Below are 52644 nucleotides of genomic sequence, written 5' to 3' on the forward strand. Positions count from 1 at the left end.
ATCCGACCAATAATTGGGATCGATGAGGGGATGGTCGGCGGGATCGGCGGATCTGAGCCGCACGGTGCCGCGCGAACGCGGCTGCAGGAAGGCAGAGTTCAAGGTGACGCCGGCATTGCGCAGCCGGGCGACACCGGCCTCGATGCCTGAGCCCGAGCCGAGATGGAACTGGATGTCGGGCGAGCGGGCAGCCTTGTCGGCATAGGCAAAGCCACCGGTCTCGAACAGGGTCGAAGCCACCGGCCCTTTCTTGAACAGGAGATATTGCAGCCCGGCCCAGGCGGTGCGGTGGGGCTTGGCGACGTTGTCATAGGTGTGGTCGCCGGTGCATTCGGCGATGACATAGAGATCGAGATGGTCCTGCAAATTCTCGCCGACGCCGGGCAGATCGTGCACCACATCGATGCCAACCTCTTTGAGGTGGGCCGCCGGCCCGATGCCGGACAGCATGAGCAGGCGCGGCGAACCGATGGCGCCGGAGGCGACGATGACCTCGCGCTCGCAGCGTATCTCGCTCCTACCGTCCTTCCCGGCGATCTCGACACCGACCGCCCGCCCCTTCTCGACGAGGATACGCGTCACCATGCCATCGGTGCGGACGGTGAGGTTCGGCCGCTTGCCTTCGATCGGCTTCAGATAGGCGGCCGCGGCGGAAGAGCGCCGGGCATTGCGCACCGTGACCTGGTAATGGCCGACACCCTCCTGGCTGGCGCCGTTGAAATCGGCATTGTAAGGCAAGCCATATTCCTGGCCGGCACGGATGAAGGCCTCGTTGATCGGCAAGGGATTGATGGGAATGGAGACGCCGAGCGGTCCACCGGCGGCATGGTAGCTGTCGATGAATCGCTGATTGTCCTCGGCCCGTTTGAAATAGGGCAGCACCTCGGCATAGCTCCAGCCTTGGCAGCGATGCACATAGGCCCAGATGTCATAGTCGCGCGGATTGCCGCGGGTATAGATCTGCGCATTGATCGAGGAGCCGCCCCCCAGCACCTTGGCCTGGGTGTACCAGAGCACCCGTCCGTCCAGATGCTTCTGGGGCACCGTGGACCAGCCCCAACTCGCGATGCCCTTGGTCATCTTGGCAAAGCCCGCCGGCATGTGGAAGAAGGGATGGCTGTCGCGCCCGCCCGCTTCGATCAGCAGAACCTTGACGGCCGTATCCTCGCTCAGCCGCGCCGCCAGGGCGCAGCCAGCCGGCCCCGCCCCGACGATGATGTAATCGGTCATAGGACACTCCCGGGTGCGCGGACGTCCCATCCGCTCTTCGTTTCCGCAAGTGCGCCGTTTCGACGAGCGGGCAAGGTGCCCGCGCCCCCGGACGTCATCACAGCCTCGAGATCGAGAGTGCGCCGTCGCAGGCGATGGCACTGCCAGTGGCGAAACCGAAGGAACTGCCGGCAAGCGCCAGCGCCATCTGGGCGACGTCGGCCCCTTCCCCCCAGCGCCGGGCCGGCACCAGTCCCCCGTCGATGATGGCCTGGTATTTGTCGGCGACCGCGGCCGTCATCTCGGTGCGGATCACGCCCGGACGGATCTCGAACACGGGGATGCTGTCCGGCGCCAACCGAACGGCAAGGTTCTTCACCCACATGGAAAGCGCGGCCTTGGAGACGCAATAATCAGCCCGCTCGGGCGAAGCCATTTCGGCGCTGACCGAGGTGATGAACAGGATGGAGCGGTTGCGTACGGGCTTTTGCGGCGAGGGCAGCTTCAGCATGGTGCGGGCCACCACCTGGCTGAGAAACATTGCCCCGCGCATGTTGACGTTCATCACCCGGTCGAAATTGCCGGGTTCGAGATCGAGGAGGTCGCCGCGTACCGGCGAGCCGATGCCGGCATTGGAGACGAAGCAGTCGAGCCGGCCATAGCTCGACAGCACCTCGTCGACCAGCCCCTGATGGCTGGCGAGATCCGCGACGTCGTTCTGGAAGAACAGCGCCGCGCCGCCCGCCTGGCCGATCGCCAGTTCGGCATCGCCGATATCGTCATTGTCGACGATGTCGGTGAAGGCGATGTCATAGCCGCCTTCGGCGAAGGCCACCGCGATGGCAAGGCCGATGCCGCGCCGGGCACCGGTGACAAGGACGACGGGACGGCTCATCGGTTCAGCTCCGTTTCACGAATATGCTTGTTCACGAATGTGCTTGGCGGTCCGCAGGGACAAAGCTGCCACCGTCAGGGATGGATTGACGGCAGCCGAAGTTACCAGGGTCGAGGCATCGGCGACGAACAAATTGGGATGGTCGAAGGCACGGCCGAAGGAATCGAGCGGCGCCTCTGCTGGATCGGCACCGATGCGGATGGTGCCGCATTGATGCGACGGCGTCTTGCGATCGAACAGATGGGTGAGCACGATCGGAAAACCCGCCTGCTTCAGGGCCCGGCGCATCGCCACCTTCAGCCCCTCATGCGCGGTCATGTTGGAACGCCGCCATTCCAGCACGATTTTCTCACCCTCCAGCCGGACGCGGCTGGAGGGATCCGGCAAGTCCTCGCTCATGATCAGGAAATCGATGGTCTTGCGCGCCACGGCGTTCAGCACGAATTCGGGCACCTTGCGCAGGTCCGATTTCAGGATGGTGCCGGAGACGCGGCCGAGCAATTGCACATTGCCGAGCGGTGGGCCGCCTTTGCCGTCACCGAGATAGAAATCATTGAGCGCGAAGGTCTTCTGGTAGATCGAATCGTTGTTGAAGCGCGGATCGATCCCGATCATCGCCGACAGATTGTGGTTCATGAAATGCCGGCCGACCATGCCTGAGCTGTTGGCGAGCCCCTCAGGCGAGGAGGCCAGCAGGATCGCCGCCGAGCGCACCGCCCCGGCCGCCAGCACGACGAGGCGCGGCGTGAGGCGCTTGAGCTCGCCGCCTTCCAGATATTCCACCGCCTCGATGCGCCGGCCATCGGCGGCCGGGATCAGCCGACGAACCTCGCAATGGTTCTGCAGCCGCACATTGGCATGTTCGAGCGCCGGCAGCAGCGCGCAGGTCTCCGCGTCCATCTTGCCGGTGCGGGCGTCCGGAAAGGCATCCCATGGCGTGCGGCCATGCGAGAGCCATTTGTCAATATCGACACCGAGCGGCAGGGAGAAGGGCTTCAACCCAACGCGGGAGAGGCGTTCGCGCACCTCGGCGATCGCCCGTTCGTCCGGCACGGGCGGAAAGGCAAAGTCGCCGGTGCGCGGCGGTTCCGTCGGGTCCTCGCCAGCCCTGCCTCGCACCTGGTAGAGCCGCTCGGCCTCGTCGTAATAGGGCGCGAGTTCGTTGTAGCGGAACGGCCAGGCTGGAGCGTCGCCATCGGCATGGGCGATGCCGTCGAAATCTTCGGCACGATAACGCAGCAGCACCGCGCCGTAGAATTTCGTATTGCCGCCGTTGCAGTAATAATTGCCCGGATTGAACGGATTGCCGTCGCTGTCGTACCAGCTCTCCTGAGGGCGGAAAAAACCCCGCTGGAAGATCGCGCGCGCATCGCGGTTCTCCGGCCGGTCCGGCAATTGGCCGCCCTTGTCCAGGATGAGGATCTCGGCCCCGCTCGGCGCCAGGGCATGAGCCATCGTCGCTCCGCCCATGCCGGCGCCGATGATGACGATGTCAGGCGAAGGCATGAAGGCTCCTGGATCAAAACAAGGGTTGGGCGAGATGGCGAAGGCGACGAGAAAACTCTGCGCTTGTGCCCCCTCTCCCCGTAAGAACGGGGCGAAGGGGCGGCTGGCGTCGCGTTTTTCGTGTCAGGGCACCGCCCTCCTCAACAAATGAGGGAGGGGTGTAACGAGCTCTACAACCTCTTCCCGCTCGCCGGATCGAATACCACCGCCTTGTCGAGGTTGAAGGCGAAAGGCAGTTCCTGGCCCGGCGCCACCATGGCGTCGGAACGCATGCGCGCCGTGACCTCCTTGCCGCCGAGATGGGTGACGACGAAAGTATCGGCGCCGGCCGGCTCAACCACGTCGACCACCGCATTGACCATCTCTATCGCCTTGGAATTGCGGTCAGCGCCGTCATGGTCGGTGATCGCCTCGGGCCGGATGCCGAAGATCAGCTCGCGGCCATCCTCCAACGACACCTCGGCGATATCCTCGGGTACCGGCAGGCTGACGCCGCCTCCGCTCTTGTTGAGGATCTTCAGCACCGTCCTGCCATTCTCCCGCGCCGCCTTGGCCTGGATCAGGTTCATGGCCGGCGAGCCCATGAAATCGGCGACGAAGAGATTGTTGGGCTTGTTGTAGATCTCGGCGGGCGTGCCGACCTGCTGCAACTCGCCATCCTTGAGCACGGCTATCTTGGTGGCGAGCGTCATCGCCTCGATCTGGTCATGGGTGACATAGACGATGGTCTTGCCCGTGGTGGCGTGCAGGCGCTTGATCTCGACGCGCATGTCGACACGCAACTTGGCGTCGAGGTTGGAGAGGGGCTCGTCGAACAGGAAGAGCTTGGGGTCGCGTACCAGGGCACGACCCATGGCGACGCGCTGACGCTGGCCGCCCGAGAGCTGAGAGGGCCTGCGGTCGAGGAGATGGCCGATCTGCAAGGTCTTGGCGACCTGCGCCACCGCCGTGTCGCGTTCGGGCTTGGCGACGCCGCGCATCTCCATGCCGAAGGCGATGTTCTGGCCCACGGTCATGTTGGGATAGAGCGCGTAGCTCTGGAACACCATGGCGATGTCGCGCTTGGATGGATGCAGGCCGTTGATCTTGTTGTTGTCGACCCGGATCTCGCCTTCGGTGATGTTCTCCAGCCCCGCTATGGTATTGAGCAGGGTCGACTTGCCGCAGCCGGACGGCCCGACCAGCACGAGGAAACCGCCCTTGTCGAGGTCAAGATTGATCCCCTTGAGGATTTCGACGGCGCCGTAGCGCTTCTTGAGATTGTTGATTTCCAGGAACGCCATTGGGTCAGCCTTTCACAGCGCCCGCCATCAGGCCACGCACGAAATAGCGGCCGGCGACGATATAGACGAAGAGGGTGGGAAGCGCCGCGATCATCGCAGCCGCCATATTGACGTTGTATTCGACCGCGCCGGTGGTGGTGTTGACCACGTTGTTGAGCGCAGCCGTCATCGGCATCACGTCGCCGGTGCCGGCGAAGGCGGAGGCGAACAGGAAGTCGTTCCAGATGTTGGTGAACTGGTAGATCACCGTGACCACGAAGATCGGGATCGAATTGGGCAGCAGGATGCGCCGGAAGATCTGGAAAAAGCTGGCTCCATCGACCATCGCCGCCCGCACGAGTTCGTTGGGGAACGCCTCGTAGTAATTGCGGAAGAACAAAGTGGTGAAGCCGAGGCCATAGACCACATGCACGAAGACGAGGTTGAAGGTCGAGGAACCGAAGCCGAGCGAGGTACCGATCGTCGACTGCAGGAAGGTGCCGACGCCGCCGAACTGACCCAGTACCGTCGCCATCGGCAGCAGCACCGACTGGAACGGGATGAAGCAGGCGAACAGCATCATGGCGAAGACGATCTTATGGCCGGGGAAGCGCCATTTCGTCAGCACATAGCCGTTGAGCGCACCAAGGATGGTGGAGATCGCCACTGCCGGCACCACCATCTTGATCGAATTCCAGAAATAGCCCTTGATCCCCGCACAGGTGAGGCCGACGCAGGTCTCGTTCCAGGCCTTCAGCCAGGGCTGCACCGTCGGCGCGCCTGGTAGAGCGAGCATGTTGCCGCCCTGGATCTCGTCCATGGTCTTGAACGAGGTGGTCAGCATCACGAACAGGGGCACGAGATAGACGAAGGCGAAAATCAGCAACAGGCCGTAGATCACGACGCGGCTGACCCAATTGGAGCCGACCGGCCCCGAAACGTCCCGGGTGGCGGCGCTCATCACTTCTTCTCCCGCAATTCGGAATAGAGATAGGGCACGATGATGGCGCTGATCGTCATCAGCATGATCACGGCACTGGCCGAGCCGATCGCCATCTGATTGCGCTTGAAGGTGTACTCATACATGAAGTTGGACGGCAGCCAGGCCGAGCCGCCAGGCCCGCCGGAGGTCAGGGCGACCACGAGGTCGTAGGACTTGATCGCCATGTGGGCCAGCACGATGAAGGCGGACAGGAAGACCGGGCGCAGGATCGGGATGACGATGCGCCAATAGACCTGGAAGGTGGAGGCGCCGTCGATCTGGGCAGCCTTGAGGATCTCGCCGTCGACGCCGCGCAGCCCTGCCAGGAACATCGCCATCACGAAGCCCGAGGCTTGCCAGACGCCGGCGATCACCACCGTGTAGATCACCCGGTCCTTGTTCTTGATCCAGTCGAAATGGAAGCTGGTCCAGCCCAGATTGTGCAGCGTTGCCTCCAGGCCGAGACCGGGGTCGAGGAACCATTTCCAGGCCACGCCGGTGACGATGAAGGAAAGCGCCATCGGGTAGAGATAGATCGGCCGCAGGATGCCCTCGCCCCGGATGCGCTGGTCGAGAAGGATGGCGATGAACAGGCCCAGCACCATGCAGATGCCGATATAGAGCACGCCGAAAACAGCCATGTTGGTGATCGAATAGTACCAGCTCGACGGCGGGTCGCTTTCGAAAGTCCAGCCCCACAGGCGCTGATAGGCGAGGCCTCCCGTCAGCTCATAGCTCGGAAAGGTCTTGGAATTGGTGAAGGACAGATAGACCGTCCACAGGATGAACCCATAAACGAACACCAGGATCGCGGCGAAGCTCGGCGCCAGCACGATCTTGGGCAAGGCATCCTGAAGTTTCTCGCGCAAACCCGGGCGAGGCGGCGCGCTTGTCGTAGCCAATGTCATGAAGGTTCCCCGCTTTTTTGTTCTTGTGCCCCGAGAGCCGAGAGTGTTCTGCGATTAGACGGACTCACCAAGAATCGCAAAGACGCGCCAAAACAAGAAGTTAGAGCAAACAAGCGTTCAGTCATGAACGCTCTTTGCTCGAGTCGACCGGGCGCAATAGGGGCGCCCGGTCGGTTCGCTTCCCATGGAAACGCTTGCTTCAGCGCTTACTTGGCTTCGTCGATGGCCTTGACGAGCTGGGTGACAGCCTCGTCCGAGGTCTTGATCTGGCCGTTGAAGAACTTGTCCACCACGTCCTTGTAAGCGGTGGCGACGGCCGGCGTCGCGCCATAGCCTTGGGCGAGCGAGCCGAACAGCGTACCGCCGTCATTGGCCTTCTTCAGATCGGCGATACCCTTCTTGCCGCAGGCGTCGAAGTCGGTGTCCGGCACGTCGGTGCGGGCGGGAACCGAACCCTTGACCACGTTGAAGGACGACTGGAACGACTTGGACAGCGTTGCCTTGGCGAGCGCGAGCTGGGCTTCCTTGCGATCAGCAGGAACCGCGAACATGCCGAACATGTCGGAGTTGTAGACGACGCTGCCGTCGGTGCCCGGGAAGCGCATGCAGATATAGTCGGTGCCCGGGGTCTTGCTGGCGGCCTTGAACTCGCCCTTGGCCCAGTCACCCATCACCTGTACCAAGGCATCGCCCTTGATCACCATGGCGGTGGTCAGGTTCCAGTCGCGGCCCGAGAAGTTGGGGTCGACATAGGTCTTGAGCTTGGCCAGGTTGTCGAAGGCCTTCTTCATGGTGTCCGACTTCAGCGAGGCTTCGTCGAGGTCGTTCATCGCCTTCTTGTAGAACTCGGGGCCGCCCGTGGAGAGCACGACCGAGTCGAACATGGTGGCTTCCTGCCAATCCTGGCCGCCGAGTGCGAGCGGCGTGACGCCTGCAGCCTTGGCCTTGTCGAGCAGGGCGATGAAGTCGTCAAAGGTCTTCGGTTCGGTGCCACCGATCTTGTCCATCACGGCCTTGTTGATCCACAGCCAGTTGACCGAGTGGACGTTGACCGGGACGGCGACCCACTTGCCGTCATAGACGGCGAATTTCTGCAACGGTGCCGGCACTGCCTTGTCCCAGCCTTCCGACTTGGCGAGCTCGGTCAGGTCGCCCATCTTGCCGGCGGCGGCATAGTCGAGCACGGTATAGCCCAGCATCTGGGACGCCGTCGGATTGTTGCCGGCTGCGACCATGGCCTTCAGCGCGGTCATGGCGGCATCGCCACCGCCGCCTGCGACCGGGACGTCCTTCCAGGCATAGCCCTCCTTGGCCAGATCCTGCTTGAGGACGTTGAGCGCGGCTGCCTCGCCGCCCGACGTCCACCAGTGCAGCATCTGCACTTCCTTGGTCTGTGCCTGCGCCGCGCTGACGAGACCAAGGCTGGCGAAGCCGAGGCCGGCGGCGGCGAGCGCTACGCCTGCGATCAGTTTGGTACGAACGGTCATCTAATCCTCCCATGACCTTATGATGCCGGATACGTTCCGGCGACGTCTCATTCCAAGCCTCGAAGACGCAGATGCATCCTCGGCTTGAACACCTGCCGATTTTCTCTTCTCCAAATCAGGGATTTGAAGAAAATCGGCAGAAGGCACCAAGAGGCATTTTCAATACCTCTTGGTCTCGATCGCCTACCGCGGCAGCCACCAGGCCGTGCGCGGTCCGCAATGAAGATGCATCGTCTTTTCCTCGGTGTAATCAGCCACGGCATTGCGGCCGAGTTCCCGTCCGATCCCCGATTGCCGGAAACCGCCGAAGGGCAGCTCGGCAGCCCCGTCCATGAAGGTGTTGGTCCAAACCGTCCCGGCCTTGAGGCGCCTGGAGATGCCGACGGCCGTGTCGAAATCCCGGCTCCATACGCTGGCCGACAAACCGTAATCGACACCATTGGCGATGGAAACGGCCTCGTCGGCACTGGTGAAACGCATCACGGTCGCCACCGGCCCGAACACCTCGTCGCGGGCAATCGCCATCGAGGCGCGCGCGCCGGCAACCACCGTCGTTGCCATGAACTGGCCGGCGTCGCTTTCCAGGCGGTCTCCTCCCAGGGCTATTTCGGCTCCCTCCGCCCTGGCGGCGACGACATGGCCCTCGACCTGGGCCAGATGCTGCGGCGAAATCAGCGCCCCGACGAGGGTTGCCGGATCCAGGGGATCGCCGACCACGACCTGGCGAGAGCGCTTGACGAACTCGGCCTCGAACTCGGCAGCGATGTCCTGATGTACGAGCAGGCGACTGCCGGCATTGCAGCATTCGCCTGCGTTGAAATAGGAGCCGAACACCGCGGCATCGAGCGCCGCGTCGAGATCGGCATCGGGGAAGATCAATTGCGGATTCTTGCCGCCCAGTTCCATGGACAGCTTCTTCAGCGTACCCGAGGCCGCCGCCATCGCCGCCTTGCCGACCCGGGTCGAACCGGTGAAGGAGACCATATCGACACGGCCATCCGTGGTCATCGGCCCGCCCATCTCGGGACCGTAGCCGGAGAGGATGTTGACCACCCCCTCGGGCAGGCCGGCCTCTGCCAGCAAATGGCCGAGCAGCAGGGTCGAGCCCGAAGTCATCTCGCTCGGCTTGACCACCGCGGTGCAACCGGCGGCCAGGGCGAAGGGCAGCTTCTGGCTGACGATCAGGAAGGGGAAGTTCCAGGGCGTGATGATGGACACCACCCCGATCGGCTCGCGCATCACCAGGCCGAGCTTGTTGGCGCCGATGGTGTTGTAGCTCTCGCCATGCAAATCGCGGGCAAGGCCTGCCGCATAACGCCAGATGTCGACGGCTCCGGCCATCTCGCCGCGGGCCTGGCTGATCGGTTTGCCGGCTTCGAGGCTGTCGAGCGTGGCGAAGATCTCGAGCTTTTCGTCGATCAGGTCGGCGACCTTGTGGAGGAAGCGCGAGCGCTCCGCTCCGGTCAACGAGGGCCATGGCCCGTTATCGAAGGCTTGGCGCGCCGCGTCGAGGGCGCGATCGAGATCGGCAGCCCCCGCTTGCGGATAAAGGCCCACCCGCTCGCCATGGCCGGGGCTGAGCCGTTCGATGGTCCGCCCCTCGGCGGCGGGCCCGAAGGTTCCGGCAATGAAAAGCTGGTGCTCACGGGGGATGCCGGCGAGCGCGGCGGCGAAACGGGCCTTGTCGAGGCGGACGGCAATCGTCACGGTCATCTTCCCTTGAAATCGGGCGTGCGCTTCTCGACGAAGCTGGCGACGCCCTCCTTGAGATCGTCGGTGTAGGAGACCAACGATCCGGCGAGGATCTCGATGGCGGCGGCGGCATCCTCGCCTTCCGCCGCATTGATCATCTGCTTGGCGACGGCATTGGCGATCGGTGCGCGCACCGCAATCTTCCGAGCAAGTTCGCGCGCCTGTTCGAGCCCCTGCCCCTTGGGTGCGATCTCGTCGATCAGTCCGAGTTGCAACGCCCGCTCGGCCGTGACGATCTCGCCGGTCAGGGCAAGGCGGCGCACCGCGGCAGCGCCAAAGCGGGTGACGAGGCGCTGCGTGCCCGACCAGCCTGGCACCATGCCGATGCCGGTCTCGGGCAGGCCGAACTTGGCCTGTTCCTCGGCGATGCGGATATCGGCAGTCGCCGCCAATTCGAGGCCCCCGCCTAGCGCATGCCCGTTGATGGCCGCGATTAGCGGCGCGCGCAGCCGCGTCAGGCGGTCGAAGACGCGATGGCCGTCGCGCACCCATTGCTGGCCCATGTCGAGGGGCGAAAGCTTGCCCCAGGCGGCAATGTCGCCGCCCGCGCAAAAACCCTTGCCCTCACCGGTGAGGATGGCGGCACGGATGGAACCATGCCGGTCGATCCGTTCGGCCGCGATGGCAAGCCCGGATATCATCGTCTCGTCGAGTGCGTTGAGTTTTTCGGGCCGGACCAGCGTGATGACGGCGATGCCGTCTTCGATATCGAGACGGACGGGATCAGACATCGGCCCGCCCTCCCCCGATATCCAGCCCTATCGGCTCCGGCCGGAATAAGGCCGCATCCATCACCTTGAGGTCGTCGGCGACCAGCAGTGCGAACTCGGCCTGGGCCAGGACATCGCGCTCGAGGTCGACGCCGGGTGCGATCTCCGTGACCACGATGCCCTTCTGCGTCAGCTTGAGCACGCAGCGCTCGGTGACATAGGTGATGTCCTGCCCCTGGGCGACGGCGCGGCGACCGGAGAAGGAGACATGTTCGACCGTCTCGACCAGTTTCCTGACCTTGCCTTCCTTGGCGATGACCAGCGCACCGTTCTCGACGGCCAGGCCGGCGGCGGCCGTGAAGAAGCCGGAGAAGATGATGCGCCGGGCCCGAGCGGTGATGTCGACGAAGCCTCCGGCCCCCGCCGTCACATGCGGACGCACGCCGAGCTTGGAGACGTTGACGCTGCCCTCGCGGTCGATCTGCAGGAAGGAGAGCAGCGAGGCATCGAATCCCGCGCCCTGAAAATAGGTGAACTGATAGGGCGAGGGCATGATCGCCTCGGCGTTGGAGGCACAGCCGAACTGGAAGTCGGTGAGCGGTACGCCGCCGACGGCCCCCTGTTCGATCACCCAGGTCACCTCGCCATGCCGGCCTTCCTCGATCAGGATGCGCGGCACGTTGGCCGAAATGCCGAAGCCGATATTGACGGCATCGCCGTAGCGCAATTCCTGCGCCACCCGACGGGCAATCACTTTGGAGACGCCGAATTCGGGGATCTCGAAGCTCGACAGCGGCCGGAAGATCTCGCCCGAGATCGCCGGCTCATAGGGTGTCTGCGTCGTCTGCATCTGGTCCGGCGCGACCACGATGGCATCCACGAGCACGCCGGGCACCAGCACGTTCTGCGGCTTGAGCGTGCCGCTCTCGGCGAGGCGTTTCACCTGGGCGATGACGATGCCGCCATTGTTGCGTACGGCCAGCGCCTGGTCGAGCGGACCGAGATAGCCGCCCTCATGTTCGTAGGAGAGATTGCCGCGCTCATCGGCCGTGGTGGCTCGAATGATGGCGACCTCGGGAATGATGGTCTTGAAATACAGCCAGTTCTCGCCGTCGAATTCGACCTGGCGCACGATCGGCGCTTCCATGGCCCGCTTGTTCATGGCACAGCCCTCGCGAGCGGGATCGACGAAAGTGTCCATGCCGATCTTGGTCAGCACGCCGGGGCGCTTGGCCGCCGCCTCGCGATGCATGTCGAACAGGATGCCGGAGGGGATGTTGTAGGCGGGGATCTCATTGCCGGTGATCATCTTCCAGATCGCCGGCGGCTCTGCCGAAGAGGGGCCGGAAGGATAGGAGCCACCCAGGATACAGGAGAGCAGACCGGGCTTGGCGATATGATCGACGCCCTTGATGCCCCACATGTCGCCTGCCGCGATGGGGTGCAGCGTGGTGAGGTTGCGCGGATGGCCGGAGGCTTCGAAGCGGCGGCCGATGGCAGCCAGCATTGCGTCCGGACAGCCGAGGCCGGACGAGGAGGAGACGGTCACCACGGCGCCGTCGGGGATGAGCGCGGCAGCCTGGTCGGCGGAGAGGACTTTCGGGAAGGCCATCGGATCAGAGCCCCGGCTCGACAGCGACTTCGCGGCCTGTTTTGGCGGATTTCAGCACGGCCAGGGCCAGCGCCATCGAGCGGATACCGTCCTCGCCTGTGGCCGATGGCGTGCCCTTCCCGCGCACGGCGTTCTGGAAATTGGCGACGCTGCGGACATAGAGGTTTTCCGGCTCGAACGGCAGCTTGTGCTCGCCGGATGCATTGCGCAGCACCACTTCGCCGACGGGCTTTTGCGTCATGCAATTGGTACCGATCAGAGAGCCTTCGCTGCCGTGCACTTCGAAGCCCGTATTGGCATAGGCCGTGGTGAAGGCGTCGTGGAACTGCGCCAGCAATCCGCTCTCGAAGCGCACCACGCCCATGACGCCGTCCTCGATGCCGGCACCACCCATGCCACCCTGCTGGGTGAAGGCCGTTGCCGCTACCGGCTCTTCGCCGAGCACGAAACGCAGCGTGTCGGCATCGTGCACGGTGATGTCCATCACCACGCCAGAGCCGGCCTTGGCATCCTTGATGCGCCAGCCCTGCAGATGGGGCGGCAGATAGACAGCGTGGAAGACCCGGGCAAACAACGGCTTGCCGATCCGGCCCGTAGCAACGGCATCGCGCATGACGCGGAACGCCGCTGCATTGCGCAGATGGTGATTGGTGGCCATGACGACGCCGGCTTCCTTGCAGGCGGCGACCATCCGATGCGCATCGGAAAGCTTGAGGGCAAGCGGCTTTTCGCACAGCACATGGATGCCGGCCTTGGCGGCCGCCAAGGTCTGCGCCTTGTGCTTCTCGTTGGTGGTGGCGATGTAGACGGCGTCGATATCCTTGGCGAGCAGCGTCGCCAGGCTCCGGGTCGAATGGGGAATGCCGTTTGCCTTGGCATAGGCCCTGCCGCGCTCGGCATCGGAAGACATCACGCTGACGACTTCGCCGCCGGTTTCGCGGATCGCTCCGATCATCCATTCCTTGGCGATCGTCGTGGCGCCGACGATCCCCCAGCGCAAGCCCCTTTTTGAAGCTGCCACGTTCTTACCCGACGTTGGCTGGGCCATTATGCCGTCTCCTTCAAGATAGTATGTCCATGAGCGCCGCAGGATTCACGCACCACCAGACGGGTCGTGCCGATGAAGGACATCGCCTCCGGATCGGCCCCATCGATCAGGCCGAGCAGGCTGCGGGCCGCGCGGGTACCCATGACCCTGGTATCGGCGTTGACGGTGGTGAGGGGGGGCGCATTGTGCTCGGCCTCGACGATATCGTCGAAGCCGATCACCGCGAAATCGGTGCCGACGCGGATGCCGCGCAAGCCCAAGGCGCGGGTGGCCCCCATCGCCACGATGTCGTTGTAGCAGAAGGCGGCCGTCGGCTTGTGGGCACTCGCCAGGGCAGCGGCGATCGCCTCGGCGCCCCCGGCGCGCGTCGGCATCGCTTCGAAGATCAGTTCGCCGCGCAGCGGCAGACCAGCGGCGATCAGGGCGTCCTGATAGCCGGAAATGCGCTCTTTCTGCGTGGTCATGGTGCCGAAGCCGCCGAGAAAGGCGATGGAGCGGTGGCCGAGATTGATGAGGTGACTTACGGCCTCGCGCGAGCCGGTGCGGTTGTCGGGACCGATATAGGGCAAGGTGCTGCCCTCGACCCGCCGCATGGTCAGCACCATCGGCAGGGAGCGCGGCAGGGTCTCGGCCAGCGACCAGACATCGGTACCGCGAGCCGGGCTCATGATGATGCCGGCGACCCCGTGCTCTCGCAGGGATTGCAGCACACGGGTCTGCCGCTCGACGTCTTCGTTGGTGTTGGCCAGGATGGGCACGAAGCCCATATTGTGCAGCCCATCCTCGATGCCGACCGCAAGCTCGGTGAAGAAGGGATTCATCAGATCGGAGATCACCATGCCCACGAAACTCGAACGGGCGGTGCGCAGACTCGCAGCCGAGCGGTTGTAGACATAGCCGAGCTGGTCGATGGCCCGCATGACGCGGTCGCGTGTGGCCGACTTGACGAGTGGAGAGTCCTTGAGCACCAGCGACACGGTCGACTTCGACACGCCGACCGCCCTGGCGATATCGACGATCGTCGTGGCCCGGCTTACGCCGCGCTTGCCTCCGCCCATCCTCACGCTCCCTCGGCTGGCCTCTTGAAGCGGGCCAGTGATCTATATTTTTGGAACGTTCCTACATCCATGTCAATACCGCTTTCGCTTGGTCAAGAACCCATTGAAATGAAAGGATAAATATCCTCATCAATGAAATATTCTTGACTTTGGAACGTTCTAATTGACATGCTTATTCCCAAGGCCGCGACGCCATGGCCACTTTTTGCCAGTATCTTGGGACGATGTGTCGGATCCTGCTTTGCAGCAGATTCCCCGCCAGGACCCAGCCATCGGGCGAAAAGTGCCCCAAGCGAATTCCTTCCGGTCGAGTCCCTGCTCGACCAGAAGGAATTCGCGGGATTTCAAAGGCTTGCAGAATTTCCCGAGAGTGCCCACGAAGGAGCACTATCGGGAAATTCTGCTGGGCGTCGAAGAAGCCGGACGAGAGAGGAACGAGGAGAGGCCGATGAGCGCGCTGATATTGCCCACTGTCGATGGCGGCCTGGAGGCCTATCATTATGGCCCCTCCTCCCCCTATCCCCTCGTCCATACCGGCAATTTCCCACGCACCCTTTATGCAGCCGCCCATGTCGTCGCCGATCCGCGGCGGCTGGACGACCCCTGGCGCAGCCCCGCCATCGATTGGGAAGCGACGTTGCGGTTTCGCCGCCATCTATGGGGGCTCGGCTTCAAGATCGCGGAGGCGATGGACACGTCGCAGCGCGGTCTGGGCCTGGACTGGGCCGCCGCCGCCGAACTGATCGAGCGCTCGCTGGCCGAAGCTCGCAGCATGCCCGGTGCGGACCTGGCCTGCGGGGCCGGCACCGACCAGCTCACCCCTGAAACCGCCACCACGCTCGACGACGTCATCCGTGCCTATGAGGAACAGATCGCCCATGTCGAGAAGCATGGCGGACGCATCATCCTGATGGCGAGCCGGGCCCTGTGCCGCCTTGCCAAGGGACCCGACGACTACCTCACCGTCTATGGACGGCTGATCGAGCAGACACGCGACAAGGTGATCCTGCACTGGCTCGGCGAAGCGTTCGACCCGGCACTCGCAGGCTATTGGGGCTCGCAGGCCTTCGAGCCCGCCATGCAGACGGTGCTGGAACTGATCCGTAGCCACGCCGGCAAGATTGACGGCATCAAGATTTCCCTTCTCGACGCCAGCAAGGAAATCACCATGCGCCGGCTGCTGCCGGAGGGCGTGGCGATGTATACCGGCGACGATTTCAACTATGCCGAACTGATGCAGGGCGACCTGCAGGGCTTCTCGCATGGATTGCTGGGCATCTTCGATCCGATCGCGCCGGCGGCCGCCGCTGCGATGGACCGCCTCGCGGCGGGCAACGCCGAGGGCTATCGCATCATTCTCGATCCCACCGTGACGCTGGCGCGCCGCCTGTTCGAGGCGCCGACCCAGTTCTACAAGAGCGGGGTGGTGTTCCTGTCCTGGCTCAACGGCTTCCAGTCGCATTTCCGCATGGTGGGCGGCGCCGAGTCGGCCCGCGGCATCGCGCATTACGCCGATATCTTCCGCCTGGCCGACAAGGCCCAGCTCCTCATCGATCCCGAGAAAGCGGCCCATCGCATGAAGCTGCTCTGTGCCCTGAACGGTATTGGATAACTCTCCAAGCACCTGCGACGGACCATGACGGCGCCGCGCCCCGTGCTATGCAAAGGGCGATCGATCGGAGTTGTCATCACCATGGTCATGGACATCGGGGCGCGGGCGCGGAACCTTTTGCTGTCGCCGTCAGCCGAATGGCGAAATATCGCTGCCGAGGCGACCAGCGTCGAGCGTATCTATCGGAACTATGTGCTCTATCTCGCCGCCATCGGCCCGATTGCCGGCTTCATCGGCACTTCGCTGATCGGCGTCGGCGGTCTGCGCATCGGCTTGGCCTCGGGCCTCTGCCTGGCCGTCCTGCGCTACCTCGTTTCCCTCGCCATGCTCCATGCCATGGCTATCGTCATCAACCGCCTGGCTCCCCATTTCGGCGGCAGACCCGACTTCCTCGGCGCCTTCAAACTTGCCGCCTACAGCATGACCGCAGCGTGGCTCGCCAACGTCTTCACCGTCATTCCGGCGTTGGGACTGTTTGCTATCGTCGGCCTCTACAGCGTCCATCTCCTCTTCACCGGCATTCCAGTGCTGACGCGAGCGCCGGTCTTGAAGGTACCGATCTATACGATTGCAGTGGTGTTGATCGGCATTCTTCTCAATTTCCTGATGGGTTCTGTGCTGGCGTGGCTGTTCGTGCCCCCGTTTTTCCCGGGATAGGGATTGGGCTCGACACAAGCCGAGGAGAGGGATAGAAGGAACTTAATTTAGAACCATTCTAATCTGAGTTCGCCATGAAACGCTTTGCCGACCTGAACGAGGCCGAGATCCTCGCGCTCGCCATCTCCAACGAGGAGGAGGATGCGCGCATCTATCTGCAGTTCGCCAATCGCCTGCGCACCGATTTTCCGGGCTCCGCCAAGATCTTCGAGGCAATGGCACAAGAAGAGCACGGCCATCGCCACCGCTTGCTGGAGACCTATACAGCCAAGTTCGGTGATACCCTGCCCTATATCACCCGCCAGGATGTCAGCGGCTTCCTCAAGCGCAACCCGATCTGGCTGCTCGACAATCTGCGCATCGACGCGGTGCGCGAACAGGCCGAGGCCATGGAGCTGGAAGCCGCCCAATTCTATGCCAAGGCGGCGGAACGGGCCCATGACGTCGAAATCCGCACCCTGCTGGCCGATCTCGCAGAAGAAGAAAAGCGCCACGAAAGCCTGGCCGAGACGCTGGAGTCCAAGCTGCCGGCCGATCAGAAACGCAGCGAGGAAGAAACCTCCCGGCGCCTTTTCGTGCTGCAGATCGTGCAGCCTGCCCTGGCCGGGCTGATCGACGGTTCGATCTCCACTCTCGCCCCGATCTTCGCCGCCGCCTTCGCCACCCTGAACTCCTGGGACGCCTTCCTGGTCGGCATGGCCGCCTCGATCGGCGCCGGCATCAGCATGGGCTTGACCGAGGCCCTGTCGGACGACGGCGAGATCACCGGGCGCGGCCATCCCTGGGTGCGCGGCGCCGCGTGCGGCGTGATGACCACCGTGGGCGGCCTCGGCCACACCCTGCCCTACCTCATCCCCGACTTCTGGGTGGCGACCGGCGTCGCCGGCTGCGTGGTCGTGCTGGAGCTCATCGCCATCGCCTGGATCCGCACCCGCTTCATGGCCACGCCCTTTACCTCGGCGATCGTGCAGGTGGTCCTCGGTGGCATCCTGGTTTTGCTCACTGGCATCCTGATCGGCAGCCAGTGAGGACAGGGCGAAGGCAACGATCGTTGTAGCCGCTCTGTCTTCAACCCTGCTTCCACAGCCAGCGCAGATAGATGAATAGGCCGATGCCGCTGATAAACGGCCCGATCACCGGGATGAGGGCGGGGACAATCAGGATCGCGGCAATCACCAGCAGGCGCTGCGGCGTGAAGCGCGGCCTCTTGCCGGCTGGCGGCTCGCGGCGTGTCTCCCGCCGGTCCGCCGTCTGGCCCACCGAAGACGCCGCCGTCTCGGCGGAAGGCCGCCGCAGGGCACTTTGCACGGCAGGCCGGGCTTCCGCCTGACGCCGGGCCTGTTCGGCCTTCCTGGCCTCTTCGCGCGCGAGAGCCGCCAATACGGGATCGAGAGCCGGCGCTGGCCTTTCCGCCGGCAACCAATGATGGCCAGCCGGCGCGCGCCCGGCCGCGGCGGCGGCGCGGAAAGCCACTGCACCGCCCGGCTGCTTCGGTCTTGCAGCCGGGACGGCATACGCCGCGGCGATGCGGCGCGCGCGCTCCAGCAGGGCGGCACCCTGCTGCGGATCCACCATGGCCGCGAACTGGCCGAAGCCGAGCAGGGAGCGCACCACATCCTTGCCGGGACCGAAATGGCGGCCAGCCGGACCGTGTTTTTCCACCTGCTGCAGCACGGCGCGATAGCGGCGCAGCAAGGGACGGGGAACGGCGACCCGTTCGTTGACGGTCAGTCCCGTGACCTCCTGATGCCCCGAGCGGCGCATGATGCGGGTCTTGTCGGGATGGACGGTGAAGCCCTCGGCGGTGACGATGCTCTGCACCGCCTTCAGCAAGGTGCCAATCTTGCGCACCGCCTCGCCCGAGCCCGAAAAAGTAAGGTCGTCGGCATAGCGGCTATAGGTAAAGCCGAGTTCGTTGGCGAGGCCGTCCAGCCGGCGATCGAGATAGCGGCAGATGACATTGGTGATCGCGGGGCTGGTCGGCGCGCCCTGGGGCAAGAGGCGACTGCCGTCGCCGACGAAATGGCGCTCGCCGTCGAGATGGACCTCGTCGACCATCGCCTCGGTGCAGAGCAGCGCGAGCAGGATCGCTGCTTTTTCCGCATAGCCTAGGGACCGGAACATGCCCTTCACCCGTGCATAGGTGAGGGTCGGGAAGAAATCCTTGAGGTCGAGATTGACAACCACGTCCTTGCCGACATGGTTGCGGGCATTGGTGAGGATCGAACGCTCGGGCACGAAACCATGCGCCGCCTCGTGCAGGCCGACGCGAGCGAGGATGTTGTCGAGCACCCAATATTGCGCCCGCTTCAGCCTTGGCATCGGCGCCGAGATCAGGCGCTCTCCACCAGTCTTTTTGGGAATACGGAAACGCTGATAATGGCTGACGGAAGAGACTTTGCGACTGAAGGTGAGAAAGCGCAGCTCTGAAAGGGGAATACCGATGCCGTCCGCCAGGGCCTTGGCATCTGCGATATCGGGTAGTCCCGGCAGGAGCGGCCGCCTGATCGGATCGGCGCTGAGACCGGCGGAGACGCCCTCCCCCAGATAAAGCAGTTCGCGCTGGCGCCGCAGATGCCAAGCCTCAGCCCGGTCCTGCCGGGCCTGGGCATGGCGGCGCCTGGTCTCGGCCCGCCGTGCCAGGGCCTCGGCCTTGCGGCGCTTGTGCATCTCCTTGATCGCCCGCTCCGGATCGCTCCACAGGGCGTTCTGGCGCTGAAGCTCGCCGAGTTCGCGCAGAGCCTCGCCGCGCTCGCGTATCGCTGCGGCCGCCGGGCTCGGCGCGGCCGTGCCATCCGGCCAGAAGCCGAGCCGGATCATCTCTTCGAGAATGACCTCGTCCTTGGACGATTCGCGGATGCGGTCATAGAGTTCCTGCCGGGTCAGGCTTCCCGGTGCGACGGTCTGGTTCACGTCGCCTCCCGCCATTGGGGACGAAGGAACGCGTCGGCGCGGGGAACCGGAAGGGGCGCAGGCCGGGCTGCCTTCGTCTCATCCAAGGACTGGATCAATCCACTCGAAGCGGGGACGCCTACCGGTGCGCTATTGGGTTCAAGGAACCCAATCTGCAATAGCGCACCGGTAGGCAGTCCCCGCCCAGTGAAGATTGGGCCAGTGATGCGTGAACGGTCATGTTGCAAGGACGGCGATACGCCGCCCGGGTTGCAAGGTCCTGACCGGCCCGCGCCCTTCCGATAGGTGAGGTAAGCGCATCCGCTCACCGATTTCAAGCCATGTCGCCGTTCCCGGCGGCACAGCGGTGAGAAAGCTCCAACGTGACGGCGCGCCGTCCCTGGCGACGGCTCGGTAAACAAGGGAAGCCTCATGCCGCACCCCCCTTGTCCTGGGCCACGCCCTCGACCTCGGCATGGAAGATGCGCCTGAGCGCCAGCATGTGCTCGCAAGGCCCGCGCATCATCTTGTTGTGGCCGTAGAAATGACAGCTGCAGCGTGCCTCGACCAGGCGATCGTCAGCGTCGATCGTGAGCGCGACACTCTCCTTGCGGGCGTTGTCGAGCACGGTGCCGGTGACGACGCGGCGGCCCTGATTGCGGTCGACGCCGGCGATGGTGACGAGATTGGCCTCGACCAGGCGATCGGCGTTGGCCTCCTGCTCGCTGGCGAAACGCAGTTCCGACAGCGCCAGGGGCTCGCGCGTGAGTTCGCGCCGGCGATAGACCCCCTTGTCGAGGTCGAACATCACCCGCCCCGCCTGGGTATAGGCGGCCAGAGCGGCCTGGACGATACCCTCCTCCAGCCCGAGGTCACGGGCGAGGTCCCGCGCCGGCGCGGCATGCCGGTCTCCGAGTGCGGCGAATACGCGCCGGGCCGTATCGGCATCCACCTTGTGGCGGGGGGCCAGCAGATCGAACTGACCGGCCGAGGACCAGTCATTGGCCGTCCAGCCGGAGAGGCCGAGGGTGAAGCGGATCCCGCCGAAATCGACCACGAAGAAAGAGGGAAGCCCCGTGCCGGTGAGGTGCACGCGCACGCTGCGGGCAAGCGGCAGCGCCCGTTCCAGGATGGCGAGGCGGCGCCGGCCCCAGATCCGGATCTCGCCCCCTTCCCGGCCCCGATAGATCGAGCGCCGAAAGGTGAGGCGTTCGCCCCAGGGCTCGACCAGGACCTCCACCGGCGCATCGGGCTTGAGCAGGAAACGCAGCGAACGGGGGCCGACCCGTTCCTTCCGGCGCGCGAGGCTGGTGAGGATATTGGCGAGATCCATCGGATGGAGGTCAAAGACATGCGCCGGCAGGGTCATGGCGCTCGATACCTGCAGGAAGCCCCGGACCCAGCTATCGGGGAGCTCGATCTTCTCCTCGCGGAAGCTGTTGTCGTCGGCGGTCTGCACTTCGAAGCCGGACGGATCGATGCTCAGCGTGGTGTCGCGATAGGTCCTGATCTTCTGGAATTCGTCATAGAGCGCATGGCTGTAGTCGATATTGGTGGTGCCGAACTCCATCTCGCCGAGTTGCTCGAACACGTCGTGATCGCAGGACAGGCGCCCATAGCTCGACTCATCCAGGCTGAAGCATTCGAAGAAGATCTCGTCCGGATGCACGCTGATGACCGGATCCAGCACGATCCAGGCATCGCGATTTTGCTTGTAGAGATAGTTGAAATAGGCCTGCCGCGCCGTGAAGAATGGCTTCATCAAGCGCTGGCTCTCGTCATCGAGCGTGCGAATGCGCTTTTGCAGCGTTTCGATGCGCGGCTTCAGTTCCTCGCGGCGGGTGGCCGCCTCGGCCAGCAAGGCCGCCTCGTTCTGCTTCAACCATTCGAAATAGGCCGTGCGATCGCGCGGCTTGAACCTGAGATCCGACACCACGACATGGTGCAGCGCGGAGATCGCCTCGCGAAAGGCGAGGTGGCGCGCGACCTTCCCGGTGAAGAAGGTCGGCTGGCGCAGCGTATCGGGCGCGAAGCCGAAAATGGACGCCCCCGCATCTGTACTGGCGCGGCTTTCGCCGAGAAAACGGTAGACGAAATTCATGCCGCGCTCTCCTGCGAGGCTGAAGGAACCGCCAGACGGGCCGGTGTAAAACGAATCGGGGCTTGGGCGATCGGCAAGGCGATATCCGGCCACCGGCGGGCAATCTCGGTGAGGATGGCGAGCGCCGGCGCCCGGTCCTTGGCAACAGCGCTGAGGGTCAAATCATGTAAGAGGCGCCAGATCGCCTGCGCCCTTTCATGGCTTTCGAGCGCCTCCCGCCGGAGCGCTGCGAACACGCGGTCCTTGGCGATCCGGCCACGATTGATCTGCATCAGAATGATGCGGGCCTGCGTCAGGAAGGTCGCGAACAAGGTTGGATCCGCAAGGCTCTGTCCGGTGATCAGTTCGGTGACGAAGAGATGGAAGCTGCCCGAGGGATGTTCGAGCACGCGCGCGAGCACCATGCAGGCATCGCCCGTATCGAGGCTCCGGCGCAGCAATTGGCGTGCACTCTCCTGCACGGCCGGCGAGGTGGAATCGGCCATCACCGCCAATGCGGCGGCCGGCAAGGCGCCATCGGGCCAGGCCAGCAGCCGCCGTGTAGCGGGCTCGCGTATGTCTTCCCACTCGCTTTCGACCAGCAGCACCGCATCCTCGGGCGCTGCCAGGAAGCGGGCCTGGTCGGTCTCGAAGGCATTGAGGGCGAAGGCGCGCACCGCCGCGAAGGGATGATTGCCGAGCCGGGCAAGCTGCTTGACGGAAAAGCGCGAAGCATCGCTCTGCGTGAGCGCCCGGGTGCCGAGCAGCCGCGCGCCCTTGGCCCGTGCCTGCAACAGCCGCCAGAGCGTCGATGTATCGATGCCGGCGAGAAAATCGGGCAGGCTTGCGGCGAACAGCTCGACCATATCGGCCGCATGCCCGTCGGAGGGTTCGGCCCGGAACAGGCCATCGATCAGCCTGTCCCTGAGAGCCTCGGCAAAGCCGCGATTGTGCGCAGCAAGCCTGGCCACCAGTGGGCGGGCCGCCGCGCGCAGATCCGCGTGGGCCCCGGTGGCGGCCGCGAGGATGGTCTGGCTTTGCGCTTCGAGTTCAGCGTCTTCGAGCCGGGCGAGCAGGCGCATGGAGGCGGACCGCACCGGCAGCGATTCGGCTGCGAGGACGGCATCCCAGAAGGGGCGCGGCAGCTCGCCAGGGCGAATCGGCGTAACGGCGAGCAGTTCGATCGCAGCCCCCTGCACCACGCTGGCCTTGTGGCCCGTCAATGCCTCGATTGCGGCCGGGGGCAGCGGGCAGTCATGGGCGGGCCATAGAGCAGGCAGCAAAGACAGGGCAAAGCGCAGGCCGACGATCTGGCACTCGTCCGGTTCGACCGGCAAGGTTCCGAGCCAGGCTGCGAAATCCTCGGTCAGGCGGACCCGCTGCTGCCGGCTCGGCGGGCGCTGTTCCAGCCAATCGCGGCTCGCCTGCTGCATGCGCGCCTGCGTGGTGAGCAGGGCCGCCAATGCCAAAGCCGGTTCGGACCAGGGCCATTCGGGACGCGCGGCGATCGCCCGTATCGCCAGCATATGGGCCTCGGCGAGGTCGGCCTGCATCAGGGCCGCGATCAAGGCGGCATCGGCCTTGTCATCGTCGACGAGGCGGCGCGCCAATGATACCGCCAGGCCCAGCACCTCGATATAGGGAGAGGTCAGCAGGTCAGGGATCGCTGCGGCATCCATCGCCGCCGGCCGCGCCGGCCCTTCCTGCAGGGCCTGGACGGCAAAGAGTGCCGCGGCCTGGTAGCGTGCCCCTGCCGCCACCCGCAGCAGGCGCTGCGGCTGGGTGTCCCACAACGCCGGAAACGCCTCCCCGCGCCCATCCGCACCCGCTTCGTCGGCAACCGAGAAGCTCAGCCTGTTGGGACGGAAGCGCACGCCGGGTTGATTGCGGTGAAGCAGTTGGCCAAGACTCCAGATCCGCCGCAGGGCCGGATGATAGAGCGTGCGCCGCTGATACCGCCCGTCGACCTGCACGAAATGCTGCTGCTCATAGGCCTTCTCGCCATCGGCATCGCTGAAAGCCAGCAGCAGCTCGCACGCCATCGCGGTGAAAGCGTCCTGGCCGAGTTCGCCGCGCTTGCGCAGGCTGCGCCAGGCCCGGCGCTTGAAATAAAGCAGCGTCTGTTCCGACAGCGCGACGCGCGGCGTGGCGCTGGCCTGCTCCTCACTGAGCTTCAGGGGCTTGCGCTCGCCCGGGAGCCAGACCTGGCCGCGATAGGCATAACGATACATCGGCGAGGCCAGCTCGAACTGGCGGGCCGTCGCCGCAAAAAGCGGACCATCATCGGTGAGGTCGGCATATTTGAACAGGCGCCGCAGCACCTGCACGAAGGGAGGCCGGGCGGAGATGGCGGCGAGCCCCGCCAGCAGGGCCTTGCGGGCGGCGGCATCGACGAGCGCGCGATGGGCAAGGGCAATCAGGAACTGGTTGGCGAAGCCCGGCTGCATCGCTGCCACCGCAAGCAGCGTATCGACCAGGGCATGGCCGTCGGCGGCGGCGATGGCGGCCTCGATGGCCGCAGCCTGCGCCGCATTGCCGGCCCTGGACAGCGCAAGGCGCGGCGGCTGCCGGGCCGGACCGAGGAGATCGCTGGCGAGAGCGTAGGCGGCATAGTCGCGCGTTATCGCGCTGATATTGGTCTCGGCGATCCCGGCCAAAAGCCCGGCCGCATCCGGGCCGCCGCAGCGCGCCAGGGCATGCACCAGGCTGTAGCTCGCCTCGTTTGGGCCAAGCTTTTCGGTCATGGCCGCGAGCTGCGGCCAGGCGGCCCTCAGACGGATAACGCCGATGCGCCAGAACAGGCGATCGCGCTCCTTGGCGGGCCAGGGCGAACGCAGGCAGGACGCGAGCTGGTTCAGTAACTCGCCATCGCGGCCGCCCACCGGCGCCTCACCAGGCGCTTGGGAGGTCGCCACAGGCTTGGCTTCCTCGCCCATGCGGCGATAGCCGTCATTCACCTTCGAAATGACGACGCTGTCATAAAGCTTTTCTGCCGATGACAACGCGACCGGGGAAGGTGTCTTCGTACCATCTCGCAGCGTCGCCCCACGCCTGCCATATCGAAAATTGACCAGATAACGTTCTTCGACTTGCTGACGCTCGAGATCGACGAGATCCACCTCGTAGATCTTGTCGGATGTCCCCTCTTTCATCCATAGGCGGACAGAACGGACGAGTTTCATTACCACCCCATGGATGCATTCTTCGATGAAGGTGTGGCAAGTTCCGCCTCCGGCGTCAATCGGCTGCGCGCATCAGGCGATCCCGAGGAAACACTGCCGGAAAGTGCGCGCGGCACCTTCAGCGCGGCATCATGGCCGTTGCGGTCAGCCCGCCGGCACGGGATAAGAAAGCTTACCATCCCGTGATCGGACGAATGCAATGCCTGATATCGACGTCTTCCGCCGCGAACTCGCGGCCGCCTTCCGCCTTGCCGCGAAGTTCGACTTCAACGAAGGCATCTGCAATCATTTCTCGGTGCAGGTCCCGGGTGCCGACGAGCGCTACCTCTTCAATCCCTACGGTGTCCACTGGTCGGAAATGCGTCCGGCCGATCTTCTGCTCGTTGATGGACAGGGGCAGATCCTGGAGGGCGAAGGCGAGCTGGAGGCGACCGCGCGCAACATCCACATTGCCGGGCACCGCGCCAATCCACGTCATCTTTGCCTGCTGCACACCCATATGCCCTGGGCCACCAGCCTGACCATGATCGAGGGGGGGCGGCTCGAAATGGCGCATCAGACGGCGGCCCGCTTCTACGGCCGAACTGCCTATAACGATGAATTCGGCGGCTTCGCCTCGGGCAAGAAGGAAGGCGAGCGCATCGCCAGTTCCGCCAAGTCGGACCAGAAGGCCGATATCGTCTTCCTGGCCCATCATGGCGTCATCGTCGGCGGCCCCTCCGTCGCCACCGCCTTCGACGATCTCTATTACCTCGACCGCGCGTGCCGCCAGCAGGTGCTGGCGATGTCGACCGGCCAGCCGCTCAAGCTCATTCCACAGCAGGTCATCGAGAGCACGGCGCGCGAATGGACTGATGTCCTCGACCACCAGGCCAAGCTGCATTTCGAGGCGCTGATGCGGATCAACGGCCTGTGACGGCGCTACGCTGGGTGCGTATCCGCCAGAACGGCCGGGCAGAATTGTGGAAGCTCGACAAGCCGCTTACCGAGGGCGGCGTTGCCACTTTCTATCGTGGCCGGCTCTTCGAACAGAAGGGTGGTGAGCGGGTGAAGCTGGACGAGGAGGTCAAGTTTACCGAGGCCGAACCGGCCTTGGCCTGGTTTGAACGCCAGCAAGCCTCCTAGAATCACTTCTGCGCTGCGTGAGCTATGCGCTGAGCGCGGATGGCCCTACGGATGCCTCTGTATAACCAAGAGGTACGCTATCCCCTTCCTTTCGCAAGTGCAGCATAAGCGCCCCTGCATTTCCTGGGGAACCGGCTCAAGCAAGGACAAAGAAAAAGCCGCCGGGAATCATCCCGGCGGCTTTGTATTCCGTAACGGATGCTAAGCTCGATTAGCGAGCAGCGCCGCGAGCGATTTCCTCGATACGGCCGCGGAAGATGCCGAGATCAGCAAGCTCACGGTCATCGAGAGCCGAGAGAGCCTGAAGGGTACGGCGATAATTGCGATAGGCCGTGAAACGAGAAGCGATCGAAGAGACGAAACCGAAGAGAACCATGACACTTACTTTCCGAAGAGATTGATTTGTTGCAGTGCATATACTCCTCTTTTGCACCGCACGGTAAAAAATCGCACAGACCGGCGCGTATGCCCGGTATGCGGCGCTTGCATGGATTTTGTGCATAGCGCTTAGCAATAGGGCAACATTCCGCCTCAATCGAATGCCGGCGCCCAAACGGGGACGGATTCCGCCTCCGAATTGCCGCAGGGGTAACCAAGCTGGTAGGATCGCCACCAAAATAAAGCCGGCAACACAAGCCAGCCACAATTGCGCCTTTCCATCGACGAAGCCCAGTAAGGCTGGGGTCGCCGTCAATCAGGGAGCTTGCCCGTGGCCAAGGAGACATCCGACATCCTCGCCATCGACATTGGAGGCACCGGCCTCAAGGCGGCGATCATCAATCCGGACGGCCAGATGCAAGGAGAACGGGTGCGCGTTGCCACGCCCCATCCCTGCCCGCCCGATCTATTGGTCGAGACCCTGGCGGAGCTGGTCGCGTCCCTTCCCGCCTATAGCCGGATCTCGGTGGGCTTTCCTGGCGTGATCAGGCATGGCCGCGTCCTCACCGCCCCCCACCTTGCTCCCGATGGCTGGGACGGTTTCCCGCTCGGGCAGAAACTTTCGGCACGGCTCGGCGACAAGCCGATACGGCTGATCAACGATGCGGAAGTCCAGGGCCTCGGCCTGATCAGAGGCAAGGGCATCGAGCTTACCTTAACCCTGGGCACCGGAGCGGGGACGGCGGTGTTCCGTGACGGCGAGCTGATGCCGCATATGGAGCTGGCCCACCACCCGATTACCCGCTCCAAGACCTATGACGACTATATCGGCGAGGCAGCACGGGAGAAGATCGGCAACAAGCGCTGGAACAAGCGGTTGAAGCATGTCATCGACGTGCTTTTCGTGCTGTTCCACTATGACCACCTCTATCTCGGCGGCGGCAACACCAAGCATGTGAAACTCGCGCTACCGGCCAACGTCACGCTCGGCTCCAACGATGCCGGCCTCGACGGAGGTGCGGCGCTCTGGCGCCTGAAGAATTTCCACGAATCCGAAGAAGCGCCGGTGCCCCGCAAGGCTAAACCTTCCAGCAAGACCAAGCCTCCCGGCAAGTCTCGACCACCCCGCAAGGCCGAATCGATCGGCAAAAAGGGCAAGGCATGAGCGAAACCAATCCGCCCCCCGGTGCCCCGGGCGTCGAGCCACGCTGGACCTCGGCCGCCAAGAGCGGCATCGGCACTGCCGGTTCCGCGTCGAGCCGTGTCTGGTTCGCCCTCAGCCACGGCATCCTCAATGAGATCTACTATCCGCGCATCGACCTCGCCTGCATCAGGGATTGCGGCCTCCTGGTCACGGCGGCAGACTATTTTTCCGAAGAAAAGCGCGACGCCGACGGCGACATCCGCATGGAGAGCGACGGCATCCCGATCTTCGAACTCGTCAACACGGCGCAGGACGGGCGTTATCGCATCAGCAAGACTGTGCTGGCCGACCCCTTCCGCGACAGCCTGTTGCAGGACATTCGATTCGAGGCTCTAAAGGGCGAGACCGAGGATTACGGCCTGCACGTGCTGCTGTCGCCGCACCTCGTCAACCAGGGCAGCCACAACACCGCCTGGGTCGACGACTACAAGGGGCACGGCCTGCTGATGGCCAGCGGCAGCTACGGTTATTCGCTCGCCCTCGCCGCCTCGGTTCCCTGGCAGGCCCGCTCGGCCGGCTATGTCGGTTTTTCCGACGGCTGGCAGACCCTCAAACGAGGCGAAGGCGTCAACCCCGCCTGGCTCCGCGCCGAGGATGGCAATGTCGCGCTGAGCGGCACGCTCGACCTTCGCGGCAGCCAGGGCCGTGTGCTGCTCAGCCTCGGCCTGGGCCTCAGGCCGGAGGAAGCGGCTCTCAACGCCATCGCCAGCCTGCAGCAAGGGTTCGAGCCCGCGCGCCGGCGCGTGCGCACCATCTGGCAGGGCTGGCAGGCGGGCCTCGAGGATCTCGACCATATCAGCCCCGCTCGAGGCACCAGCTACCGCACCAGCACCGCCGTGCTTGCCGCCCATCGCACCGGCGCCTTCACGGGCGGCGCCATCGCCAGCCTGTCGACGCCCTGGGGCTACAACAAGGGTGACAACGATCTCGGCGGCTACCACCTGATCTGGCCGCGCGACCTCGTCGAGACGGCCGGAGGGTTCCTGGCGGCCGGCAGCCCGGCCGATGCGCGCGGCATCCTCGACTATCTCGCCGCCATCCAGGAGGGCGACGGCCATTGGGCCCAGAACAACTGGACCGACGGCCATCCCTATTGGGACGGCATCCAGATGGACGAGACCGCCTTCCCCATCCTGCTCTACGACATGCTCGTGCGGGCCGGCAGTCTCGATGCCACCGATGCCAGGCGCTTCGTACCGATGGTGGAGCGCGCCGCGAGCTTCGTGCTGCGTAACGGGCCGGTCACCGACGAGGATCGCTGGGAAGAGGACGCCGGCTATTCACCCTTCACGCTTGCCGTCGAAATCGCCGCTTTGCTCGCCGCTGCCGACGCCATGGACGCGGCGGATCGCCCGGATGCCGCCACGCTGCTGCGCGAGACGGCCGACGCTTGGCATGCCGAAATCGACGACTGGACCTTTGCCAGCGATACCGACCTTGCCAGGGCGCTCGGCATTCCCGGTTATTATGTCCGCATCGGCCCCGGCGACACCGAGGACGGGCCGGGCCTCGGCGGCAATGTCGCCATCAAGAACCGCTCCGCCCAGGAGGCCGTGCTCAGCGCCAAGATGCTTCTCAGTCCCGACGCCCTCGCCTTGGTGCGATTCGGCCTGCGTGCCGCCGACGACCCGCGCATGGTGGCGACCGTGAAGGCGATCGATCATCTCCTGAAAAAGGATCTGCCCAGCGGCCCCTGCTGGTATCGCTACAACAATGACGGCTATGGCGAGCATGAGGACGGCTCTGCCTTCGACGGCACCGGCGTCGGCCGGCTCTGGCCGCTCCTGACCGGTGAACGCGCCCATTACGAACTCGCTGCCGGCAGGCCTGAAGAGGCCCGGCGCCTGCTGGCAGCGCTCGAAGCCTCGGCGGGGCCTGGCGGCCAATTGCCCGAACAGATCTGGGACGGCGCCGACCGGCCGGAGCACGAACTCTTCCTCGGCAAGCCGACCGGCAGCGCCATGCCGCTGGTCTGGGCCCATGGCGAGCATATCAAGCTGCTGCGCTCGCTGCGGGATGGGGCCGTGTTCGACACCCCGCCCCAGACGGTCGAGCGTTATCTGAAGCGCAAGATTACGAGCAACCGCCGCTTCTGGCGGCTCAACCACCAGCGCCGAGCCATTGCCCCCGGCCAGGTCCTGCGCATCGAACTCGCCGACCTTTCGGCAATTCGCTGGAGCTTCGACGGCTGGGCCAGCCATGACGAAGGCCGAACCCATGATGCGGGCCTGTCCCTCCATGTGCTCGACCTGCCGACCTCGACCCTGCCTGATGGCGCCGAGATCCGCTTCCGCCTCGCGCCGATCGGCGGCCCCTGGCTGGAGGAGGACTATCGGGTGACGGTGGGGTAGAAAAAGCGCAACTTCCTCGAATGTATTTGCCCTTTACCACGAAGGCCGCGCCACCCCTCACCCTTACAAATGAGGCGAGCAACTGCCTTCACGAACCCACCCCCGTCAGGGCCGAGGCCAACATCCAGACAGCGACCAGCGCCAGCATGAAGGCGTAGGCAAAGCCCTGGATGCGCAAGGCCCGGGGCGAGGAGAAGCGCCGGGCCAGCCACATCGCGCCGAGTGCCCAGACGAAATGCGAGACCAGACTGAGGATGGTGAGGGCGACGGCGATGATCAGGGCATTGGCGACCAGGTCTTTATCGGGCAATTGGAACTGGGCGTAGATGATGAGCAGGAGCGTCAACCCCTTCACGTTCAGGCCCTGTACCAGCATGCCACCCCCAAACCCCATCGGCGATGCGTCGGTGGCCGTCGACGCGCTGAGTGCCGAACCCCGTGCCATCTCGAAGGCGATATAGAGAACGACCAGTGCCCCGACGACCTGCACCATCGTGAGCAGACCGGGATAGTTGACCAGGAAGCCGGTGACACCCAGGCCAACCAGGAAAGCGGGCAGGAACACCATCAGGTCCATGCCGAGGATCATCGGCACCGATCGCATCAGGCCGTGGCGGCCTCCCGCCGCCGCGCAGAGGAAATTCGTCGGCCCGGGGCTGAACATCAGCGGAAAGACCAGCAGGAACAGCTTGACGAAAGCTTCGACACTCACCGAATGGCTCCGCCGTCATCATGTCGAGAGTTCATCACCACCCCTTTTTCCGTTTTACAGCCGCCCGCGCCCATACGACAATCAACCCCGTTCAGGCCTGCGGACACCCGGTTCGAACGGATCATACAAACATGTCGGGATTTCCCGAAGTCATCATCATCGGCGGGGGCATAGGTGGACTGGCCGTCGCCAACGCCTTGACGCAGGCGGGAATGAGCTGGGAGATTCACGAGCGGTCGCCACACATCGGAATGGGCGGCACCGGCCTGACATTGTGGCCCAACGCGCTCAGGGCGCTCGGTCGGCTCGGCCTCGACCGCGGCGTCCAGACCTTGGCCGACCCGCTGGAGTTGGGCGAGATCTATGACTGGCGGCAAAGACCATTGAAAACCATCCCGCTGACGCCGGTGCGCGAGCGTAGCGGCCTGCCTCTGCTCTGCCTGCGCCGGGTCGACCTCTATGCCGAGTTGCTGCGTCCGCTCGATCCAGCGAGGATCCATACGGGCAGCCGCTGCGTCGGCTATCAGCGTCAGGCCGAGGGCGCTAGCCTGACCTTCGAGGACGGTTCGGCACGTCGCGCTCCCCTGGTGGTGGCGGCCGACGGCGTGCGATCCTTCCTGCGCGATGCCATGATCGGCTTCTCGCCGCTGCGCTATGTCGGCTGGATGACCTGGCGCGGCGTCGCCAAACTGCCTGCCGGCACCTTCCCGAAGGGCCGCTACCGCGAGTTCTTCGGCCGCGGCAGCCGCTTCGGCGTATTCTGGATCCGCGACGACTATGTCTATTGGTACGGCACGCTGAACAGCGCCGTGCACGACAAGCCTGCCATCCATCCCGCGCACAAGGCCGAGGCCCTGGCGCATTTCGCGGACTGGCCGCCCCTCGCCCATAGCGTGATCGGCGCGACCGATCCGGAGGATCTGGTGCGAACCGGCGTCTATGACACCCTGCCGCTCCCCCGCTGGACCGACGGTGCCCTCGCTTTGCTCGGCGATGCCGCTCACCCGATGACGCCCGATCTCGGCCAGGGCGCCTGCCAGGCCATCGAGGACGCCCTGGCCCTGGTGCACTGCATCAAAGCCGGCTCGGAGCTTTCGGCGGCCTTGTCGACCTACCAGGGTATCGGGCTGGCGCGCACCTCGCCCCTCGTCGCGCGCTCGCGCAAGATAGGCAAGATGCGGCAATGGCAGACGCCGGTGACGGCCACACTGCGCAACACCATCATGCGACTGATGCCGCAAGGCGCCATCCTCAAACTGTTCGAAACCTGATGGCCGATGGCGGTAACAATCGAACAGGGGCACTCGGATGAATAGAACCGCCAGCATCGTGTGCCTCATCTGCGCCCTCAGCTATGCGGCGACCGGCGCCACCTTCTTTCTCGATCCGACCTCGCAATTCAAGACCGGCACGCTGGAGTACTGGAATGCGCTGGCAGGGGCGCCGTTCGGGCGCCAGGCCTTCCTGATGGCCTTCGCCCTGGCCGGTCTCACCGCTTTCTGCGCCATGAGCGAAGTGCAGCGCCTGATAGGCCCGGCGAGCGGCCTCGCCCGGCTCGCAGCCTCGCTCGGCCAGCTCGGCTTCGGTGTCACCGCCATCAGCTATGTCCGCCTGCTCGGCGGCGAGGCCCAGCGCGCCCAGGCCTTCGCAGCAGGTACGGATGCCGTGAGGCAGTCGATCACCTCCTTCTCACTCGTCCTCGATCCGCAAGGCTGGCTGATCTTCTTCCTGAGTGGCGTAAGCCTCCTGCTGTTCGGTGCTCTGGGCTGGCGGCTCGGCACGATCCCCAAGGTCCTGGCCCTGCTCGGCATGGCCGGCGGCCTGCTCTATGTCGTCGCCTTCATCGCACGCGCCAACCAGCAGATGCTGATCGTCGATGTCGCCGCAGGCCTCGGTGGCGTCATCATCGGCCCGCTTTGGTGGGCCGGCCTTTCCCTGCGCTTCCTCAGATCCGGCGATCAGGCCTCGGCGAGGCGGTAGGGCTCAAGGCCCTCGCGTTCGACCTTGCGCTGCCACTCCCTGAGGGCGCGCACATGGTAGAACGGAACGTGGCGGGACCAGATGTCGCGCCAGCGCGTAAACACCGGCCTTATGCCCCTGATTGCCCGCAGTACCGGCTCGTCACCAACCTTGTCCCATTGCCGGGACACGGTGCAGAAGCCGCCATGGGTGCAAAGCGCCAGATTGAACAGGAGGCGGTAGAGCGGCCTCGGCAGAAGACGGCCGAGATGTCGGCGCCAGGTCGGGCCGGCGTCCACTTCTGTCCCGTCGGCGAAATCGGTCAGCAGCACTTCCGCCTCGACCCGGATCCGAGCCAGGCGCGCGATGCGGACGACGAAACCCACGCAGCTCTGGTCGAGCAGATCGAAGCTGAGTTCACCCTCGCCCTTGCCGCGCTGGAGCGCCTCGATGCTGGCGCAGATGCCCGCGAAGGCCGGCCGGGACAGGATGACGCGCGTGATCAGCGGGTTCCAGGCGACACGGTCATATTTGTCCGGCAGCAGCAGCATGCCGGGCATGCGCAGGCCAGGGAAATCATCCGGCTCGATACCGGTGCTCTCATCAGGAAAGAAGCCGATAGGGCGAACACCGCCCTCTTCATCCACGAGCCGAACGAAAGCATGGCCGTGATTGCTCACCAGTCCCGGCACCTCCGACTTGCAGACGGAGACGATCTCCAGGACCGGTGTTTCAGGGCGTTCGGCCTCGGCCAGCCAGCGCACGGGTCGAAGCTCCGTCCACAGGGCCCGCTCGTCGATCGGGCCCCGCTTGCGGAGATCCAGGCGATCGGCCTTGCGCTGCCGGCAAAGCATGGTTCATTCCGCGGCCACTGCCCAATCGGCCCGCCGCAAATAGCTCCGATCGGAGACGACATGCAGGTTGCGCGCCTCGAAGCCGGCCACGAACTCCTCGTGGCTGGCGAAATAATGCATGAACTGCTCGCCCGACATCACCTCCTCGAAGGTCGGCGTCGCCTCGGCAACGCCGCGGACCCGTTCGAACATGGTGTCGAGTTGCGCCTGCTTGAAATCGAGATAGGCGCCCGGCGAGATCTGGACCAGGGTCGAGGTGAAGCAGCACGCCGTCTCGACGCAATCGGTCTGGATATCCGGCGGCACCCGTCCATTGGCGAAGACCCAGGCCATCCGATCGGGGAAGGCCAGCAGATAGATGGCGGCGATCAGTTCGAAATTGCCCTGTGTGTCGAAATCAAACTCGCTGGCGGGCCGGTTGTCGCTCGCCTGCGTCAGGATCGGATTCCAAGCCGGCATGCCGATGATCAAGGGCTCGACCGCGTCGCCATAATGCTCGATCAGCCGGCGGCCATGCAGGACGACGGAGAGGATATCGGCCTCGGTGACCTTCGACAGGCCGATCATCGCCCCGAGCCCGGCCTGCAGGCCGGCACGTATGGCCAATTCCTGGGAGCGCAGCCGATGCAGGAAGCCGACGGGCTCGTCCGTCTTTTTCTGCAGGCGCAATTGTTCGTCGACACCCCAGGCTTTCGGTCCGCTCGGAATATGATAGCCGTAGAGTTCGCGGTCATAGGTCTCCTGCCAGGTCAGCACGCAATCGAGCCCCTCCTGTCTGAGATCGCGATAGTGCTGCTCATGCATCGGCACAAGGCAGACCGAGACGCGCGCCTCCGGATTGACGGCCGAAGTTTCTTCCTTGAGGCCGCGCACCAGTCCCTTGAGATGCTGCTGCAGCAGGGTCAGGTCATCGCCGCCCGCGATTTCGAAATGGGAGAAGCCCTTGCGCGCCAGAATGCGTGCCTGCTCGCGGATGGCTGTTTCGGTGATGGAAAGGCGCACCATTTCCTTGTTGTCGGCGCGCCAGCCACAGAAACGGCAGGTGCTCGCGCAAAAGGACGTCACCTCGATCGGCACCATTGTCGCCACGCTCTGGCCGAAGGTTCTCTGGCGTTGCCTGCGGGCCGCCTCCACAACCATTGCACGAAGTTTCTGATCCGGATTGCGGCGTATAAGATGAAGAAGAGTGGCCGTTTCCTCAGGCAATAGGCCTGTCGACGACTCCCTATTCTCCAAGATGCTCGAGATAAGATCGACTCTATCGACCATCTCCATATCATCAGATACTTTATTTTCTTTAAATATTTCTATCGAATTGTCAAAAATAGAGAGATAGAACGAAGAAGAAATTGGATCAATCATCAGATTCCCTCCAACTTAATTCGCAGAATTAAGATAAAATCATGAATTCGCGCGACATGCAATGTCCTCTTAATGTTGTTTTCAGCGCCAACTAGTGTTATCGCGCCAGTAAAACAAGGATAATAGTACCAGTACAGCCTTTCCATGCCGCGATTCGGCCGGCCCGAAATCTGAAACTGACCCATGATCCCGACAGAAACCCATTCGACGGATCTGGTAGGTGATCGACCGCCTCCCTCACGCATGGTGCCGGCCTGCCTCGTGCAACAAGTGAAAAAATATGTCAGCATTGTTGACATATTTTTTCCCAAGGAGGATGCTGCACGCAACATGAGCATCGCGCCCTGAAAACGGGCAGGCTTTTTCCAATTGGAGGCGATGCCGTGGTTGTGTGGCGGCATGCGTCTTGCTGCCGTTTGTCAGGAGAACAGGATCTTGGACTGGGAAGCGATCTTCGCCACGCGGGCGGGACGGATGCGTGCCTCGGAAATCCGCGAACTTTTGAAACTGCTGGAACAGCCGGACATCATTTCCTTCGCCGGCGGCATTCCCGACCCCGCCCTGTTTCCGAGCGAGGCCTTCCGGACGGCCTATGCCAGCGTGCTCGGCGATGCCAGCGCAGGCGCGGCACTGCAATATTCCACCAGCGAGGGCTTCCCGCCCTTGCGCGACTGGGTGGTCAGGCAGATGCAGCGTATCGGTGTTACCTGTGGGCCGGACAACATCCTCATCACCTCCGGTTCTCAGCAGGCGCTCGATTATCTCGGCAAGCTGCTCATCTCGCCCGGCGATACCGCCCTTGTCACCTGGCCGACCTACCTCGGCGCTCTGCAGGCCTTCAACGCCTATGAGCCGCGCTATGACAGGCTGGCGCCGGTGGAGGGCAACATGACCCCTTCCGCCTATGCCGACGCCGCCGCGAAGGCCGGCGGGCGGGTGAAATTCGCCTATCTGACGCCGGATTTCGCCAATCCGACCGGCGAGACGCTGGACCGGGCCGGGCGCGAACGCGTGCTCGATCTCGCCCGCGAACTCGACATCGTGGTGATCGAGGACACGGCCTATCAATCCCTGCGCTATGACGGAGCCGATGTGCCGTCGATCCTGGCGCTCGACATTGCCCGCGAGGGCCATATCGACGCCACCCGTACCATCTCCTGCGGCAGCTTCTCCAAGACGCTGGCGCCGGGCCTGCGCATGGGCTGGATCTGCGCCGCAGCCGGTGTAATCAAGAAGCTGGTGCTGATGAAACAGGCTTCCGACCTGCACAGCCCCACCATCAACCAGATGGCGATGCACCATGTGGCAGAACATGCCTTCCCCGCCCAGGTCGAGAAGATCCGCGGCGCCTATCGCCATCGGCGCGACCGCATGCTGGCGGCCCTCGAACGCCACATGCCTGAGGGCGTGCGCTGGTCGCGCCCCGAAGGCGGCATGTTCGTGTGGGTGACGGTGCCCGACGGCATGGACGGCGCCCGCCTCCTGGCCCGCGCCATCGAGACCGCCCGCATCGCCTTCGTGCCGGGCCAGGCCTTCCACGCCGACGGCTCGGGCGCCAACACGATCAGGCTGAGCTTCTCGCTGGCCAATGACGCTGCGATCGACCAGGGCATCGAGCGGCTCGGCCGCGTCATTCGCGAAGCTGGCGCGGCCTGATCGCAGCGACCCTGTTTCCTCTGTCCCTCGCTCCGGAATGTGCTTAAATCCGGAGCGGGTACAGTCCACGGAACGGGATCATGACGGCAGAACCGACGAGACCGGCATTTTCCAACCGCCTGCTGGATTGGATCGGCCTCGGCCTGCTCTATGCCGTGCTCCTGGCCGTCCCGTTTTTCGGCGCGCGCTGGCTCGGCGAGATGCTGCCCTCGATCTTCCATCCGATTGGCCGCATCATCGCCAATGCCGTGGTGATGCCGTTCTTCTATCTGTGCCTGCATCTCATCCTCCGGCGCTTCGGCGCTCGGGTGCAGAACTTCATCATGCTGGTGGTGCTGATCTACGGCATCGCCACCTATATCGAACTCCAGCGCGCTTTGCGGACCGGCGACAACAATGCCTGGTTCAGCGCCTTCGTCGCCGCGGTCTATACGCTCGGCTTCGCCGCCCTCACCATCAACAGCCTGATCGCCTGGCGGCGCGAAAGGCGGGCCGAGCGTCTGGTGGCAGAGCGTGAAGAGGCGGAACGGCAAGCCGAAGCCTTCGCCAAGGCCCGGCAGATCGGACCCTGACACGGCCCCGTGCAGGCCAGGGCCAGGCGATCGCGCCGCCCTCGATCTGCTGAAGAAGGCTCGATCCCAGGCGGCCTCGGGCGATCGAAAAACCTGCCGGCACAAGAATGGTGGAATCTGCGGCATCTGGCAGTGCCCGCCGATGTAGGATGCTTCGTCGTGGATGAGCTTACCGGTCTTTCAGACTGGTGCCGGCATCATCACAACAACGAACAATCACATCGGGAGGAAATGATGCGACTGAAAGTTCTGGCCGGACGGATGATGCGCTGGGGGCTCGGCGCCGGCGCCGCGCTGTGCATAGCGTTCTCGTCTGCCCCGTCTCCGGCCGAGGCGGCCTCCAAGACATTCTACTGGATCTCGCACGGCTCGGCCGCCGACCCCGTCTGGACCTATTTCCTGGCCGGCGCCGAGCAATGGGCCAGGGACACCGGCAACAAGGTCAACACCTCCTTCCACAATGGCGACGTCGCCTCGCAGCAGGAGGCCATCCGCGCCGCCATCGCAGCGGGCGCCGACGGCATCGTCACGGCGAGCCCCGCGGCCGGCAGCCTGGTGCAGCCGGTCGAGGAGGCCAATGCCAAGAAGATCCCGGTGATCGCCTTCAACTCCGACGACAAGACCGTGCGCTTTTCCACCTTCGTGGGCGGGGACAATGTCAAGGCCGGCGCCGACCATGCTCGCTACCTCGTCGACAAGGGACTGGTGAAATCTGGCGATTTCGTCTGGATGCCGGTGGAAGTGCCGGGCGCGACCTATGGCGCCGACCAGGAAAAGGGCATCGCCAGCGTGTTCAAGCCGCTGAATATCCGCTGGGAGATCACCGACGCCACGCTCGATCAGGCCGATATCATCTCCCGCATGAGCGACTACCTCACGGCCAACCGCAGCAAGATCAAGGCGATTCTCCCCCTCGGCGACCTCGTCTCCGGCAGCATCAAGCGCGTGTTCGACCAGGTCGGCGTGAAGCCGGGCGCGATTCCGGTGGTCGGCTGGGGCAATTCGCTCGATACCGCCAACGAGGTGCAGGACGGCTATGTGATGGCGGCGGCCTGGCAGGACCCTCAGGCCCAGAGCTATCTCGCCCTCTCGCTCGCCGCGATGCAGGCCGGCGGAATCAAGCCCGGCTTCGACATCACCACAGGCTCCATGTACGAAAAGAACAAGGCCGCCGACTTCATCGCCCTGATGGGCGGCAAGAAGTAGGAAGTCACTGAACAACTGGCCAGCCATTGGCTCCAAAAGCAAAAAGCGGCCCCGAAGGACCGCTTTTTTGTTGTTTCCCCGAAGGGTCCACTGGAGCGGGAGAAGGGATTCGAACCCTCGACCCCAACCTTGGCAAGGTAGAGTGCGGTGTCATGATAACCTCTTTGTTTTCGCTCGCCAATTTGAGCTACTGATTTTCCCGCTCCCCGTCTTTATGCCCAAGTCTAGCGTCGGAAGGGCATTGACGGAGGCGGCATTGTGCGACGAATTCACGTGGGCATAGCGCTGAACCATGGCCAGGGATTTCCAGCCTCCAAGCTCCATCAGGCGAGCCAAGTCCCGGTGCTCCTGATAGTACCATGTCGCCCATGTGTGGCGCAGAGTATGCGGTGATACTCCACTGAGTTTTGCTCGGCGGCACGCTCCTTGGAATGCCGTCTTGATCTGGCCGCCTCCGTCCAGGTTACGCGGATATGGCCGGCCATCCGGCTTACGGAACACAGCACCAACCCGATGCGGGAGGTTCGCCAGCGCGGCGATAGCATTCGGGTGGAGCGGCACGCCGCGGTCTTCTCCGTTCTTGGTGTTGAGGAAAATCACATGGGCGCGCTCAAGATCCACCTGCTTCCAATTGAGATAGAGCCCCTCCGATAGTCGGGCGCCTGTGTAGAGCAGGAAGACAACCAGCGGGGCAATGTGCTCCGAACATTCCCTGATCAGGCGTTGCGCCTCGTCCACGGTCAGCCAGCGAGTTTTCCCCTTTGGCTGCTTGGGGCGCTCGATCTGTTTCAGGTCGCACCAGCCGCGCATATTGGCATGCTTAAGTACGGTCGATATCGGCGTGTGGATTTGCCGATTGATCGTGCTTGGCGCGGCCTTTGGTTTGATGATGCGCGCTGCCCGGTCAATCGCCGCCTGATCGATATGAGCCAACTTAGTATTTCCGAAGTGCTCGATTAGGGGCGTCAGATAGCGGCCATCTCCACCGATCTGCATGTAACTCAACGCGGCGCTGGCGAACGTCGCGACAGCGCGACGACCGTGGATGCTTTGCTCAAGGAGTTCGCTTTCCCGCTTGGCCCGAACTTCTTCCGCTTTTGTGCGGCTGCCAGTGCCAGTGCTTTCGTCAACGCGGATGCCGCGGACGGTTCCGCGCATGTAGAAGTTCGGTGATCCGTGCCGGCCTTTGAAGAGCTTGAGCGGCATTTAAGGGCGTCTCTGATAGCTATGATGTCTTGCGTGGTGAAACGGTACGATCTCCCGATGCGATAGCAATAGTCGGGGTTGGCGTGCAGCCAGTCAAGGAGCCAGCGCCGGCCGCATCGCAGCGCCTGGCAGGCTTCCTTGAGATCGAGCGGGCGGTCTTCGAGAATGGCTGTCATCTCACCCCGCCATGAGCGCGAGAAGGAGGAGGGTGCGGGGTCATTCTTCACGCCCTTCCATCAAAGCGCGGCGCGCGCGGCGTTCCCAGTCGGCCAGATCAGTATCGTACTGCTCTTGAACCCACAGGGCGATGGTGCCGGATCTGGTTGAAATTGGCGCGTCGGGGTTCTTGGCGTTGTGCCGTTCAACATGGCGATCGAATGCGCCCGACGACAACCACTCCTCCGCATCTTTCGAAATTGCGAGCGTATTGTTACGCCGGTCGATAGCATCCATGTTTCGAGCGCGGACACACAGGTCCAGTCCTTCGGACAGCAGGTCACGAATGCTTTGCCTGGAGCTAACCATCTCTCACTCCTCCCCCTTCGGGGCTTCCGGTGGTGATGGAAGGGGGCGGACGAGTTCCGCCTCATCAGCGGCGCCGGCCGCATCGCCGATCAGGCTCTCGACATAGGCCCAGTATCCAGGCTCGCCCAATTCCTCGGCGGCTTCAGCGTCGTACTCCACCCATTGAATGACGGCGGGGCATTGCCATTCGCGCGAGGACGCAAGCCATTGTCGGTTGGGTTCGCGGGTCGCCGCCTCGATAGGCCTCCACGCAGCCCGCTCGGACGCTTCGAGGGCGGCGGTGGCACATTTCCGGTAAAGATTTTTGGTCGCATCTGACTGGCGCTCTAAATCATAGCCTGGCCATTGGACGGCATATAGCGCCCTAGCCCCCGCCTCGATCATCTTTTCCGTAATCATGGGGATTCCTCGACCAGGGCGCGGATACGGGCGGTCACCGCCGTAAGTGCCCGCGCTGAGAGATCTGTTGCGTGGGGATTGGTGAAGAAGGTCTCCGCCACCCTCGCCGCCTCCTCAAGCGCTGCCGCACGAGCCTCGGCGCGGGCTTCGGAGAAGCGGTGTGCCAGTTGGATGCAGTCGCAGAGCACCTCATTAAAATCTGCTTTGCCTGTGTGGCTGGAGGCTCGCTCTACAAGTTCCCTGTCCGTTGATGACATAGCTTGTTCCATTGCGTCTGGCAGCCACATCTCACCCTCCCACCGTCTCGGCATAGGCTCGCAGAAGCGCGGCCAATCTGGCTCTTGGCTCGGTGGGGGCGGCGCCTTCTGCCCTGCGCGCGGGTATCGACGACCAGCGCCCGGCGTAACTGACGCTGCATGTGACATAATCTGTCACAGCTTTCACAGTGATCACGCTCCCCGGCAGCAAGCGTTCGCGCAGCGCTTCGACGGCATCGAGGGAGGAAGAAACGCGGTTAATCATGACATAGAACGATCCGGTGCTATGACTTCCATCCGGATTGCGGCGCCGATACTCGCTGTATATCCGGTCCGGATCGGGGAATGGATGCGGCACTTCCACGAGGCCCGTAGCAAGGGCAACATCACGGTCAAGATTGTCATCGGCGCCACTCCCGGCTTCCACGCGCTCGGCCAGGTCGAGAAGGTCTGTACGGGTCATGGCACGTCCTTGATGAGTTGGTAGCCACCGCGCTTGCCGTTGAAGCGCTCGGGCTGAGCTTTCGTCTTCCGGGTGAAAATGCCGGCTGTCGCCAGAACCACCTTGCCGTTCTCAAATCCGAGAACGACTTTCTGCGGCAAATTTGGATAGCGCGGGTCTACCTCGCGCCAAATCTGGCCGATCTTGATCTCGGTCATTTGTGTTTCTCCACGAAGGCGCGGGCGGCGCGGAGGTGGCCAAGCATAGTGATGGCCCAATCTTCGTCATCGAATGGGTCTTTGGTCTCGTCGTACCTGTCTGCTCCATTCTTGAATGGCTCGCAGACCTTCACCGCCTCCGCTATCCCGGCCCGCGCCGCATCCCTTTCCCGCCGTAGCCCCTCCATCTGGGCGAGGAGGGTGGTTATCTTGTCGCGGTTCTTCAGGAACCACACGCAGGCTGCCATGTTGTTCTGCGTGAAGTCTCTGTCGCCTTCCTTGTACGTCCGACCAAAGGCGGCCTGGTCGTAATAGCGGCGGTTCTTAACCTTCGGCACGCGCAGTTTTGCCACGAGCCCGGCAGCTTCCTTTGTGGTGGTCATGCTGATGGCTCCTGTATCGGCTGAAATGTTTGCGGATCCAAATCGGTCACGACGTCTGTAATTTGAATCGCGTTCTTGAGCCGCCAGTTATGGCCACACCCTCGGCATCGGGCATCGACATGCACGTATGATCCAAACTCGTGGATGCCGTCTTCCCGGTTCAGAAGGCCGTCCATGACCTCCCACGAAGTATGCGCTTCCATTGTCTCAATAAGCATCAGGGTCCGGCACCTACATTTTGGGCAGGATCTGCGCGACCTGGCGGGGATGAGCCGTCCGTTCATAGCTACAGGGAAATCTGAGCGCTTGATCATGCTCCCCTCCTCGGCATCTCAGCCTCGACAAAGAGCATCGCCAGAGCGAAGCACACCAGCGCCACCGCAAAAGGCATGAGAGCCCAGATCACGACGTTGTCGCGGAAGGTGTTGGGCGCGGTGCCGTTGGTGGGCGGGTAGAGCGTGGTCATGATTTCACCCGCCGAAGCACGAGTTCGTATTGCTCATCTCCGCCGCCGAAATTGATTTCGCAGGCCTGACCCTTTTCAGGGATCTTCATGTTGAAACCAAAAGACACGAGCGCTTGCCAAAACTCGCTCATGGCATCGCGTGTATCTAGGGCAACGCACGGATCTTTGCCGAAGCGCGCCACAACTATCCGATTTGATAGAGGAGCGTGCCGGATCTGTATTTTTGCCAATGTATTCATGCCGCACCGCCTTTGCGGGCGCGGATTTGGGCTGCGATTTCAAGATCACGCTCAACCAGCATTCGCTTGATCGGTGAAGGCTCAGAGAAGCCGCATGACCAAGATGAGGTTTCCGCGCCTTGAACTATCTGAGCACACGCCTCCCGCTCAGCCTCCACCGCCCGCACTGCATCGTCGGGGGCGCAATCGTGTTTCTCTGGCCCGGCTTGGACAATGGGTTTAGCGGCGAGCAATTCGTCATGGGCAGCGCCGCAGAGTGCTTCTGGATCGCCACCGAAGTGGCGGATAACTTGCCGCCATGCGTCATCTAGGCTGCGGCGATGCACGTTTACGAGCGGCCGGTTGGCTACTTCAGCATTCCACCGTGATACCGCCCAAGCCACGGCGTGAGGCCACGCGTCTTCTGGCTTTGCCGCGCGCACTGCATCGTCGGGCGGGGCGATGTATTCGCTATCGGGGAACTGCATCCATCGCTTGATTTTGTCGGCTTTGATGTAAGTATCGTCCGCCGTTCTGAAATCGTAGGCGTATTCTTCCGGCAATGCCCGGAGCACCACGCGGTCGCCATAGGTCGTCGCGGCAATGAACCATTCTTCGGACCAGGGCTTTTGCGGCGCGCCTTCATGCCACTGCCAAGCCACTACCTCCCCCGCCTGCGCTGAGGGGGCGGGTGGGGTGTGCGTGATGCGTACACGTTCCATTGCCTCGTAGATTTCAGCAGCGTGCCCCAGACAGAAGCCAGCCATTATCAGGTGAACGGCCTTGGACTGGATCACCTCGTATCCGGCATTCATCATCGCCTCAGGCAAGTCTTTGGGCCCGTCGGCCTCCCCCGCCTGCGCGCCTTCCTGGCTGGCGAGGGCGGTGAGGTAGGCGGTGAGCGCCTTATCTGTGATGCGCTCAATGGACCTTAGCGGGTCTTGTGCTGCACAGGCTGCAACGGCTGCAGCCTCAATAGCCGCTTGACGAGCTTCCCGATCAATCATGGCCATTCCCCTCGGCGTCCTTGAACTCGCTGGCCGGGATGAATGTCACCCGTACCTGCCCAGTGCCGTGAAGCCCGGTATTGCTGATCGCTGCTACCCGGTAGCCTTCCTTTTCCTGCTCGACTTGCAGCTTCTGCCAAGCAGCGTCGTCCTTGATTTCGCAGTAGAAAACTCGCATTCCGCTATCAATCTGCATGGCGCTTCTCCAGGGCGGCGCGGGCGCGCTCCAGCACCGACCAAGGGTGCTCCGGTCCGACGTCAGGCTTCGGATAAATGTTGCGGCTGGCGACTTCGATCAGAGCGCGCAACGCCTCGGTCAGCTCCGCAATCCTGGCCTGGTCGGGCTCGTAGGCGCGGGTGTTCCAGGCAAAAAGCTCCTTATCCAGGGCTTGCCTAGCTGCGTTCGCAGCAGCGAACCGACCGTGCACTCCGGCATCGATGCATTCGGTCACCAACAAATTCAGCGCCTGGGCGACGCCAAGGGGGAGCTTCAACTCAGACATCGCTATCGCCTCCCTTGCCGGGTGCGGGTGGGAGGGGGAGCCAGTGGGTTGGCATTCCCCAATCAATGTCTGGATCGCCGTAGCCCTGGCTGCTCCAAAAGAACTTGCTCGGGTAGTAGAAAATGATCTCGAAGCTAGTGTCATTCGGGTAGCCGTATGGATGAACGATAGCGAGTATCTGCGTTCCATCCTTCGGCGCCGTCGCTATCGGCTGCCACGCGGGAAACGCCCCGCCGGTCTCATTCGGCATTGGTGCCTCCTCTGGCGCGGATTGCAGAATCAACGGTGTAGTATCCTGGCCGATAATTTTCAGAGAGCGCGGCCTCAATAGCATCCGTCAGCGTATTATACTCGACATGGCAAATTGGCCCTTTATCATCGAAATATGTAAGCCGGCTGCGCCCGGTCGAAAGATCTGGTCCAACAAGGGCGGTATGACCATTATCTTTATGGAACCGGATTGAACTGCTGCACGCTACAAGCTGCTTAGCCATGGTTTTACGGTCTGCGATCTTGCGACGGGTATCTTCGAACGGTTCGTTGTTATTTGTCTCACCACCGCTCATGTTATTGGTAATCTGATGCTCAAGGGCCGCAATAGCCCCGCCGGTTTCGGTCTTGCTCATCGTTCGCCCTCCGCTGCCGCGATGGCGCGGTCGAAGGCGGAGAGGCCAATCAGCGTATCGTCGTCGTCGAAATCAAGCTGCCCCTCAAGATAGTGCTCGCCACAGGCGCAAGGGACATAGAGACCATCACCGCTGTCGCAAACGATAAGGATAGTGCCCTGCTCAATGCAGTCGAAACCGCCATCGGCGACAAGCCTTGACCCGACCTTGATTTCAGAGAGCTTTGCAAATTTGGTCATATCTTCCCCTTTCGCCAAAGCCCGTAGCTCTGCGTCTTTCTCAAGGTCGGGGTGGGTGAGGTCTGAGGTCATCTGGGCACAACTCCGCCACCGATTTTGGATTTGAAGGGCTTGTCTCGGCTGGTTGGCCAAGAGCTTGCGCGCTGGCGAATGCCGAGATGGCGATCACGAACACGCTTGACCTTGGCCACGAGCGGAGTGTCACGGCGTGACGTCTTCCAGCGATGGCAAGACATGCAGACGGCGGCGCAGTTATCGAGCGTAGGCTCGCCGCCAAGGCCGTCGGCTATGACATGATCGAACTGTACGCCGTAGCCGAGCGGCGCATCGCAGCGTTTGCCATCCGGCAGGCCGTAGAAGGAGCCGACTGCTTCGCAGAACATGCCGGAACGCTTGAGAGCGTCCTGCCTGACCTGCTTGGAGAATTCGCGCCTGCTCATGCCGCAGTCTCCACCAGTTCGGGGAAACGCTTCTTGAGATAAGCGATTAGGCTAGCTGTCGAGTACCCCGTCTCTTTGGTTGCAAGCGCATTCCAATGGTCAGAGGAAGGCCAGAAATCAACAACACCTTCAAACCGGAAATGGTGCTCGCTGAACTGGACATAATCGAAGCCGGCTTTCACTACTCGTTTGATGCGACGAGCGCGCTCTTCTGGGCTAGCACTTACGCGCTTGCTCATGCTGCAACCCTCCCGCCTGGAGGCTTGGAATATTCGACGCCGTTCTGCGCGCCCCAGGCCATTAGAAATTCGATCAGGTCGACCATTTCAGCCTTGGACAGGTCAGACGATGACTGGCCCCAGGGAATGAAGGTCGAATTGTCGAGAGACGGGATGAACTGCACCTCACGCCCGCAAGCGTGCATGAAGATCACCTTCCACTGATCGGCGGTGTAGCGCCGGCCGTTGTGGGTCTTCTGGCGGGCGATATCCGTCAGCATCCCCCACATGACATTGTTCTGATCGAGGGAGCGCTGTGAGCCCTTGAACTCTACGCGGGTTCCTTCTGGCGCTTTGCGGATGAGATCTGCGGCACGTGCCCGGTCAATCGGATAGTTGAGAGTGATGAGAGCGCGTGACATGGTTCACCCCGCGTTCAGAACTTCGCCAGTCAGCACGTCCGCTTTGCTGCGGGCAGCTTCCAAGCGCTTCTTGATTTCGTTGGCGTCGGTCTTGTTGGCGGCCCAGAACTCACGAAGGGAATGCCGGTTGCGGTCAGCCCATGCGGCGGTTTCGACTGGGTCGGCCTTTCCGATCCAATCGATAGCCCGCTCGGCAAACTGGCCTACCGGGACAGCATCAAGAGCGTTTCCATCCATCCAATCGATGGTGATGGCCGGCCCGCCGATCTTGGCCTGACGCTCAGCAATCTCATGCTGCTGAATGGCCTCAATCGGAGTAACGTCGATCAACCGCGAGCGGTCCATCTCCTCTTCGGAGTAGACACTGGAGAAGTCGTCAGGCCAGCCCTTGCGAAGTGCGAGTGCTTCGGCGACCTTGGCCAGCATGACACGAGGCATCTTGCCCCACTGGCCGGAGATATCGAGGATCTGCTTGCCGGTCTTCTCGCGATTTACCCACTCATCCTTGATCGGGGCATATTCCTCCCAATAGGCGGATGCGGTGATCTTGTGCCACTCGCCATGAGAGAATTTGTAGACACGGACCGTTGCCTTGATCAGGCCAGTGGGGTTTAGCGGTCCCCTCACCGTCTCGTTGAATTCATAGGTCGGCTCATCCTCGTCGGGGCGATAGTTCCCGGTGCGCTCCGCAATGGTGCGGAAGCCGTCGATGCCGACGATCAGCGACATACGGCGCTTTTCAGCGTCCTTCTTGCTGAACACCATGGCGTAGATCTGCCGGCGCAAAGGATCGAGACGCAGGGCGCGAGCCATGTTGATGAAAATTGTAAATTCATCATCATTCGTGTCGGCCGCAACGGTACGGCGGATGAGCGCCAGCATCTTCGGATCATCAACGCTGGGCACCATGGCCGTGGGCCGGTTCAGTACAGTGACGTTGCTCATGTCAGCCTCGGATAGCGACGGTGATGCCGCCGTTTGAAAGGGTGGCGCCGGGAACCGGCGGGAAATCTCGTTCGACTTGGGCGCGAGCTGTGTCGCGCTCGTCTTCGTCTTCGATATCGGCGGCAGCGGAGAGCGCGGCCGCGCGGAACTTGAGGGCTTCGCCAATCGCCTTCCGACTGATGACCGGATCTGGAGACGTGAAGAATTTGCTCGGAATGTCGGCCTCTTCGGTGATGATCACCTTGGGGGGCGTGACCTTGAGGGAGACAGTGCCGGCTGGCGCCTCGTGAGACGTGATGCCGGCAATCTCCAGAGCGGATGCGATCAGAGCGCGCTTGGTTTCAGCACGGCGTTCTAGCGCTTCCTTGCGCGCCTTCAGGCGAGCCGCCAGACGGTCAACACCATCGGCCAAAGCCTCATCTTCGCGCACCGATGCCACTAGGGCGTTGAGCGCTTCGAATAGGCTGGTCTCAGCCTCGATGGCCTCAGGCAGGAACTCAGGGTCTTTTGCCAGGATATCGGCAAGATTTCCCTTGAGAGCCTTCGCCGCCTCCATCTGCTTGTGAAGGTCGTAGGTGCTCATGCCACCAGCCCCAAAACCCCATCTCGCCGGCGAGCAATCGTGATGGCGAAATCAATGTTTGCCGCGATCTCGCGAGTGCTGAACTGGCGGCTGCCGTCAGATCGGAGAAGGCTCTGAAGATGGAAGATCAGGCCGCCCAGATCAGAGAGGGGAAGTCCTGAACTGCGGATGGCGGTTGCCATGCTGGAGGCGAGAGCGCTCATGTTCAGCACCACACCAAGGAACTGAACGAAAAGCAGATCCGAGAAACATCGTCGTAAGCCCAGTCGTCTGGGTCGCTCAGGACTAATGCGAAATAGCGCATGTCAGGCTGCTTTCTGCGCGCGCGCCGTCTCGCCGCGAATGGCTGCGGTGATCGGCTCGATGATGGCGATTGCGGAAAAGATCGAAGGAAGGTCAGCCTCGGTCAGCTTGCCGTAGCTGGTGCTGACAGGAGAGCGGTGGACGAAATCGGCCCAGAGCGAGAGATTGATCTCAAGCCTCAGGAAACGGTCGCTGGCATAGCGGATCAGCAGGCCGTTTGCTTCGTTCAGGCGATCCAGCACCAGACGACGCACCGCTTCACTCTTGATCGAAGACGCAGCGCTGAAATCGGCGGCGGTGAAATTGAACTGGTTGGACATCGTCTTGTCCCCATCGGTGGTGCTGAGTTGATGGGGATATCCATATACGCATTTGAATGTCACTGCAAACAAAAAAATACGCTTCTGAATGTTTTCGAATATGCGAATATGACGGCGCCCCTCTTTAGGAGCGCCGTTGTGTAGCGTTAAAAGCAAATTTTAATTCGAATCAGGCCCTTACCCGATAATCCCCGATAACCAGGCCGACGATCACAATTTCTCGATCATCGGCGAAGTCAGCGGCCTTCCGAGGGATGACGATAGCGACCCCATCCCACTTGGGATTGTTTGATCTGGCTTCAAGGCGAAAATCCGTTGGCGTCACAACGACGACCTTAACGGTTCTCTCGATCTTGCCGCCCTCGCGCTTTTCAACCACCACTACATCGCCATCTTGGATGGCGGCCCTCACCATCCAATATTCTATTGTGATGACATAAGAGCCGTCCGAGATGCCCAGCTTGTCGACGGAATCTCCAGTAACCCGATAAGCCGATTGCTGAATTGCTGCATAGCGCCCGGGTATTACCGGGATATCGCTATATACAGATTCATCGACTTCTCCCTCGTCGAACCAAACGCCTGCCCCTACCTGCCCCATGACTGGCACACTCCTTACCGCGACGTCTTCGCCTACGGTCGAGCCAATCGTAATACGATCCCCATTTAGAATCTCGCGAATTTTATCACGCGCTGCACCACGAGGATCAGCGCCCTTCATCCACCTAGATATCGAAGGCTGAGAAACGCCCAGCTGGCGGGCAAGCTCATCCTGCTTCCACCCCTTCATATCCATGATTTTGAGCAGCGCTTCTCTCACATCCATCTCAGCGTGATACGCGACCGAATGAAAATGGTCCAATTCGTAAACGCATTAAACCCTTGCATTTTGAATTCATATGCGTATACGTAAGAAGCATGACCCCCATGCTTCACATCCGTAAAGAGGTTTTGCGCATCACTCAGACCCAAATGGCTGAGTTAGCGAGAACCAGCCAGGCAACCGTCTCCCGCTGGGAGACCGGCGCTCTGGAGCCAACACGCGATCAACTCGCGATGATACGGGACGAAGCCAAGCGCCGCCGCCTTAAGTGGCGAGACGCCTTTTTCTTCACACCTCCTCACAACTCGGAGGCAGCAGCGTGATTATTGGCCTCGCGATACTCTACCTCCCCGCCTCCGTTCTCATGGCATGCGCCATTGGTCGCGTCCTCAGGGAGCCGGCAGATGCGTAGAGACCCTATCCCCAAAGGCTTCATTCCAGACGACCCCGGCCCTGACCGCGCCGACTTTGACTATGACGACATGTCGATGGGCACGGCTCGCGCCTTCGTCTTCATTCTGGCAGCGCTCGGCATCGTGTTCTGCGGCCTTATCATCGGCTTCGCGATATGGCTGAAATCATGAGCGGCGCCAATACACCCATCCATGAGAGCCCCTCTAACCGTGATCTAAGCACGGGCGACGAGGCATACTCGGCTGCAGCTCCGCAAGGCCAAGCAGCCCTAGCCGGCACAGGTAGCGAGATGCTTGCGGGTCGCGAGGAGCGTTGCGCAGGCATCCGGGCGCCAGCCGGAAGGGGCATGCGAGTTGCCCCACCGTCATTTGCCGTGCTTGCGGCTTCCCCGCTCCGGGCTGTCCTCCCCCGGATCGTCGATGCTCCGGCCTCCCCCGCTGTTGACGCTCGACAAACCTTGGCGGGCGGTCGCCATCCCCATGGCACCGCCCGTCCTTTCAAATTCGCCCTTGTGGCGTACGGCGTCGGGCTCACTCCCGACATGGGCTGGTTCGGTTCGAACCTGTCTGGTGTCCTGAGACTTGGCGAGCGGCGTCCCAACGCTGCTCGTCCTTTCCCTATCTCTTCGCGCTCGCTTCGCCGTCTGCAAAACCCGCCAGCTAAGCGCTCCAATCGTTTCCGCCATGCCTCCGTTGTCCTCCGTGCTGACCTCAATACAGCACGGACAGGTGGACATGATCAGCCAAGACCCGCGTACAAATCAGCCAACAGTTAGGCCCATGAGTGACACTTACGTCGAGCAATCGAAAGGGTATGTGCGCCTTCTCGGCAAGCGGCACGAGCCGAATGCCATTGCGCGCATCCTGAAAATCTCGCCCGGCACCGTTGCGAACCTTTGGCGCGGGCGCCTGAAAGCAATTCCCGTCGATGTCTACATGCGGCTTTGCGAAGCCGTTTCGAACGAACTCAAAGCGGAGATCGGTCGCCTTGAACACGAATTGGCACTGGTTGAGGCGAGCGCTCCTGGCGCTAGCGCTGGCGAAATGGCGGCGATGGTTTCGCAAATCGAGGGAATGAAACGCCTTCTCAAGGAGCGATCAAAATGACTGACGCTGCGTCCGTATCGGCCGACCAATTGAAATCCATTGTCGAGCGCATCGAGCGCCTTGAGGAAGACATCAAGGCCATCAACGACGACAAGAAAGAGGTTTATGGCGAGGCCAAGGCCAAAGGCTTCGACGTGGCCGTGATCAAGAAGATCGTCGCCATGCGCCGCAAGCCGGCCCATGAGCGCGCCGAAGAGGACGCGATCCTCGAACTATATCTCCAGGCCCTTGGGATGGAATGAGCCGCCTCCTGCAGGCGCACGCGTATACGTACGTGAGGAACCGATGACCGTCTCCCCTCAAACGATCAGCCTAGCTGAATACCGCGCCCTCATCGCGAGCAAGCCCAAGCCCTCGAAATATCGCAATGTGCGGGTGGTGGTCGATGGCTATCGCTTTGACAGTGGCGCCGAGGCCGATCGCTATGATTTTTTGAAGCTGCGCCAGATGGCCGGCCAGATATCCGATCTTGAGCTTCAGCCCCGCTTCAAGCTCGAAGTCAATGGCGAGATGATCGCCACCTACATCGCAGATTTTTCCTACCGCGAGAACGGCAGAGAGGTCGTGGAAGACGTGAAGTCTCCGGCCACACGCGGCATCGCCGGCTTCCGCCTCAAAGCCAAGCTTTTCGCGGCCATTCACGGCTTCCCCATCACCATCGTCGGGAAAGGAATTCGGGCATGACTGTTTATCAGATCAGGCAAGCCGCCTCGATGTGGCTCTACGGCAAGGATACGGCTCACATGGCGGCGATCCTCGGCATTCCAGAGCGTCGCATCTGGTGGCGCATGGATACCATTCGTCGCGAGGCTCGCAAGATGGCAGCGAGGGCCGCAGCATGACACACCTTTGGACAGCCGAGGAAGACGCCAAGATCCTCCAGCTTCGTGCTGATGGCCTGACCTCTTCCGTCATTGCCGCTGCGATGAATGACGAGCGCATCACCCGCAATTCCGTGATCGGCCGCTTCCATCGATTGAAGCTGATGGGCGAGATTGTCCCGGCGACTGCACGGACTGCCGTACGGTCCGCGCAGGCCATCGAAAGAGCAGAGCGTAGGAAGAGGAATAGAAAGCCGCCCCATAAGCCAGCCACTAAGCCTGTCTGTGTCGCCACCTATTCAGAGACCAAAGAGCTTGTCTGGCCGAAGCCTGTGGTGGTGGTGCCGGCCCATCGCCCTATCCCATCCAAGCGCGTCACCATTTTTGAACTCGACCGCTGTATGTGCCGTGCTCCGCTCTGGGGCACCCACGAGAGCCTGCCGATCGATCGCAAGTTCTATTGCGGCGCTCCGTCTGACGGCGGCTCCTGGTGCATTGATCATCATGCTCAGATGTTCGGCCCCGGTACCGTGTCAGAGCGCCACGCCGATAAGTTGGAAGGGCTGGCAGCATGAAGGACGCAGCCTATTACCGCACTCGCGCTGCCTCATGCCGTCGCCTTGCCGGCGAGCGCCTGGAGTGGTGCGAAAACGAAGCCGTCATCAAACGCTACTCCGGCGTCCCTGCGAGCCTCGATGAGCGCCGCAAGCTTGGCCTGGAGGTCATGGCGGCAGCCGATGATCTAGAGGCCGCTGCTGAGCGTCTGGAAGCACGGGAGCGGGCAGCGTGATCCGAGTAGCTTCAGCAAAAAAGATCGTCTGGCTTCCTGATGGTGAGAAGGAATACGTCGACGATTGGGATGAGACTGGCGTTCACGAGAGCCCGATCGAAACGGAGATGGATCGCCTTCTGCGCAATGCATTCGAGGCGAACACGGTTGTTATCCCTCAGTGTGAGATTGGCCCTTATCGGGTCGACTTCGCTCTCCGCATCACGCGTCCCTATGACATGGCCGTTATCGTCATCGAGTGTGATGGCGAGCAATTCCATCGCGATTTTTTCAAGGATATCCAGCGTGACAAGGAACTGAAGCGGCTAGGTGTCCATAAGATCATTCGTGCCACCGGATCCGACATCTTCAGCCGTACCGCTGAGACCATGAAGCGCATCAAGGATGCTGTCGTGTCCTATGGGGGCGCAATCAAGTGATCAGCGCCGATATCCTCAAGCGTCTAGCCGCTCTTCAGCTTCAACCGGAAGACATGTCAGAGGTCCTAGCCATCATTGCTGACATGCAGACCGCTGATGATGAACGCAAGGCTCGTCAGCGCGAGAGAACCGCACGGTCACGAGATAAATCTCGGACTGTAACGTTACAGACATGTGACAGTAACATTACCAGCAACGTTACACCCCCCTCCCCAAATGATGGTGGAGATAATTCTGATAGTCCTGAGATTAATCTAAACCCCGTCCCCCCTATAGTCCCCCCTGCCCCGCCGAAAGCCAAGGCAATGGATGACGGATGG

General features: G+C 62.7%; 63 protein-coding genes, 1 tRNA gene and 1 pseudogene (1 of these 65 only partly in view). 22 read left to right on the plus strand and 43 right to left on the minus strand.

Features of this window, described 5'->3' with window-relative positions; translation table 11 throughout:
* The 12 genes from ACN6KF_RS14830 to ACN6KF_RS14885 all read right to left on the minus strand — a co-directional run.
* A protein-coding gene (locus ACN6KF_RS14830) for a GMC family oxidoreductase (RefSeq protein ID WP_434957573.1) crosses the window boundary here: on the minus strand, positions 1 to 1230 show its 5' portion. Its footprint begins 384 nt before the window's first position; the window shows 1230 of its 1614 coding nt (coding positions 1-1230); the start codon lies at positions 1228 to 1230; its stop codon lies off the left edge, out of view.
* Positions 1231 to 1327: 97 nt separating this feature from the next.
* Positions 1328 to 2104, minus strand: coding sequence for a 3-ketoacyl-ACP reductase (locus ACN6KF_RS14835; RefSeq protein WP_434957574.1), 777 nt, complete (start codon positions 2102 to 2104; stop codon positions 1328 to 1330).
* A 15-nt stretch (positions 2105 to 2119) separates the two neighbouring features.
* Positions 2120 to 3610: an FAD-dependent oxidoreductase gene (locus tag ACN6KF_RS14840; protein WP_434957575.1), complete on the minus strand. Its 1491-nt coding sequence runs from the start codon at positions 3608 to 3610 to the stop codon at positions 2120 to 2122.
* A 170-nt stretch (positions 3611 to 3780) separates the two neighbouring features.
* Positions 3781 to 4893: an ABC transporter ATP-binding protein gene (locus ACN6KF_RS14845; protein ID WP_434957576.1), complete on the minus strand. Its 1113-nt coding sequence runs from the start codon at positions 4891 to 4893 to the stop codon at positions 3781 to 3783.
* A 4-nt stretch (positions 4894 to 4897) separates the two neighbouring features.
* Positions 4898 to 5833 (minus strand): carbohydrate ABC transporter permease, encoded by a 936-nt coding sequence (locus ACN6KF_RS14850; protein WP_434957577.1) that lies wholly within the window; start codon positions 5831 to 5833, stop codon positions 4898 to 4900.
* Positions 5833 to 6762: a carbohydrate ABC transporter permease gene (locus ACN6KF_RS14855; protein ID WP_434957578.1), complete on the minus strand. Its 930-nt coding sequence runs from the start codon at positions 6760 to 6762 to the stop codon at positions 5833 to 5835. Before ACN6KF_RS14855 ends, ACN6KF_RS14850 begins: the two co-directional genes overlap by 1 nt.
* Positions 6763 to 6968: 206 nt before the next feature.
* Positions 6969 to 8249: an ABC transporter substrate-binding protein gene (locus ACN6KF_RS14860; protein WP_434957579.1), complete on the minus strand. Its 1281-nt coding sequence runs from the start codon at positions 8247 to 8249 to the stop codon at positions 6969 to 6971.
* Positions 8250 to 8432: 183 nt separating this feature from the next.
* Positions 8433 to 9962, minus strand: coding sequence for an aldehyde dehydrogenase family protein (locus ACN6KF_RS14865; RefSeq protein WP_434957580.1), 1530 nt, complete (start codon positions 9960 to 9962; stop codon positions 8433 to 8435).
* The gene (locus ACN6KF_RS14870) at positions 9959 to 10732 is read right to left on the minus strand and encodes an enoyl-CoA hydratase/isomerase family protein (protein WP_434957581.1); all 774 of its coding nucleotides are present in this window, start codon (positions 10730 to 10732) and stop codon (positions 9959 to 9961) included. The genes ACN6KF_RS14865 and ACN6KF_RS14870 overlap by 4 nt, the downstream gene beginning before the upstream one ends.
* Positions 10725 to 12323, minus strand: a complete 1599-nt coding sequence (locus ACN6KF_RS14875; RefSeq protein ID WP_434957582.1) for an acyl CoA:acetate/3-ketoacid CoA transferase — start codon at positions 12321 to 12323, stop codon at positions 10725 to 10727. The genes ACN6KF_RS14870 and ACN6KF_RS14875 overlap by 8 nt, the downstream gene beginning before the upstream one ends.
* A gap of 4 nt (positions 12324 to 12327) precedes the next feature.
* On the minus strand, positions 12328 to 13371 hold the full coding sequence (locus ACN6KF_RS14880; protein WP_434957583.1) for a Gfo/Idh/MocA family protein: 1044 nt from the start codon (positions 13369 to 13371) through the stop codon (positions 12328 to 12330).
* Entirely contained in the window at positions 13371 to 14429 is a 1059-nt protein-coding gene (locus ACN6KF_RS14885; RefSeq protein ID WP_434957584.1) for a LacI family DNA-binding transcriptional regulator, read from the minus strand. The genes ACN6KF_RS14880 and ACN6KF_RS14885 overlap by 1 nt, the downstream gene beginning before the upstream one ends.
* Before the next feature lie 448 nt (positions 14430 to 14877).
* Here ACN6KF_RS14885 and ACN6KF_RS14890 point away from each other — a divergent pair, with 448 nt between their 5' ends.
* The 3 genes from ACN6KF_RS14890 to mbfA all read left to right on the plus strand — a co-directional run bounded on the left by ACN6KF_RS14890 (position 14878) and on the right by mbfA (position 17726).
* Entirely contained in the window at positions 14878 to 16041 is a 1164-nt protein-coding gene (locus tag ACN6KF_RS14890; RefSeq protein WP_434957585.1) for a dihydrodipicolinate synthase family protein, read from the plus strand.
* Positions 16042 to 16122: 81 nt separating this feature from the next.
* Positions 16123 to 16698, plus strand: a complete 576-nt coding sequence (locus ACN6KF_RS14895) for a Yip1 family protein (RefSeq protein ID WP_434957586.1) — start codon at positions 16123 to 16125, stop codon at positions 16696 to 16698.
* A gap of 74 nt (positions 16699 to 16772) precedes the next feature.
* Positions 16773 to 17726 (plus strand): iron exporter MbfA, encoded by a 954-nt coding sequence (mbfA, locus tag ACN6KF_RS14900; protein WP_434957587.1) that lies wholly within the window; start codon positions 16773 to 16775, stop codon positions 17724 to 17726.
* Positions 17727 to 17766: 40 nt separating this feature from the next.
* Here mbfA and ACN6KF_RS14905 read toward each other — a convergent pair whose 3' ends face one another.
* From ACN6KF_RS14905 to ACN6KF_RS14915, 3 genes are all read right to left on the minus strand, one after another.
* Complete coding sequence (locus ACN6KF_RS14905; RefSeq protein WP_434957588.1) at positions 17767 to 19611, minus strand: reverse transcriptase family protein; 1845 nt, start codon at positions 19609 to 19611, stop codon at positions 17767 to 17769.
* Positions 19612 to 20020: 409 nt separating this feature from the next.
* Positions 20021 to 21691 carry an SWIM zinc finger family protein gene (locus ACN6KF_RS14910; protein ID WP_434957589.1) on the minus strand — a complete coding sequence of 557 codons (1671 nt, stop codon included), beginning with the start codon at positions 21689 to 21691 and terminating at the stop codon, positions 20021 to 20023.
* Positions 21688 to 24852: a hypothetical protein gene (locus ACN6KF_RS14915; protein ID WP_434957590.1), complete on the minus strand. Its 3165-nt coding sequence runs from the start codon at positions 24850 to 24852 to the stop codon at positions 21688 to 21690. Before ACN6KF_RS14915 ends, ACN6KF_RS14910 begins: the two co-directional genes overlap by 4 nt.
* Before the next feature lie 199 nt (positions 24853 to 25051).
* Here ACN6KF_RS14915 and ACN6KF_RS14920 point away from each other — a divergent pair, with 199 nt between their 5' ends.
* Both ACN6KF_RS14920 and ACN6KF_RS14925 read left to right on the plus strand, forming a co-directional pair.
* Positions 25052 to 25768, plus strand: coding sequence for an aldolase (locus ACN6KF_RS14920; protein WP_434957591.1), 717 nt, complete (start codon positions 25052 to 25054; stop codon positions 25766 to 25768).
* Positions 25765 to 25977: a hypothetical protein gene (locus ACN6KF_RS14925; protein ID WP_434957592.1), complete on the plus strand. Its 213-nt coding sequence runs from the start codon at positions 25765 to 25767 to the stop codon at positions 25975 to 25977. The genes ACN6KF_RS14920 and ACN6KF_RS14925 overlap by 4 nt, the downstream gene beginning before the upstream one ends.
* Before the next feature lie 211 nt (positions 25978 to 26188).
* Here ACN6KF_RS14925 and ACN6KF_RS14930 read toward each other — a convergent pair whose 3' ends face one another.
* Positions 26189 to 26353, minus strand: a complete 165-nt coding sequence (locus ACN6KF_RS14930; protein WP_082979645.1) for a DUF1127 domain-containing protein — start codon at positions 26351 to 26353, stop codon at positions 26189 to 26191.
* Positions 26354 to 26686: 333 nt separating this feature from the next.
* Here ACN6KF_RS14930 and ACN6KF_RS14935 point away from each other — a divergent pair, with 333 nt between their 5' ends.
* A complete protein-coding gene (locus ACN6KF_RS14935) occupies positions 26687 to 27520 on the plus strand; it encodes an ROK family protein (RefSeq protein WP_434957593.1) in 834 nt (277 codons plus the stop codon).
* Complete coding sequence (locus ACN6KF_RS14940; RefSeq protein WP_434957594.1) at positions 27517 to 29910, plus strand: glucan 1,4-alpha-glucosidase; 2394 nt, start codon at positions 27517 to 27519, stop codon at positions 29908 to 29910. Before ACN6KF_RS14935 ends, ACN6KF_RS14940 begins: the two co-directional genes overlap by 4 nt.
* Before the next feature lie 88 nt (positions 29911 to 29998).
* On the opposite strand, the gene ACN6KF_RS14945 is transcribed toward ACN6KF_RS14940, so the two are convergent.
* Positions 29999 to 30622, minus strand: coding sequence for a LysE family translocator (locus tag ACN6KF_RS14945; protein WP_434957595.1), 624 nt, complete (start codon positions 30620 to 30622; stop codon positions 29999 to 30001).
* A gap of 131 nt (positions 30623 to 30753) precedes the next feature.
* Between ACN6KF_RS14945 and ACN6KF_RS14950 the strand changes: the two genes are divergently transcribed.
* Together ACN6KF_RS14950 and ACN6KF_RS14955 are read left to right on the plus strand one after the other, a co-directional pair.
* Positions 30754 to 31893, plus strand: coding sequence for an FAD-dependent monooxygenase (locus ACN6KF_RS14950; protein WP_434957596.1), 1140 nt, complete (start codon positions 30754 to 30756; stop codon positions 31891 to 31893).
* Between the two features lie 37 nt (positions 31894 to 31930).
* Positions 31931 to 32602 (plus strand): DUF4386 family protein, encoded by a 672-nt coding sequence (locus ACN6KF_RS14955; RefSeq protein WP_434957597.1) that lies wholly within the window; start codon positions 31931 to 31933, stop codon positions 32600 to 32602.
* Here ACN6KF_RS14955 and ACN6KF_RS14960 read toward each other — a convergent pair.
* Together ACN6KF_RS14960 and ACN6KF_RS14965 are read right to left on the minus strand one after the other, a co-directional pair.
* Complete coding sequence (locus tag ACN6KF_RS14960) at positions 32581 to 33435, minus strand: hypothetical protein (RefSeq protein WP_434957598.1); 855 nt, start codon at positions 33433 to 33435, stop codon at positions 32581 to 32583. The genes ACN6KF_RS14955 and ACN6KF_RS14960 overlap by 22 nt on opposite strands.
* A gap of 3 nt (positions 33436 to 33438) precedes the next feature.
* A complete protein-coding gene (locus tag ACN6KF_RS14965; protein ID WP_434957599.1) occupies positions 33439 to 34575 on the minus strand; it encodes a radical SAM protein in 1137 nt (378 codons plus the stop codon).
* Positions 34576 to 35229: 654 nt separating this feature from the next.
* Between ACN6KF_RS14965 and ACN6KF_RS14970 the strand changes: the two genes are divergently transcribed.
* From ACN6KF_RS14970 to ACN6KF_RS14980, 3 genes are all read left to right on the plus strand, one after another.
* Positions 35230 to 36453: an aminotransferase-like domain-containing protein gene (locus tag ACN6KF_RS14970; protein ID WP_434959681.1), complete on the plus strand. Its 1224-nt coding sequence runs from the start codon at positions 35230 to 35232 to the stop codon at positions 36451 to 36453.
* Between the two features lie 80 nt (positions 36454 to 36533).
* Complete coding sequence (locus ACN6KF_RS14975; protein ID WP_434957600.1) at positions 36534 to 37025, plus strand: hypothetical protein; 492 nt, start codon at positions 36534 to 36536, stop codon at positions 37023 to 37025.
* Positions 37026 to 37289: 264 nt separating this feature from the next.
* On the plus strand, positions 37290 to 38231 hold the full coding sequence (locus ACN6KF_RS14980; protein ID WP_434959682.1) for a substrate-binding domain-containing protein: 942 nt from the start codon (positions 37290 to 37292) through the stop codon (positions 38229 to 38231).
* A gap of 91 nt (positions 38232 to 38322) precedes the next feature.
* On the opposite strand, the gene ACN6KF_RS14985 is transcribed toward ACN6KF_RS14980, so the two are convergent.
* Both ACN6KF_RS14985 and ACN6KF_RS14990 read right to left on the minus strand, forming a co-directional pair.
* A tRNA-Gly gene (locus ACN6KF_RS14985) sits at positions 38323 to 38434 on the minus strand.
* A 118-nt stretch (positions 38435 to 38552) separates the two neighbouring features.
* A pseudogene (locus tag ACN6KF_RS14990) lies at positions 38553 to 39041 on the minus strand (site-specific integrase); the annotation flags it as partial.
* Between ACN6KF_RS14990 and ACN6KF_RS14995 the strand changes: the two are divergent.
* The gene (locus ACN6KF_RS14995) at positions 38928 to 39191 is read left to right on the plus strand and encodes a hypothetical protein (protein WP_434957601.1); all 264 of its coding nucleotides are present in this window, start codon (positions 38928 to 38930) and stop codon (positions 39189 to 39191) included. The pseudogene ACN6KF_RS14990 and the gene ACN6KF_RS14995 sit on opposite strands and share 114 nt — an antisense overlap.
* A 462-nt stretch (positions 39192 to 39653) precedes the next feature.
* Here the strand turns inward: ACN6KF_RS14995 and ACN6KF_RS15000 are convergent, their stop codons facing one another.
* From ACN6KF_RS15000 to ACN6KF_RS15105, 22 genes are all read right to left on the minus strand, one after another.
* Positions 39654 to 39962, minus strand: a complete 309-nt coding sequence (locus ACN6KF_RS15000; protein ID WP_434956218.1) for a hypothetical protein — start codon at positions 39960 to 39962, stop codon at positions 39654 to 39656.
* A 3-nt stretch (positions 39963 to 39965) separates the two neighbouring features.
* The gene (locus tag ACN6KF_RS15005; RefSeq protein ID WP_434956219.1) at positions 39966 to 40361 is read right to left on the minus strand and encodes a hypothetical protein; all 396 of its coding nucleotides are present in this window, start codon (positions 40359 to 40361) and stop codon (positions 39966 to 39968) included.
* Positions 40358 to 40549, minus strand: a complete 192-nt coding sequence (locus ACN6KF_RS15010; protein ID WP_434956220.1) for a hypothetical protein — start codon at positions 40547 to 40549, stop codon at positions 40358 to 40360. The genes ACN6KF_RS15005 and ACN6KF_RS15010 overlap by 4 nt, the downstream gene beginning before the upstream one ends.
* Positions 40550 to 40649: 100 nt before the next feature.
* Positions 40650 to 41081: a hypothetical protein gene (locus tag ACN6KF_RS15015; protein WP_434956221.1), complete on the minus strand. Its 432-nt coding sequence runs from the start codon at positions 41079 to 41081 to the stop codon at positions 40650 to 40652.
* The gene (locus tag ACN6KF_RS15020; RefSeq protein WP_434957602.1) at positions 41078 to 41278 is read right to left on the minus strand and encodes a hypothetical protein; all 201 of its coding nucleotides are present in this window, start codon (positions 41276 to 41278) and stop codon (positions 41078 to 41080) included. The genes ACN6KF_RS15015 and ACN6KF_RS15020 overlap by 4 nt, the downstream gene beginning before the upstream one ends.
* The gene (locus ACN6KF_RS15025) at positions 41275 to 41661 is read right to left on the minus strand and encodes a hypothetical protein (protein WP_434957603.1); all 387 of its coding nucleotides are present in this window, start codon (positions 41659 to 41661) and stop codon (positions 41275 to 41277) included. Before ACN6KF_RS15025 ends, ACN6KF_RS15020 begins: the two co-directional genes overlap by 4 nt.
* A 310-nt stretch (positions 41662 to 41971) precedes the next feature.
* Positions 41972 to 42127 (minus strand): hypothetical protein, encoded by a 156-nt coding sequence (locus ACN6KF_RS15030; protein ID WP_434957604.1) that lies wholly within the window; start codon positions 42125 to 42127, stop codon positions 41972 to 41974.
* The gene (locus ACN6KF_RS15035; RefSeq protein WP_434957605.1) at positions 42124 to 42366 is read right to left on the minus strand and encodes a hypothetical protein; all 243 of its coding nucleotides are present in this window, start codon (positions 42364 to 42366) and stop codon (positions 42124 to 42126) included. The genes ACN6KF_RS15030 and ACN6KF_RS15035 overlap by 4 nt, the downstream gene beginning before the upstream one ends.
* Positions 42363 to 43358 (minus strand): hypothetical protein, encoded by a 996-nt coding sequence (locus tag ACN6KF_RS15040; protein ID WP_434957606.1) that lies wholly within the window; start codon positions 43356 to 43358, stop codon positions 42363 to 42365. The genes ACN6KF_RS15035 and ACN6KF_RS15040 overlap by 4 nt, the downstream gene beginning before the upstream one ends.
* A complete protein-coding gene (locus ACN6KF_RS15045) occupies positions 43345 to 43548 on the minus strand; it encodes a hypothetical protein (protein ID WP_434957607.1) in 204 nt (67 codons plus the stop codon). Before ACN6KF_RS15045 ends, ACN6KF_RS15040 begins: the two co-directional genes overlap by 14 nt.
* A complete protein-coding gene (locus tag ACN6KF_RS15050) occupies positions 43538 to 43855 on the minus strand; it encodes a hypothetical protein (RefSeq protein ID WP_434957608.1) in 318 nt (105 codons plus the stop codon). The genes ACN6KF_RS15045 and ACN6KF_RS15050 overlap by 11 nt, the downstream gene beginning before the upstream one ends.
* The gene (locus tag ACN6KF_RS15055) at positions 43848 to 44105 is read right to left on the minus strand and encodes a hypothetical protein (RefSeq protein ID WP_434957609.1); all 258 of its coding nucleotides are present in this window, start codon (positions 44103 to 44105) and stop codon (positions 43848 to 43850) included. The genes ACN6KF_RS15050 and ACN6KF_RS15055 overlap by 8 nt, the downstream gene beginning before the upstream one ends.
* Positions 44095 to 44481, minus strand: a complete 387-nt coding sequence (locus ACN6KF_RS15060) for a hypothetical protein (RefSeq protein ID WP_434957610.1) — start codon at positions 44479 to 44481, stop codon at positions 44095 to 44097. Before ACN6KF_RS15060 ends, ACN6KF_RS15055 begins: the two co-directional genes overlap by 11 nt.
* Positions 44478 to 44792 (minus strand): hypothetical protein, encoded by a 315-nt coding sequence (locus ACN6KF_RS15065; RefSeq protein ID WP_434957611.1) that lies wholly within the window; start codon positions 44790 to 44792, stop codon positions 44478 to 44480. Before ACN6KF_RS15065 ends, ACN6KF_RS15060 begins: the two co-directional genes overlap by 4 nt.
* Positions 44789 to 45160: an HNH endonuclease gene (locus tag ACN6KF_RS15070; RefSeq protein ID WP_434957612.1), complete on the minus strand. Its 372-nt coding sequence runs from the start codon at positions 45158 to 45160 to the stop codon at positions 44789 to 44791. Before ACN6KF_RS15070 ends, ACN6KF_RS15065 begins: the two co-directional genes overlap by 4 nt.
* Positions 45157 to 45399 (minus strand): hypothetical protein, encoded by a 243-nt coding sequence (locus tag ACN6KF_RS15075; protein WP_434957613.1) that lies wholly within the window; start codon positions 45397 to 45399, stop codon positions 45157 to 45159. The genes ACN6KF_RS15070 and ACN6KF_RS15075 overlap by 4 nt, the downstream gene beginning before the upstream one ends.
* Positions 45396 to 45800 carry a recombination protein NinB gene (locus ACN6KF_RS15080; RefSeq protein WP_434957614.1) on the minus strand — a complete coding sequence of 135 codons (405 nt, stop codon included), beginning with the start codon at positions 45798 to 45800 and terminating at the stop codon, positions 45396 to 45398. The genes ACN6KF_RS15075 and ACN6KF_RS15080 overlap by 4 nt, the downstream gene beginning before the upstream one ends.
* A 3-nt stretch (positions 45801 to 45803) precedes the next feature.
* Positions 45804 to 46745: a phage recombination protein Bet gene (gene bet, locus ACN6KF_RS15085; RefSeq protein ID WP_434957615.1), complete on the minus strand. Its 942-nt coding sequence runs from the start codon at positions 46743 to 46745 to the stop codon at positions 45804 to 45806.
* Position 46746: 1 nt separating this feature from the next.
* A complete protein-coding gene (locus tag ACN6KF_RS15090) occupies positions 46747 to 47328 on the minus strand; it encodes a siphovirus Gp157 family protein (protein ID WP_434957616.1) in 582 nt (193 codons plus the stop codon).
* Positions 47325 to 47531, minus strand: a complete 207-nt coding sequence (locus ACN6KF_RS15095; protein ID WP_434957617.1) for a hypothetical protein — start codon at positions 47529 to 47531, stop codon at positions 47325 to 47327. The genes ACN6KF_RS15090 and ACN6KF_RS15095 overlap by 4 nt, the downstream gene beginning before the upstream one ends.
* 102 nt (positions 47532 to 47633) lie before the next feature.
* On the minus strand, positions 47634 to 48107 hold the full coding sequence (locus ACN6KF_RS15100; RefSeq protein WP_434957618.1) for a hypothetical protein: 474 nt from the start codon (positions 48105 to 48107) through the stop codon (positions 47634 to 47636).
* Between the two features lie 13 nt (positions 48108 to 48120).
* Positions 48121 to 48771 (minus strand): LexA family protein, encoded by a 651-nt coding sequence (locus ACN6KF_RS15105; RefSeq protein WP_434957619.1) that lies wholly within the window; start codon positions 48769 to 48771, stop codon positions 48121 to 48123.
* Between the two features lie 107 nt (positions 48772 to 48878).
* Here ACN6KF_RS15105 and ACN6KF_RS15110 point away from each other — a divergent pair, with 107 nt between their 5' ends.
* The 9 genes from ACN6KF_RS15110 (at position 48879) to ACN6KF_RS15150 (ending at position 52324) form a co-directional block, all read left to right on the plus strand.
* A complete protein-coding gene (locus ACN6KF_RS15110) occupies positions 48879 to 49097 on the plus strand; it encodes a helix-turn-helix domain-containing protein (protein WP_434959683.1) in 219 nt (72 codons plus the stop codon).
* A gap of 81 nt (positions 49098 to 49178) precedes the next feature.
* Positions 49179 to 49358, plus strand: a complete 180-nt coding sequence (locus tag ACN6KF_RS15115) for a hypothetical protein (RefSeq protein ID WP_434957620.1) — start codon at positions 49179 to 49181, stop codon at positions 49356 to 49358.
* A gap of 609 nt (positions 49359 to 49967) precedes the next feature.
* Positions 49968 to 50294, plus strand: coding sequence for a helix-turn-helix domain-containing protein (locus tag ACN6KF_RS15120; protein ID WP_434957621.1), 327 nt, complete (start codon positions 49968 to 49970; stop codon positions 50292 to 50294).
* Positions 50291 to 50536: a DUF2312 domain-containing protein gene (locus ACN6KF_RS15125; protein WP_434957622.1), complete on the plus strand. Its 246-nt coding sequence runs from the start codon at positions 50291 to 50293 to the stop codon at positions 50534 to 50536. Before ACN6KF_RS15120 ends, ACN6KF_RS15125 begins: the two co-directional genes overlap by 4 nt.
* Positions 50475 to 50978, plus strand: a complete 504-nt coding sequence (locus ACN6KF_RS15130) for a DUF1064 domain-containing protein (RefSeq protein ID WP_434957623.1) — start codon at positions 50475 to 50477, stop codon at positions 50976 to 50978. Before ACN6KF_RS15125 ends, ACN6KF_RS15130 begins: the two co-directional genes overlap by 62 nt.
* Positions 50975 to 51136, plus strand: coding sequence for a hypothetical protein (locus ACN6KF_RS15135; RefSeq protein WP_434957624.1), 162 nt, complete (start codon positions 50975 to 50977; stop codon positions 51134 to 51136). The genes ACN6KF_RS15130 and ACN6KF_RS15135 overlap by 4 nt, the downstream gene beginning before the upstream one ends.
* Positions 51133 to 51690 carry a GcrA family cell cycle regulator gene (locus ACN6KF_RS15140; protein WP_434957625.1) on the plus strand — a complete coding sequence of 186 codons (558 nt, stop codon included), beginning with the start codon at positions 51133 to 51135 and terminating at the stop codon, positions 51688 to 51690. Before ACN6KF_RS15135 ends, ACN6KF_RS15140 begins: the two co-directional genes overlap by 4 nt.
* Entirely contained in the window at positions 51687 to 51905 is a 219-nt protein-coding gene (locus ACN6KF_RS15145) for a hypothetical protein (RefSeq protein WP_434957626.1), read from the plus strand. Before ACN6KF_RS15140 ends, ACN6KF_RS15145 begins: the two co-directional genes overlap by 4 nt.
* Positions 51902 to 52324, plus strand: a complete 423-nt coding sequence (locus ACN6KF_RS15150) for an endonuclease domain-containing protein (RefSeq protein WP_434957627.1) — start codon at positions 51902 to 51904, stop codon at positions 52322 to 52324. The genes ACN6KF_RS15145 and ACN6KF_RS15150 overlap by 4 nt, the downstream gene beginning before the upstream one ends.
* Positions 52325 to 52644: the final 320 nt, after the last annotated feature.

Origin of the sequence: Labrys methylaminiphilus subsp. lupini, assembly GCF_051161885.1 — a bacterium.
Classification (GTDB): Bacteria; Pseudomonadota; Alphaproteobacteria; order Rhizobiales; family Labraceae; genus Labrys.

Excerpts from the sequence above, each read along its gene's own strand:
- ACN6KF_RS14835 (WP_434957574.1), bottom strand. The coding sequence starts at position 2,104 with ATGAGCCGTCCCGTCGTCCTTGTCACCGGTGCCCGGCGCGGCATCGGC.
- ACN6KF_RS14840 (WP_434957575.1), bottom strand. The coding sequence starts at position 3,610 with ATGCCTTCGCCTGACATCGTCATCATCGGCGCCGGCATGGGCGGAGCG.
- ACN6KF_RS14845 (WP_434957576.1), bottom strand. The coding sequence starts at position 4,893 with ATGGCGTTCCTGGAAATCAACAATCTCAAGAAGCGCTACGGCGCCGTC.
- ACN6KF_RS14850 (WP_434957577.1), bottom strand. The coding sequence starts at position 5,833 with ATGAGCGCCGCCACCCGGGACGTTTCGGGGCCGGTCGGCTCCAATTGG.
- ACN6KF_RS14855 (WP_434957578.1), bottom strand. The coding sequence starts at position 6,762 with ATGACATTGGCTACGACAAGCGCGCCGCCTCGCCCGGGTTTGCGCGAG.
- ACN6KF_RS14860 (WP_434957579.1), bottom strand. The coding sequence starts at position 8,249 with ATGACCGTTCGTACCAAACTGATCGCAGGCGTAGCGCTCGCCGCCGCC.
- ACN6KF_RS14865 (WP_434957580.1), bottom strand. The coding sequence starts at position 9,962 with ATGACCGTGACGATTGCCGTCCGCCTCGACAAGGCCCGTTTCGCCGCC.
- ACN6KF_RS14870 (WP_434957581.1), bottom strand. The coding sequence starts at position 10,732 with ATGTCTGATCCCGTCCGTCTCGATATCGAAGACGGCATCGCCGTCATC.
- ACN6KF_RS14875 (WP_434957582.1), bottom strand. The coding sequence starts at position 12,323 with ATGGCCTTCCCGAAAGTCCTCTCCGCCGACCAGGCTGCCGCGCTCATC.
- ACN6KF_RS14880 (WP_434957583.1), bottom strand. The coding sequence starts at position 13,371 with ATGGCCCAGCCAACGTCGGGTAAGAACGTGGCAGCTTCAAAAAGGGGC.
- ACN6KF_RS14885 (WP_434957584.1), bottom strand. The coding sequence starts at position 14,429 with ATGGGCGGAGGCAAGCGCGGCGTAAGCCGGGCCACGACGATCGTCGAT.
- ACN6KF_RS14890 (WP_434957585.1), top strand. The coding sequence starts at position 14,878 with ATGAGCGCGCTGATATTGCCCACTGTCGATGGCGGCCTGGAGGCCTAT.
- ACN6KF_RS14895 (WP_434957586.1), top strand. The coding sequence starts at position 16,123 with ATGGTCATGGACATCGGGGCGCGGGCGCGGAACCTTTTGCTGTCGCCG.
- mbfA (WP_434957587.1), top strand. The coding sequence starts at position 16,773 with ATGAAACGCTTTGCCGACCTGAACGAGGCCGAGATCCTCGCGCTCGCC.
- ACN6KF_RS14910 (WP_434957589.1), bottom strand. The coding sequence starts at position 21,691 with ATGAATTTCGTCTACCGTTTTCTCGGCGAAAGCCGCGCCAGTACAGAT.
- ACN6KF_RS14915 (WP_434957590.1), bottom strand. The coding sequence starts at position 24,852 with ATGAAACTCGTCCGTTCTGTCCGCCTATGGATGAAAGAGGGGACATCC.
- ACN6KF_RS14920 (WP_434957591.1), top strand. The coding sequence starts at position 25,052 with ATGCCTGATATCGACGTCTTCCGCCGCGAACTCGCGGCCGCCTTCCGC.
- ACN6KF_RS14930 (WP_082979645.1), bottom strand. The coding sequence starts at position 26,353 with ATGGTTCTCTTCGGTTTCGTCTCTTCGATCGCTTCTCGTTTCACGGCC.
- ACN6KF_RS14940 (WP_434957594.1), top strand. The coding sequence starts at position 27,517 with ATGAGCGAAACCAATCCGCCCCCCGGTGCCCCGGGCGTCGAGCCACGC.
- ACN6KF_RS14950 (WP_434957596.1), top strand. The coding sequence starts at position 30,754 with ATGTCGGGATTTCCCGAAGTCATCATCATCGGCGGGGGCATAGGTGGA.
- ACN6KF_RS14955 (WP_434957597.1), top strand. The coding sequence starts at position 31,931 with ATGAATAGAACCGCCAGCATCGTGTGCCTCATCTGCGCCCTCAGCTAT.
- ACN6KF_RS14960 (WP_434957598.1), bottom strand. The coding sequence starts at position 33,435 with ATGCTTTGCCGGCAGCGCAAGGCCGATCGCCTGGATCTCCGCAAGCGG.
- ACN6KF_RS14965 (WP_434957599.1), bottom strand. The coding sequence starts at position 34,575 with ATGGTTGTGGAGGCGGCCCGCAGGCAACGCCAGAGAACCTTCGGCCAG.
- ACN6KF_RS14975 (WP_434957600.1), top strand. The coding sequence starts at position 36,534 with ATGACGGCAGAACCGACGAGACCGGCATTTTCCAACCGCCTGCTGGAT.
- ACN6KF_RS14980 (WP_434959682.1), top strand. The coding sequence starts at position 37,290 with ATGCGCTGGGGGCTCGGCGCCGGCGCCGCGCTGTGCATAGCGTTCTCG.
- ACN6KF_RS15000 (WP_434956218.1), bottom strand. The coding sequence starts at position 39,962 with ATGGTTAGCTCCAGGCAAAGCATTCGTGACCTGCTGTCCGAAGGACTG.
- ACN6KF_RS15005 (WP_434956219.1), bottom strand. The coding sequence starts at position 40,361 with ATGATTACGGAAAAGATGATCGAGGCGGGGGCTAGGGCGCTATATGCC.
- ACN6KF_RS15015 (WP_434956221.1), bottom strand. The coding sequence starts at position 41,081 with ATGACCCGTACAGACCTTCTCGACCTGGCCGAGCGCGTGGAAGCCGGG.
- ACN6KF_RS15020 (WP_434957602.1), bottom strand. The coding sequence starts at position 41,278 with ATGACCGAGATCAAGATCGGCCAGATTTGGCGCGAGGTAGACCCGCGC.
- ACN6KF_RS15025 (WP_434957603.1), bottom strand. The coding sequence starts at position 41,661 with ATGACCACCACAAAGGAAGCTGCCGGGCTCGTGGCAAAACTGCGCGTG.
- ACN6KF_RS15030 (WP_434957604.1), bottom strand. The coding sequence starts at position 42,127 with ATGACCACGCTCTACCCGCCCACCAACGGCACCGCGCCCAACACCTTC.
- ACN6KF_RS15035 (WP_434957605.1), bottom strand. The coding sequence starts at position 42,366 with ATGAATACATTGGCAAAAATACAGATCCGGCACGCTCCTCTATCAAAT.
- ACN6KF_RS15040 (WP_434957606.1), bottom strand. The coding sequence starts at position 43,358 with ATGGCCATGATTGATCGGGAAGCTCGTCAAGCGGCTATTGAGGCTGCA.
- ACN6KF_RS15045 (WP_434957607.1), bottom strand. The coding sequence starts at position 43,548 with ATGCAGATTGATAGCGGAATGCGAGTTTTCTACTGCGAAATCAAGGAC.
- ACN6KF_RS15050 (WP_434957608.1), bottom strand. The coding sequence starts at position 43,855 with ATGTCTGAGTTGAAGCTCCCCCTTGGCGTCGCCCAGGCGCTGAATTTG.
- ACN6KF_RS15055 (WP_434957609.1), bottom strand. The coding sequence starts at position 44,105 with ATGCCGAATGAGACCGGCGGGGCGTTTCCCGCGTGGCAGCCGATAGCG.
- ACN6KF_RS15060 (WP_434957610.1), bottom strand. The coding sequence starts at position 44,481 with ATGAGCAAGACCGAAACCGGCGGGGCTATTGCGGCCCTTGAGCATCAG.
- ACN6KF_RS15065 (WP_434957611.1), bottom strand. The coding sequence starts at position 44,792 with ATGACCTCAGACCTCACCCACCCCGACCTTGAGAAAGACGCAGAGCTA.
- ACN6KF_RS15070 (WP_434957612.1), bottom strand. The coding sequence starts at position 45,160 with ATGAGCAGGCGCGAATTCTCCAAGCAGGTCAGGCAGGACGCTCTCAAG.
- ACN6KF_RS15075 (WP_434957613.1), bottom strand. The coding sequence starts at position 45,399 with ATGAGCAAGCGCGTAAGTGCTAGCCCAGAAGAGCGCGCTCGTCGCATC.
- ACN6KF_RS15080 (WP_434957614.1), bottom strand. The coding sequence starts at position 45,800 with ATGTCACGCGCTCTCATCACTCTCAACTATCCGATTGACCGGGCACGT.
- bet (WP_434957615.1), bottom strand. The coding sequence starts at position 46,745 with ATGAGCAACGTCACTGTACTGAACCGGCCCACGGCCATGGTGCCCAGC.
- ACN6KF_RS15090 (WP_434957616.1), bottom strand. The coding sequence starts at position 47,328 with ATGAGCACCTACGACCTTCACAAGCAGATGGAGGCGGCGAAGGCTCTC.
- ACN6KF_RS15095 (WP_434957617.1), bottom strand. The coding sequence starts at position 47,531 with ATGAGCGCTCTCGCCTCCAGCATGGCAACCGCCATCCGCAGTTCAGGA.
- ACN6KF_RS15110 (WP_434959683.1), top strand. The coding sequence starts at position 48,879 with ATGCTTCACATCCGTAAAGAGGTTTTGCGCATCACTCAGACCCAAATG.
- ACN6KF_RS15115 (WP_434957620.1), top strand. The coding sequence starts at position 49,179 with ATGCGTAGAGACCCTATCCCCAAAGGCTTCATTCCAGACGACCCCGGC.
- ACN6KF_RS15120 (WP_434957621.1), top strand. The coding sequence starts at position 49,968 with ATGAGTGACACTTACGTCGAGCAATCGAAAGGGTATGTGCGCCTTCTC.
- ACN6KF_RS15125 (WP_434957622.1), top strand. The coding sequence starts at position 50,291 with ATGACTGACGCTGCGTCCGTATCGGCCGACCAATTGAAATCCATTGTC.
- ACN6KF_RS15130 (WP_434957623.1), top strand. The coding sequence starts at position 50,475 with ATGAGCGCGCCGAAGAGGACGCGATCCTCGAACTATATCTCCAGGCCC.
- ACN6KF_RS15135 (WP_434957624.1), top strand. The coding sequence starts at position 50,975 with ATGACTGTTTATCAGATCAGGCAAGCCGCCTCGATGTGGCTCTACGGC.
- ACN6KF_RS15140 (WP_434957625.1), top strand. The coding sequence starts at position 51,133 with ATGACACACCTTTGGACAGCCGAGGAAGACGCCAAGATCCTCCAGCTT.
- ACN6KF_RS15145 (WP_434957626.1), top strand. The coding sequence starts at position 51,687 with ATGAAGGACGCAGCCTATTACCGCACTCGCGCTGCCTCATGCCGTCGC.